At 71.4% G+C, this 57,671-nt stretch carries 48 protein-coding genes; 20 read left to right on the forward strand and 28 right to left on the reverse strand.

Annotation, left to right across the window (positions count from 1 at the left end; genetic code table 11):
- The 3 genes from H295_RS0118995 to pgm form a co-directional block, all read left to right on the forward strand.
- Positions 1-526: carbohydrate ABC transporter permease (locus H295_RS0118995; protein WP_020136922.1), on the forward strand; the 526-nt coding region annotated here is incomplete at its 5' end.
- 30 nt (positions 527-556) lie between these two features.
- Positions 557-2,566: a beta-galactosidase gene (locus tag H295_RS0119000; RefSeq protein WP_028809513.1), complete on the forward strand. Its 2,010-nt coding sequence runs from the start codon at positions 557-559 to the stop codon at positions 2,564-2,566.
- Between the two features lie 223 nt (positions 2,567-2,789).
- Positions 2,790-4,430: a phosphoglucomutase (alpha-D-glucose-1,6-bisphosphate-dependent) gene (gene pgm / locus H295_RS0119005; RefSeq protein WP_020136924.1), complete on the forward strand. Its 1,641-nt coding sequence runs from the start codon at positions 2,790-2,792 to the stop codon at positions 4,428-4,430.
- Positions 4,431-4,851: 421 nt separating this feature from the next.
- Here the strand turns inward: pgm and H295_RS0119010 are convergent, their stop codons facing one another.
- The 8 genes from H295_RS0119010 to H295_RS0119045 all read right to left on the reverse strand — a co-directional run bounded on the left by H295_RS0119010 (position 4,852) and on the right by H295_RS0119045 (position 13,094).
- On the reverse strand, positions 4,852-5,838 hold the full coding sequence (locus tag H295_RS0119010; RefSeq protein ID WP_043217641.1) for a TIGR01777 family oxidoreductase: 987 nt from the start codon (positions 5,836-5,838) through the stop codon (positions 4,852-4,854).
- Positions 5,839-5,904: 66 nt separating this feature from the next.
- The gene (locus tag H295_RS0119015) at positions 5,905-6,597 is read right to left on the reverse strand and encodes a GAF and ANTAR domain-containing protein (protein WP_043217662.1); all 693 of its coding nucleotides are present in this window, start codon (positions 6,595-6,597) and stop codon (positions 5,905-5,907) included.
- A 166-nt stretch (positions 6,598-6,763) separates the two neighbouring features.
- The gene (locus tag H295_RS0119020; RefSeq protein WP_020136927.1) at positions 6,764-7,942 is read right to left on the reverse strand and encodes an MFS transporter; all 1,179 of its coding nucleotides are present in this window, start codon (positions 7,940-7,942) and stop codon (positions 6,764-6,766) included.
- On the reverse strand, positions 7,939-8,505 hold the full coding sequence (locus tag H295_RS0119025) for a Chromate resistance protein ChrB (protein WP_020136928.1): 567 nt from the start codon (positions 8,503-8,505) through the stop codon (positions 7,939-7,941). Before H295_RS0119025 ends, H295_RS0119020 begins: the two co-directional genes overlap by 4 nt.
- 42 nt (positions 8,506-8,547) lie before the next feature.
- A complete protein-coding gene (locus tag H295_RS0119030; protein WP_020136929.1) occupies positions 8,548-9,906 on the reverse strand; it encodes a GH1 family beta-glucosidase in 1,359 nt (452 codons plus the stop codon).
- Positions 9,907-9,926: 20 nt separating this feature from the next.
- Positions 9,927-10,766, reverse strand: a complete 840-nt coding sequence (locus tag H295_RS0119035) for a carbohydrate ABC transporter permease (protein ID WP_020136930.1) — start codon at positions 10,764-10,766, stop codon at positions 9,927-9,929.
- 13 nt (positions 10,767-10,779) lie between these two features.
- Positions 10,780-11,772, reverse strand: a complete 993-nt coding sequence (locus H295_RS0119040) for a carbohydrate ABC transporter permease (RefSeq protein ID WP_028809514.1) — start codon at positions 11,770-11,772, stop codon at positions 10,780-10,782.
- A gap of 5 nt (positions 11,773-11,777) precedes the next feature.
- Complete coding sequence (locus H295_RS0119045) at positions 11,778-13,094, reverse strand: ABC transporter substrate-binding protein (protein WP_020136932.1); 1,317 nt, start codon at positions 13,092-13,094, stop codon at positions 11,778-11,780.
- 155 nt (positions 13,095-13,249) lie between these two features.
- On the opposite strand from H295_RS0119045, the gene H295_RS0119050 reads away from it, so the two are divergent.
- Positions 13,250-14,518, forward strand: a complete 1,269-nt coding sequence (locus H295_RS0119050; protein ID WP_020136933.1) for an ROK family protein — start codon at positions 13,250-13,252, stop codon at positions 14,516-14,518.
- 22 nt (positions 14,519-14,540) lie between these two features.
- On the opposite strand, the gene H295_RS0119055 is transcribed toward H295_RS0119050, so the two are convergent.
- Positions 14,541-14,909, reverse strand: a complete 369-nt coding sequence (locus tag H295_RS0119055) for a VOC family protein (RefSeq protein ID WP_020136934.1) — start codon at positions 14,907-14,909, stop codon at positions 14,541-14,543.
- Between the two features lie 62 nt (positions 14,910-14,971).
- Here H295_RS0119055 and H295_RS0119060 point away from each other — a divergent pair, with 62 nt between their 5' ends.
- Positions 14,972-15,442, forward strand: a complete 471-nt coding sequence (locus H295_RS0119060; RefSeq protein WP_020136935.1) for a MarR family winged helix-turn-helix transcriptional regulator — start codon at positions 14,972-14,974, stop codon at positions 15,440-15,442.
- A gap of 64 nt (positions 15,443-15,506) precedes the next feature.
- Here H295_RS0119060 and H295_RS0119065 read toward each other — a convergent pair whose 3' ends face one another.
- The 7 genes from H295_RS0119065 to H295_RS0119095 form a co-directional block, all read right to left on the reverse strand.
- The gene (locus H295_RS0119065) at positions 15,507-16,928 is read right to left on the reverse strand and encodes a family 43 glycosylhydrolase (RefSeq protein WP_020136936.1); all 1,422 of its coding nucleotides are present in this window, start codon (positions 16,926-16,928) and stop codon (positions 15,507-15,509) included.
- A gap of 47 nt (positions 16,929-16,975) precedes the next feature.
- Positions 16,976-19,573 (reverse strand): alpha-L-rhamnosidase, encoded by a 2,598-nt coding sequence (locus H295_RS0119070; RefSeq protein ID WP_020136937.1) that lies wholly within the window; start codon positions 19,571-19,573, stop codon positions 16,976-16,978.
- Positions 19,570-20,466, reverse strand: a complete 897-nt coding sequence (locus H295_RS0119075) for a carbohydrate ABC transporter permease (RefSeq protein ID WP_020136938.1) — start codon at positions 20,464-20,466, stop codon at positions 19,570-19,572. The genes H295_RS0119070 and H295_RS0119075 overlap by 4 nt, the downstream gene beginning before the upstream one ends.
- Before the next feature lie 6 nt (positions 20,467-20,472).
- Positions 20,473-21,357, reverse strand: coding sequence for a carbohydrate ABC transporter permease (locus tag H295_RS0119080; RefSeq protein ID WP_020136939.1), 885 nt, complete (start codon positions 21,355-21,357; stop codon positions 20,473-20,475).
- 47 nt (positions 21,358-21,404) lie between these two features.
- Positions 21,405-22,715 carry an ABC transporter substrate-binding protein gene (locus H295_RS0119085; RefSeq protein WP_020136940.1) on the reverse strand — a complete coding sequence of 437 codons (1,311 nt, stop codon included), beginning with the start codon at positions 22,713-22,715 and terminating at the stop codon, positions 21,405-21,407.
- A 407-nt stretch (positions 22,716-23,122) separates the two neighbouring features.
- Positions 23,123-24,121, reverse strand: a complete 999-nt coding sequence (locus tag H295_RS0119090; protein ID WP_020136941.1) for a LacI family DNA-binding transcriptional regulator — start codon at positions 24,119-24,121, stop codon at positions 23,123-23,125.
- Positions 24,122-24,558: 437 nt separating this feature from the next.
- Positions 24,559-25,347, reverse strand: a complete 789-nt coding sequence (locus tag H295_RS0119095; RefSeq protein WP_028809515.1) for a CPBP family intramembrane glutamic endopeptidase — start codon at positions 25,345-25,347, stop codon at positions 24,559-24,561.
- A gap of 246 nt (positions 25,348-25,593) precedes the next feature.
- Between H295_RS0119095 and H295_RS0119100 the strand changes: the two genes are divergently transcribed.
- On the forward strand, positions 25,594-26,805 hold the full coding sequence (locus H295_RS0119100; protein WP_020136943.1) for a metallophosphoesterase: 1,212 nt from the start codon (positions 25,594-25,596) through the stop codon (positions 26,803-26,805).
- A 95-nt stretch (positions 26,806-26,900) separates the two neighbouring features.
- Here the strand turns inward: H295_RS0119100 and dhaK are convergent, their stop codons facing one another.
- Positions 26,901-27,905, reverse strand: coding sequence for a dihydroxyacetone kinase subunit DhaK (gene dhaK / locus H295_RS0119105; protein WP_020136944.1), 1,005 nt, complete (start codon positions 27,903-27,905; stop codon positions 26,901-26,903).
- 319 nt (positions 27,906-28,224) lie between these two features.
- On the opposite strand from dhaK, the gene H295_RS0119110 reads away from it, so the two are divergent.
- The 4 genes from H295_RS0119110 (at position 28,225) to H295_RS0119125 (ending at position 33,088) form a co-directional block, all read left to right on the forward strand.
- Entirely contained in the window at positions 28,225-29,073 is an 849-nt protein-coding gene (locus tag H295_RS0119110) for an MIP/aquaporin family protein (RefSeq protein WP_028809516.1), read from the forward strand.
- A gap of 62 nt (positions 29,074-29,135) precedes the next feature.
- Positions 29,136-30,653: a glycerol kinase GlpK gene (gene glpK, locus H295_RS0119115; RefSeq protein WP_020136946.1), complete on the forward strand. Its 1,518-nt coding sequence runs from the start codon at positions 29,136-29,138 to the stop codon at positions 30,651-30,653.
- A 76-nt stretch (positions 30,654-30,729) separates the two neighbouring features.
- On the forward strand, positions 30,730-32,442 hold the full coding sequence (locus H295_RS0119120; RefSeq protein ID WP_028809517.1) for a glycerol-3-phosphate dehydrogenase/oxidase: 1,713 nt from the start codon (positions 30,730-30,732) through the stop codon (positions 32,440-32,442).
- Between the two features lie 145 nt (positions 32,443-32,587).
- A complete protein-coding gene (locus tag H295_RS0119125; protein WP_020136948.1) occupies positions 32,588-33,088 on the forward strand; it encodes an AMIN-like domain-containing (lipo)protein in 501 nt (166 codons plus the stop codon).
- Positions 33,089-33,210: 122 nt separating this feature from the next.
- Here the strand turns inward: H295_RS0119125 and H295_RS0119130 are convergent, their stop codons facing one another.
- Positions 33,211-34,122: a hypothetical protein gene (locus H295_RS0119130; RefSeq protein ID WP_158691053.1), complete on the reverse strand. Its 912-nt coding sequence runs from the start codon at positions 34,120-34,122 to the stop codon at positions 33,211-33,213.
- 5 nt (positions 34,123-34,127) lie between these two features.
- Positions 34,128-34,562 carry a hypothetical protein gene (locus tag H295_RS0119135; protein WP_020136950.1) on the reverse strand — a complete coding sequence of 145 codons (435 nt, stop codon included), beginning with the start codon at positions 34,560-34,562 and terminating at the stop codon, positions 34,128-34,130.
- Between the two features lie 320 nt (positions 34,563-34,882).
- Between H295_RS0119135 and H295_RS0119140 the strand changes: the two genes are divergently transcribed.
- Entirely contained in the window at positions 34,883-36,283 is a 1,401-nt protein-coding gene (locus H295_RS0119140; RefSeq protein WP_020136951.1) for an MFS transporter, read from the forward strand.
- A 53-nt stretch (positions 36,284-36,336) separates the two neighbouring features.
- Here H295_RS0119140 and H295_RS0119145 read toward each other — a convergent pair whose 3' ends face one another.
- The 4 genes from H295_RS0119145 to lnt form a co-directional block, all read right to left on the reverse strand.
- Positions 36,337-38,292: a helix-turn-helix domain-containing protein gene (locus H295_RS0119145; RefSeq protein ID WP_028809519.1), complete on the reverse strand. Its 1,956-nt coding sequence runs from the start codon at positions 38,290-38,292 to the stop codon at positions 36,337-36,339.
- A gap of 66 nt (positions 38,293-38,358) precedes the next feature.
- Entirely contained in the window at positions 38,359-39,165 is an 807-nt protein-coding gene (locus H295_RS0119150) for a 3-hydroxybutyrate dehydrogenase (protein ID WP_020136953.1), read from the reverse strand.
- A gap of 54 nt (positions 39,166-39,219) precedes the next feature.
- A complete protein-coding gene (locus tag H295_RS0119155; protein ID WP_020136954.1) occupies positions 39,220-39,699 on the reverse strand; it encodes an NUDIX hydrolase in 480 nt (159 codons plus the stop codon).
- 138 nt (positions 39,700-39,837) lie between these two features.
- Positions 39,838-41,451, reverse strand: coding sequence for an apolipoprotein N-acyltransferase (gene lnt, locus H295_RS0119160; RefSeq protein WP_020136955.1), 1,614 nt, complete (start codon positions 41,449-41,451; stop codon positions 39,838-39,840).
- A gap of 228 nt (positions 41,452-41,679) precedes the next feature.
- Here lnt and H295_RS0119165 point away from each other — a divergent pair, with 228 nt between their 5' ends.
- Positions 41,680-42,708: an O-antigen ligase family protein gene (locus H295_RS0119165; RefSeq protein WP_078616697.1), complete on the forward strand. Its 1,029-nt coding sequence runs from the start codon at positions 41,680-41,682 to the stop codon at positions 42,706-42,708.
- A gap of 15 nt (positions 42,709-42,723) precedes the next feature.
- Here the strand turns inward: H295_RS0119165 and H295_RS0119170 are convergent, their stop codons facing one another.
- Positions 42,724-43,272 (reverse strand): hypothetical protein, encoded by a 549-nt coding sequence (locus H295_RS0119170; protein ID WP_020136957.1) that lies wholly within the window; start codon positions 43,270-43,272, stop codon positions 42,724-42,726.
- An 89-nt stretch (positions 43,273-43,361) separates the two neighbouring features.
- Entirely contained in the window at positions 43,362-44,150 is a 789-nt protein-coding gene (locus tag H295_RS0119175) for a glutamate racemase (protein WP_020136958.1), read from the reverse strand.
- A gap of 39 nt (positions 44,151-44,189) precedes the next feature.
- Between H295_RS0119175 and H295_RS0119180 the strand changes: the two genes are divergently transcribed.
- A complete protein-coding gene (locus H295_RS0119180; RefSeq protein WP_020136959.1) occupies positions 44,190-45,386 on the forward strand; it encodes a glycosyltransferase in 1,197 nt (398 codons plus the stop codon).
- Positions 45,387-45,399: 13 nt separating this feature from the next.
- Here H295_RS0119180 and H295_RS0119185 read toward each other — a convergent pair whose 3' ends face one another.
- Positions 45,400-46,653, reverse strand: a complete 1,254-nt coding sequence (locus H295_RS0119185; RefSeq protein ID WP_020136960.1) for a TerD family protein — start codon at positions 46,651-46,653, stop codon at positions 45,400-45,402.
- Positions 46,654-46,947: 294 nt separating this feature from the next.
- Here H295_RS0119185 and H295_RS0119190 point away from each other — a divergent pair, with 294 nt between their 5' ends.
- The 4 genes from H295_RS0119190 to H295_RS0119205 all read left to right on the forward strand — a co-directional run bounded on the left by H295_RS0119190 (position 46,948) and on the right by H295_RS0119205 (position 51,668).
- Entirely contained in the window at positions 46,948-47,391 is a 444-nt protein-coding gene (locus H295_RS0119190; protein WP_020136961.1) for a DUF6643 family protein, read from the forward strand.
- A gap of 42 nt (positions 47,392-47,433) precedes the next feature.
- Positions 47,434-48,270 carry an MOSC domain-containing protein gene (locus tag H295_RS0119195; RefSeq protein WP_028809521.1) on the forward strand — a complete coding sequence of 279 codons (837 nt, stop codon included), beginning with the start codon at positions 47,434-47,436 and terminating at the stop codon, positions 48,268-48,270.
- A 245-nt stretch (positions 48,271-48,515) separates the two neighbouring features.
- Entirely contained in the window at positions 48,516-49,121 is a 606-nt protein-coding gene (locus H295_RS0119200; protein WP_028809522.1) for a hypothetical protein, read from the forward strand.
- A gap of 111 nt (positions 49,122-49,232) precedes the next feature.
- Positions 49,233-51,668 carry a right-handed parallel beta-helix repeat-containing protein gene (locus H295_RS0119205; protein WP_020136964.1) on the forward strand — a complete coding sequence of 812 codons (2,436 nt, stop codon included), beginning with the start codon at positions 49,233-49,235 and terminating at the stop codon, positions 51,666-51,668.
- Here the strand turns inward: H295_RS0119205 and H295_RS0119210 are convergent.
- Positions 51,638-53,911: a hypothetical protein gene (locus H295_RS0119210; RefSeq protein WP_234021650.1), complete on the reverse strand. Its 2,274-nt coding sequence runs from the start codon at positions 53,909-53,911 to the stop codon at positions 51,638-51,640. The genes H295_RS0119205 and H295_RS0119210 overlap by 31 nt on opposite strands.
- A gap of 402 nt (positions 53,912-54,313) precedes the next feature.
- Here H295_RS0119210 and H295_RS0119215 point away from each other — a divergent pair, with 402 nt between their 5' ends.
- Both H295_RS0119215 and H295_RS0119220 read left to right on the forward strand, forming a co-directional pair.
- Positions 54,314-55,153: a DeoR/GlpR family DNA-binding transcription regulator gene (locus tag H295_RS0119215; RefSeq protein ID WP_020136966.1), complete on the forward strand. Its 840-nt coding sequence runs from the start codon at positions 54,314-54,316 to the stop codon at positions 55,151-55,153.
- A 51-nt stretch (positions 55,154-55,204) separates the two neighbouring features.
- The gene (locus H295_RS0119220; protein WP_020136967.1) at positions 55,205-55,675 is read left to right on the forward strand and encodes an SRPBCC family protein; all 471 of its coding nucleotides are present in this window, start codon (positions 55,205-55,207) and stop codon (positions 55,673-55,675) included.
- 63 nt (positions 55,676-55,738) lie between these two features.
- Here the strand turns inward: H295_RS0119220 and H295_RS0119225 are convergent, their stop codons facing one another.
- Entirely contained in the window at positions 55,739-56,863 is a 1,125-nt protein-coding gene (locus H295_RS0119225) for a PLP-dependent cysteine synthase family protein (protein ID WP_020136968.1), read from the reverse strand.
- A gap of 346 nt (positions 56,864-57,209) precedes the next feature.
- Between H295_RS0119225 and H295_RS0119230 the strand changes: the two genes are divergently transcribed.
- Positions 57,210-57,533, forward strand: coding sequence for a hypothetical protein (locus tag H295_RS0119230; RefSeq protein WP_020136969.1), 324 nt, complete (start codon positions 57,210-57,212; stop codon positions 57,531-57,533).
- Positions 57,534-57,671: the final 138 nt, after the last annotated feature.

Raw genomic sequence — 57,671 nt, forward strand, 5'->3', positions numbered from 1 at the left:
CGCCGGCAACCTGCTGCCCCAACAGGTCATCATCACCCCTCTGTACCGCCTCTACCTCCTCATCGACCTGCCCGGCATCACCATGTCCGGCAAGCTCTACGACTCCGCCCTCGGCCTGGTCCTCATCCACATCGCCTTCCAGTCCGGCTTCTGCGCCTTCGTCCTGTCCAACTACATGCGCATGCTGCCCCACGAACTCACCGAAGCCGCCCTCGTCGACGGCGCCTCGGTCTGGCGGATGTACTGGCAGATCGTCCTGCCCCTGTGCAAACCCGCGATGGCCGCCCTGGGCACCCTGCTCTCCATCTGGATCTACAACGACTTCTTCTGGGCGATCGTGCTGATCTCCACCGGCGAGAACATGCCCATCACCTCCGCCCTGAACAACCTCTCCGGCCAGTACTTCACCGACCCCAACCTCGTCGCCGCCGGAGCCCTCCTCACCGCCATCCCCACCCTCATCGTCTACTTCGTCCTCCAACGCCAGTTCGTCAGCGGACTGACCCTCGGCGCCAACAAGGGCTGACCACCACCCCGTTCGAAAGCGACTCCTGCATTGACTACCGCACGCGGTCTTCGCCTTCCCGGTATCGCCTACGGCGGCGACTACAACCCCGAGCAGTGGCCCGAGGAGGTCTGGGCCGAAGACGTCCGTCTCATGCGTGAGGCGGGCGTGAACATGGTCAGCGTCAACATCTTCTCCTGGGCGCTGCTGGAGCCCCGGGAGGGTGAGTTCGACTTCTCGCGCCTGGACCGGATCCTCGCCCTGCTGCACGACCACGGCATCGCCGCGGACCTCGCGACCCCGACGGCCGCCCCGCCCGCCTGGTTCTTCCGCAGGCACCCCCAGGCCCTGCCCGTCGACCGGGACGGCCGGCAGCTGTCGTACGGCAGCCGTCAGACCTTCTGCCCCTCCAGCCCCGCCTACCGTGAGGCGGCTTTGCGGACCGCCCGCGCGCTCGGCGAGCGCTACGGCGACCACCCGGCCGTGGTCATGTGGCACATCCACAACGAGTACGGCTGCCACAACGCGGAGTGCTACTGCGACACCTCGGCCCAGGCCTTCCGCCGCTGGCTGCGGGAGCGCTACGGCGACCTGGACGCCCTCAACGACGCCTGGGGCACCACCTTCTGGAGCCAGTGGTACTACGACTGGGACGAGATCATCCCGCCCCGCACCACCGGAGCCGTCCCCAACCCCACCCACCGACTCGACTGGCGGCGCTTCTGCTCCGACGAACTGCTGTCGCTGTACACGGCGGAACGGGACCTGCTGCGCGAGCTGGCTCCGCAGATCCCCGCCACCACCAACTTCATGGTGAACTTCTCCTTCGAGGCGCTGGACTACTGGCGCTGGGCACCGGAGTTGGACATCGTCTCCAACGACCACTACCTGCGCTCGACCGACCCCGAGTCGGAGGTCGACATCGCGCTCAGCGGTGACCTGGTCCGCTCGCTGTCCGGCGGCCCGTGGCTGCTGATGGAGCACTCGACGGGCGCCGTGAACTGGCAGCCCGTCAACAGGGCCAAGACAGCAGGGGAGTTGCGCCGCAACGCACTCGCCCATGTCGCCCGGGGCGCCGACGGCATCGCCTACTTCCAGTGGCGGGCCGCCAAGGCGGGCGCCGAGCAGTGGCACTCGGCGATGCTGCCGCACGCCGGCACCGACAGCCAGATCTGGCGGGACGTGGTCCGACTCGGCTCTGATCTGGGCGCCTTGGCCGAGGTGCGGGGCAGCACGACGGAGGCCCGGGTCGCGGTGGTGTGGGACTGGAACGCGCACTGGGCCGTCGAGGCGGAGTCCCAGCCCAGCGGCGAACTGCGCTTCGTCGATCTGGTGCGGGACTGGTACCGGCCGCTGTGGCAGGCCGGTGTGGCCGTGGACTTCGTACGCCCCGACGCCGACCTGTCCGGGTACCGTCTCGTGCTCGCGCCGAGTCTCTACCTGGTCGACGACGCGGGCGCGGCCAACCTGACCGGCTTCGCCGAGCGCGGCGGCACCCTGGCCGTCGGTTTCCACAGCGGTGCCGTGGACGCCAACTGCCATGTGCGGCTGGGTGGTTATCCGGGCGCCTTCCGGGAGGCCCTCGGGGTGCGCACGGACGAGCTCTTCCCGCTGCTGCCCGGCGAGTCCCTCAGCCTCAGCGACGGCGGCACGGCGTCCCTGTGGTCGGAGCGGGTCGCGCTCGCCGGAGCGGAGACCGTCACGTCGTACACCTCGGGCCCCCTGGCCGGGGTCCCGGCGGTCACCCGGCACCCCTACGGCGAGGGCGTCGCCTGGTACCTGGCCACGCGGCCCGACCCCGCGACCTTCGCCGCCCTGCTCGCCCGCATCTGCGGGGAGGCCGGGGTGCAGCCGGTGCTGGCCGGTGTGCCGGCCGGTGTGGAGGCGGTCCGGCGCACCGGCGCCGACGCCGAGTACCTGTTCCTGATCGACCACGCCGGGAGCGGCGCCGAGATCCCGGCCGAGGGCGTCGAGCTGCTCACGGGCAAGGACGTCAGCGGTTGGGTCACCGTCCCGCCAGGGGGTGTGGCGGTCGTCCGCGAGCCGCGCAACCGGCCGTGAAGTGGTGCGTTCCGACCGGGCATGAGTGCGGATCTTCGGGGTAACAGGGTCATGCCTACCGGGGAGGGGCCGTCACACCTGGGGAGGTCGCGACGGCTCCTCTCTCCCCGGACCGGGTCCGTCGGTGCCTGATCGGCCCCTGAGGCCGGGGGCGCCCCGACGGGCCCGGCAGGGGAGAATGAGGGCCGTACCCAACGGTCGACCCTTGCGGAGGAGCGGGTAAATGCAGAACGCGCGAGCGGGACAGGTCGCCGGACCCGAGGACCTCATCGATGTGGCCCGTCTGGTCACGGCGTACTACGCACTGCACCCGGACCCGGCGGAGCCGGGGCAGCGGGTGGCGTTCGGCACCTCGGGGCACCGCGGTTCGTCCTTCGCGGTGGCGTTCAACGAGGACCACATCGCGGCCACCAGTCAGGCCATCTGCGAGTACCGGGCCGCCCAGGGCACCGATGGTCCACTCTTCCTCGGCGCCGACACGCACGCCCTGTCGGAGCCGGCGCGGATCACGGCGCTGGAGGTCTTCGCGGCCAACGACGTGACCGTGCTCATCGACGAGGCCGACGGCTACACGCCCACCCCGGCGGTGTCGCACGCCATCCTGACCCACAACCGCTCGCGCACCTCCGGGCTCGCGGACGGGGTGGTGGTCACGCCCTCGCACAACGCGCCCGCCGACGGCGGTTTCAAGTACAACCCGCCCAGCGGCGGTCCGGCCGGTTCGGAGGCGACCTCCTGGATCCAGGACCGCGCCAACGAGATCATCACCGGCGGTCTGAAGGACGTACGGCGTATCCCCTACAGCCGTGCCCTCGCCGCGCCCGGCACCGGCCGCTACGACTTCCTCGGCACCTATGTGGCCGATCTGCCGGCCGTGCTGGACCTGGAGGCGATCCGGTCCGCCGGGGTGCGCGTCGGCGCCGATCCGCTGGGCGGCGCTTCGGTGGCCTACTGGGGCCGGATCGCCGAACAGCACCGGCTCGACCTCACGGTGGTGAACCCGCTCACGGATCCCACCTGGCGGTTCATGACGCTGGACTGGGACGGCAAGATCCGCATGGACTGCTCGTCGCCGTACGCCATGGCCTCGCTGATCGAGCAGCGCGACCGCTTCGACATCGCCACCGGCAACGACGCGGACGCCGACCGGCACGGCATCGTGACACCGGACGCGGGTCTGATGAACCCCAACCACTATCTGGCCGTGGCCATCTCCTACCTGTTCTCGCACCGGGAGCAGTGGCCCGCGGGCGCCGGGATCGGCAAGACGCTGGTGTCGTCGAGCATGATCGACCGGGTCGCGGCGGACGTCGGCCGGCCGCTGGTCGAAGTCCCCGTCGGGTTCAAGTGGTTCGTGGACGGTCTGTCGGACGGCACCCTCGGCTTCGGCGGTGAGGAGTCGGCCGGTGCGTCCTTCCTGCGCCGGGACGGCTCGGTGTGGACCACCGACAAGGACGGCATCATCCTGGCGCTGCTCGCCTCCGAGATCACGGCGGTGACCGGGAAGACCCCCTCGCAGCACTACGCCGGGCTCACCGACCGCTTCGGCGCGCCCGCGTACGCGCGCGTGGACGCCCCGGCCTCCCGTGAGGAGAAGGCCCTGCTGGCCAAGCTGTCCCCGCGACAGGTCACCGCCGACACCCTCGCCGGGGAGCCGGTGACCACGGTCCTCACGGAGGCTCCGGGCAACGGCGCCGCCCTCGGCGGCATCAAGGTCGCCACCGCCAACGCCTGGTTCGCGGCCCGTCCCTCGGGCACGGAGGACGTCTACAAGATCTACGGCGAGTCCTTCCTCGGCCCGGACCATCTGCGCCAGGTGCAGGAGGAGGCCAGGTCGGTGGTACTGGGGGCGCTGGGGTCCTGAAACCGGCCCGTCGGGAGTCCTGGGGTCCCGGGGGTGCTGGGGGTGCTGGGGGGGCCACTCCGCCGGGTCGCCGGTGCCGAGGCAGGGAAAGCCGGCCCGGGCATGCCGGACGTCCCGGGACGCTGGAGGCCTGCCCCCAGGTCGCCGACGCCGAGCCGCCGAAAGCCGGGCCCGGCCCGCCGGGCATGCCGGGGCCCGAAAGGGCTGAGCCGGGCCGCCGGGCACCCGTTCGGTCCAGGTCGGCCCGGCCGACCGGCGGCTTCGGATCGGGGTCCGGTTCGGCGGCCGTCCCTGCCCCGGCCAAGGTCGCCGTGCCGTCGGCGGCCATCGGCCCGACAGTCGACTCCCGGTCGCCGTGCCGTTCAGCGGTCCCGGTCCGGGGGCCGATCGCGCCACGCGGCCGACCACTCGGGGCGGTCGGCTAAGCGGTGCGGCTGGTCGCGGTGCGGGGCCGGTTGCCAGTGGCGCGGGTCGGCCTGGATCGCCGTACGAGATCCTTCGCGGCCGTGTCCCACTCCGGGTGTTCGAAGGTGAAGCCCGCCGCCCGCAGTCGGCCCGGTGTCACCCGGCGGCTCTTGAGGAGCAGTTCGGTGTCCGAGCGCAGTGCGAACGCGCCCAGTTCGGCCATCCAGCGGGTCGCGGGCAGCCCTGCCGGGACGCCCCAGGCCGAGCGGAGCGCCCGCATGAAGTCGCGGTGCGGCAGCGGGCCGGGCGAGGCGAGGTTCACCGGTCCCGAGAGGTCCTCGCGGGCGATCAGGAAGTCCACCGCGCGGACGAAGTCCTCGGCGTGGATCCAGGAGACGTACTGCGCGCCGCCGGCCACCGGGCCGCCGAGTCCGAGCCGGACCAGTCGCGACAGGACGTCGAACACACCACCGCGGTCGGGGCTCATGACCATCGCCGCGCGCAGGGCGAGCTTGCGGGTCGCGGGTGTCGGCGCCTCGGTCTGCGCCCGCTCCCAGTTCTTCGCGATCTCCACGCTGTGGGCCCAGTAGTCCGGCACCCCGGACTCGGAGCCGCCGATCACGCCGGTGGTCTCGTCCTGGGCGGCGTCGAAGCGGTGGGCGTAGATCGTCGCCGTGCTCATCTGCAACCACACCCGCGGCGGCCGTGCGGCCGCGGCGACGGCCTCGCCGACCACACGTGCCGAGTCCACCCGGGAGTCCATCATGGCCCGCAGGTTCTCGGCGGTGTAGCGGCAGGACACGCTGCGCCCGGCCAGGTTGATCACGACATCGCTGCCGTCGATCGCCTCGGCCCAGCGGCCGAGGGTGACGCCGTCCCAGGCGAGGTGGTGCGGGCGGGTGGGTCGTCGGGTCAGCACCGTGACCTCGTGGCCGGCGGCCGTCAGGGCGCGGTCGAGGACCGTGCCCACCTGTCCGGTGCCGCCGGGCAGCACAAACTTCATGAGATCCCCCTCAGCGTGGCTCGCCACAGCCTAACCGCCGTTTTTGAACATGTTCAACAGGGGGGGTCAGGTCTGGTCCGGCCGGTCCTTCCGCACCCGCTGGGCCACGTCGCGCAGCTTGATGTTGTGGTGCTGGGAGATACGACGCAGCACGTTGAACGCGTCGTCCTCGCTCAGCCCATGCCGCTCCATCAGGATGCCCATGGCTTCGCCGATGGCGTGCCGGGACTTCATGGCGTCCTCGAGCTGGTCGATGGTGCGCGCATCGGCCACGGCCACGGCGGCGTGCGAGGCGAGCAGCCAGCCGGCGGTCTCGATGTCCTTGCCGAAGGCTCCGGGGCGGCGGGAGTAGAGGTTCAGCGCGCCGAAGTCCTCGTCGTGGGTGTAGAGCAGCACTCCGGTCATGCTGCCGATGCCCAGCTCCCGCGCGGCCACGGCGAACCGGGGCCAGCTCGGCTGGGGTTCACGCAGGTCCGCGATCCGGTACACCCGCTCACCGTCCGGGCGCTGCGCGAGATCGAAGCAGGGCCCCTCGGCCAGCTCACCCTGGAGCCGGTCGGACGCCTCGACGACGTCCCCGCAGGAGGACAGCGTGACCGCCCGGCCCTTGCGCAGTGCGAGGATCCCGGCCGCGTCGCAGCCGTCCACCAGTCTCACCGCCGAGGCCGCGATCTCGTCCAGTGTGCCCTGCACCGAGTCCTGCGCCAGCAGGTTCCGGGCGAGCTGGGCCATCGACTCGGCGAATTCCCGCCACTCCACCACGACCACCCGCTTCGATCATTCGTACGAACACCCTATCGCCGCCCCGCCGAGCCGTCCTCGCCGGAGCTGGTACCGCTGCGGGGCCCGGGGACCACTCCCCCGCGACCACCGCCGTCAGTGCCGTCAGATACCCGGAGCCGTGCGAATCAGGCCACGCCGGGGCTCACCGCTTCCCGGGGCGGTGCACGAGCAGGACAAGGGGCCCAACCGCGAGCAGCACGGCCAGGACCGCGTAGCCGTAGGTGAGGGTCGTGGCCGTTGCGACGGCGGCGACGAGCAACGGGCCGCCCGCGTCGCCGAGTTCGCGGCCGAGTTCGGCGGAACCCATGGTCTGGCCCAGCCGCTCCGGCGGGGTCGACGAGGCCAGCGTGGCGAAGCCGAGCGGGGTGATCAGTCCGGTTCCGGCGCCGATCAGGGCGGCCGCGCACAGGACGCCTGCCAGGCCCGGCAGCCTCGCGCAGGCCAGGCCGGCCGCGGTGACGAGGAGACCCGCGAGCAGGCCGGAGCGGGCCGTCAGGCGCCCCTCGTCGAGCGCGCGCCCGGCCCTGGGCTGGACGACGGCCGCGCAGGCGGCGAGCACGGACACGGCGGCACCGGTGGCGACCGTGCCGAGGCCCGCGGCCCGGCCCGAGACGGGCAGGAAGCCGACGCCGACGGACAGGGCGGCGGTCGCCCCGGCCAGGGCAGCGGTCGGGGCGAGGAAGACGGGGTCCGCGAGGCGCCGCGCCAGATCCAGCACGGTCTGCCGGGCCTTGGGCAGCGGGGGTACGACGGGTACCGCGACGGCGGCCCAGACGGCCACGGCCGCGCCCAGCACCGCCAGCACCGCGAACAGCAGCCGCAGTCCCCCGGCCCACACCAGGACCCCGCCGAGCAGCGGGCCGAGGGTGTAACCGACGGACTTGCAGAACCCGTAGCTGCCGAAGGCGCGGCCGTGCCCGGCGGTCGGGTTGAGGCGGGCCACCAGGGCGGAGGCGGACGGGGAGAAGGCCGAGGCCGCGGCACCCTGGCCGAGGCGGGCCGCCCAGAGCCGGCCCGGGCTGTCCGCGACGACGTACAGCGCGGAGGCGGCGGCGAAGGCGACGAGGCCGCCGAGCAGCACCGGGCGGGCGCCGATCCGGTCGGCGAGGGAGCCGAACAGCGGCTTCAGGACGACCTCGGCGCCGTCGTACAGGGCGAGGAGGCCGCCCAGCACGAGGAGCGAGGTGACGGCGTCGTCGGAGAAGCCGCCGAGGTTCGCGGCGATGCCGTGGGCGCCGAAGGCGGTGGTGAAGCCTGCCGCGTAGAGGGGCCACATCGCGCGGGCCGGGGCCGCCTGCCGGGGTGCCTCCGTGGAGTTCATCGCTGGTCGGACGGGGTCTCGTGGAGGGCCGCGAAGACCCGCTCCGCGTAGTCCTCGCAGGCGGCCGTGCACTGCCTGAGACGTTCGCCGGCCCGGGCCGCCTCCGGGGTACCGAAGACGTCCCGGGCGGTCAGGTCGCGGTGCCAGCGTCGCAGCCGTTCCAGCGACTGCTCCTCTTCCTCCAGTTCGGCGAGGGTGAACTTGGCGATGCGGATCTCCTTGGCCAGCTCCTCCTCGAACTTGCCGCAGTCCGCCAGGAACTCCGCCCAGTCGGCCGACCGGGCCGCGCCGAACAGCTCGCGGAGCCGGGCCGCGTCCTGTGGCCCGCGCCCCGACGCGGTGAGCGTCATCGCCTGTCCGCCGGCCTTCTCGGTCAGCGCGAGCGCCCGCTCGATGCCGTCGCCGAAGACCGGCACGTCCGGTACGGCCCAGATGCCCTGGCCGAGCGAGAGCGCACCGATCTTCCGCAGCTCGCGCCAGACCGCCACGCGGTGCCGGGAGGGCTCCGCGTCCAGCTTGATCACGAGCACGAGCCAGCGGCCCGCGCTGTCGACAGTCGTCACACGCGTGAATGTAGCAGCCGTTACATCGACGCTGGGGCGAGGTCAGGCGGCCCTGCGTCCGCTCTCCGCGTGCGCGCGGATGACGTCGGCGTACCGGTGACCGGTCCCCTTGATGGTGCGCTTCTGGGTCCGGTAGTCGACGTGGACGAGCCCGAACCGCTTGTCGTAGCCGTACGCCCACTCGAAGTTGTCCAGCAGGGACCAGGCGAAGTACCCGGCCAGCGGGGCTCCCTTGCGGGCGGCGGAGGCGCAGGCGGCGAGGTGGTCGATCAGGTACTCCTGGCGCTGCGGGTCGTCGACCGTGCCGTCGGGGCGTACGACGTCGGGGTAGGCGGAGCCGTTCTCGGTGACGTACAGCCTGCGGGCGCCGTACTCGTGCGTCAGGCGGAGCAGCAGGGTCTCGATGCCGCTCGCGTCGATCTCCCAGCCCATGCCGGTGCGCGGGACACCCGGGCGGGCGATCTCGCGGGCCCGGGGTGCCGGGCCGGTGGGGTCGTCGGCAACGGTAACCGGCATGTAGTAGTTCAGGCCCAGCCAGTCCAGGGGCTGGGCGATCGTCGCCGAGTCGCCCGGCTGCTCCGGGAGTTCGACGCCGTAGACCTCGCGCATGTCGTCGGGGAAGCCGCGGCCGTGGATCGGGTCGAGCCACCAGCGGTTGGTGTGGCCGTCCATGCGGCGGGCGGCCTCGACGTCCTCGGGCCGGTCGGTGGCGGGGTGGATCGTCGAGAGGTTGTTGACGATGCCGACCTGGGCGCCGGGGGCCGCCGCGCGGATCGCCCGGGTGGCCAGGCCGTGGCCGAGGAGCAGGTGGTAGGAGGCGCGGACCGCGGCGGTGAGGTCGGTCAGGCCGGGGGCCATCTTGCCCTCCAGGTGGCCGATCCACGCCGAGCACAGGGGCTCGTTGAGCGTGGTCCAGTGGTTCACCCGGTCGCCCAGTCGTGCGGCCACGACCGAGGCGTACGCGGCGAAGTGCTCGGCGGTGTCGCGGGAGGGCCAGCCGCCGCGGTCCTGGAGGACCTGGGGCAGGTCCCAGTGGTAGAGGGTGACGGACGGGGTGATGCCGGCGGCGAGGAGGCCGTCGATCAACTCGTCGTAGAAGTCGAGGCCCTTGGCGTTGACCGGGCCGTCGCCGCCGGGCACGACGCGCGGCCAGGCGACGGACAACCGGTAGGCGTTGGTGCCGAGTCGGCGCATGAGGTCGATGTCCTCGCGCCAGCGGTGGTAGTGGTCGCAGGCGACGTCGCCGGTGTCGCCGCCCGCGACCTTGCCCGGCGTGTGCGAGAAGGTGTCCCAGATCGAGGGTGAGCGGCCGTCCTCGGTGACGGCTCCCTCGATCTGGTAGGCGGCCGTGGCCGTGCCCCACAGGAAGTCGCGCGGGAGTGCGGCGAGGTCGATGGTCACGAAAGTCCTTTCGGGGTGGGTCACTTGACGGCGCCCGCCGTCAGCCCGGCGACGAGATAGCGCTGGAGCAGGAGGAACCCGGCGACCACGGGGACGCTGACGACCAGCGAGGCGGCCATGATCTGGTTCCAGTAGACGTTGTTGAGCGTGGAGTAGCCCTGGAGGCCGACGGCGAGGGTGCGGGTCGTGTCGTTGGTCATGACGGAGGCGAAGAGCACTTCTCCCCACGCGGTCATGAAGGCGTAGACGGCGACCGCGACGATCCCGGGGATCGCGGCGGGCACGACGACCCGGAAGAGCGCCCCGAGCGGCCCGCAGCCGTCGACCAGGGCCGCCTCGTCCAGGTCGCGCGGCACCGAGTCGAGGTATCCGATCAGCATCCAGATGGAGAACGGGAGCGAGAAGGTGAGGTACGTCAGGATCAGTCCGCCGCGCGAGCCGAACAGGGCGATCCCGGTGGCGTTGCCGATGTTGACGTAGATCAGGAACAGCGGCAGCAGGAAGAGGATGCCAGGGAACATCTGCGTGGACAGCACGGTGACCGTGAAGACGCGCTTGCCCCGGAAGTCGTAGCGGCTCACCGCGTAGGCGGCGAAGACCGCGATGACGACCGAGCAGACGGTCGCCGCGCCCGCCACGATCAGGGAGTTCACGAAGTAGCGGGCGAGCGGGATCGTCGACCAGATGTCGATGTACGGCCGGATGGTCAACTCGCTCGGCAGCCAGTGGAACTGCCCGGTGACGTCCGCGAGCGGCTTCAGCGAGCTGGAGACCATGACGTACACCGGCAGCAGCACGAAGCCGGTGAGCAGGGTGAGGAAGATCCGCCGGGACCACAGGAACGAACGCGGCGGCGCCATGGGCGAGTTGGGGCTAGACATCGGCCGGCTTCCTTCCCCGGGTGGTCAGCAGGAGGTACACGCCGGTCACCACGAGCAGGAACAGCAGCAGGAGGACCGACATGGCCGAGCCGGTGCCGAAGTTCCAGGTGACGAAGGAGGCTTGGTAGATGTGGACCGAGATGAGGTCCGCGGCCTCCGGGGCCGACCTGCCGAACAGGACGTACGGCGTGTTGAAGTCGTTGAAGGTCCACAGGAACAGCACCAGGAGCAGGACCTGGTTGACCGGGCGCAGGGACGGCAGGGTGATGCGGCGGATCTGCTGCCACAGGCCGGCCCCGTCCAGCGCCGCCGCCTCGTACAGCTCACCGGGGATGTTCTGGAGTCCGGCCATCACGATGAGGAAGGCGAACGGCCAGCCCTTCCACACCGACACCGTCAGCAGCGCCCAGAAGCTGTTGTCGCCGATGAGCCAGAACGACGGCTTGCCGGTGAGGTGCAGCTGGTCGTGCAGGACGTGGTTCACCAGGCCGTTGTCGTGCTGGAACATGAACACCCAGGTGATGACGGCCGCGTAGACCGGCAGCGCGTACGGCACCAGGAACAGGGCGCGCAGCAGGCCCCGGCCGCGGAAGGTGTCCTGCATGAAGACGGCCGCCGCCGTGCCGATCAGCCAGCACAGGCCGACCGACAGCAGCGTGAAGGCGACGGTGACGAGGAACGAGTGCAGCAGGGCCTCGCCGACGGGGGCGTCGAAGTCCACCGACACCTTGTAGTTGTCGAGCCCTGACCAGGGCGCGGCGCCCCAGTCGCGGATGTAGAACTGGGTGAGCTCCTTGAAGCTCATCACCGTGCCGATGACCATCGGCACCAGGTGGACCAGGAGTTCCAGGAGCAGGGCGGGCAGCAGGAGCAGGTAGGGCAGTCCGATGCGGCGGATCCTTCCGGGGCGGCGGCGGGGATGAGGATGCGCCGCCCCGGAAGGGGTCTTGCCCACGGACTGCTCCACGGGAGCGGTGGTGGTCATCGTGCTCACTTCGTCGGCATCTGCTGCTGGGCCTTCTCCAGCGCCGCCTTCACCGAGTCGGTGGTGACCGCGCGCCCGGCGGCCGCGTCGGCGAACAGGTCCTTGACGGCGGTTCCCACGGCGGTCTCGAACTGTGACTCGTCGGCGACCTGCGGCAGCGCGGCGGCGCTGGTGGCGAGGGTGTCCTTGAGGACCTTGTTGGCGCCCGAGCTGAAGGTGGCGTCCGACTGCACGGTCTTGACCGGCGGGATGGAGCTGTAGGCGGTGTTGAGGATCTTCTGCTCGGCGTCGCTGGTCATGAACTTCACGAACTTCTTGGCGCCGTCGATGTTGTCGGTGTTCTTGAAGACGGCCAGGTTGATGCCCATGACGGCCGAGTTGACCTGGGTGCCGGTGCCGGGCGTGCCGGACTGCACGGGCACCGGTGCGATGCCGTACTTGTCCGCGCTCATGCCCTGGGACTCGAGGTTGGCGGAGGCGGACTGCCACAGCAGCATGGCCTGGTTGCCCTTGGCGAAGTCGCTCACGGACTGGTTCTGGGCGTACTCGGCGTCGCCGGTCGGGATGACCTTGTCCTTGGCCATGAGGTCGACGTACTGCTTGACCGCGGCCACGACCTTGTCGTTGGTGAAGTCGGGCTTGCCGTCGGGGGTGAAGAACGCGCCGCCGTGCTGCTGGGCGAAGACGAAGACGTGGTGGATGTTCTCCGACAGGTTCGCGCCCTCGGCGCCGAGCGCGGACTTGCCCTTGGCCTGGATCTTCTTGCCGTCGGCGATCAGCTCGTCCCAGGTGGCCGGGGGCTTGCTGATGCCGGCGTCGGCGAAGAGCTGCTTGTTGTAGTAGAGGGCGTAGGCCATGGAGTAGAGCGGGACGGCGGCCGGGTCCTGGCCCTGGGCGCCGGTGGAGCCGAGCGCGGAGTCGACGAAACGGTCCTTGCCGCCGATCGCGGCGTAGTTCTTGGCGTTCCAGGGCAGCAGGGCGCCGGTGGCCTGGAGGGAGGCGCTCCAGGTGTTGCCGATGTTGAGGACGTCGGGGCCCTGCCCCGAGGTGGTCGCGGTGAGGATGCGGTTGAGCAGGTCGGACCAGGGGACGACCTCCACCTTGACCTTGATACCGGTCTGCTTCTGGAACCTGTCGAGTTCGGGCTGGAGGACCTTCTTGTCGACCTCGATGCTGGCGCCCTGGTTGGAGGCCCAGTAGGTGAGGGTCTTCGGCGAGTCGTTGGACCCGTCGCTCGTCGACGATCCGCCGCCGCAGGCGGTCACGAGCGTCAGCAGCGAGGCGGTGACGGCTCCGGCGGCCGCGACCCTGGTTCTGCGCATCTGGCGTCCCTTCCAGAGGAGACCCTTGGGTGCGTTCACTTCCCGAACGCCACCCAGGAGTTAATTTATGGCGTGATTTAAGACGCGAAGGAAACGCGCGTCAAGGGCTCGGGCCGGGGTATCTTGCAGGTCGGGGCCGATCCGGAAGGGTTCACATGGCGGTGCGGAACGGGCGGACGGTGCGCGACCTGCGACGGGGCAACCGCACCGCCGTACTACAACGGTTGTATTTCGACGGCCCCATGAGCCGCTTCGCGCTGGCCCCGGCCACCGGCCTCAGCGCCGGCTCCATCAGCAACGTGGTCGCGGACCTGATCGCGGACGACCTGGTCGAGGAGGCCGGCACCGTCGAGTCCGACGGCGGCCGCCCCCGCACCCTGCTGCGCGTCGCGCCCGGCGGCGGGCACATGATCGGCGTCGATGTCGGCGAGACCCGCGTGCGCGTGGAGCTCTTCGACCTCGCCCTGACCGAACTGGCCCGCACGGAAAGGCCCCTGGAGCATCACGGCTACGACGTCGAGGTCGTCGTCGGGCACATCCGTGACGGTGTCGCCGAGGTCCTAGCCGCGACCGGCATCACCCCGGAGCAGTTGCTGGGCGTCGGGATCGGGGTCCCCGGCATCGTGGCCCGCACTCCCGGGCAGGGCGCCGTGGTCCATGGTCAGACGATCGGCTGGGACGCCGTGCCGCTGGAAGCCCTGCTGCGTGCGAGCGGCGAACTCCCGGACTCCGTCACGTACTTCATCGACAACGGGGCCCGCACCCTCGGCCAGGCCGAGCTGTGGTTCGGAGCGGGCCGGGGCTGCCGCAACGCGGTCGTGGTCCTGTTCGGCTCGGGCGTCGGCGCCTGTCTCGTCACCGAGGACATGGAGTACGGCCGCCCGCTGGAGTGGGGGCACCTCACCGTCCAGGTCAGGGGCCGCCGCTGCCGCTGTGGGGCACGGGGCTGCCTGGAGGCGTACGCGGGCGCCGAGTCGATGCTGGAGCGATGGCGGGAGGAAGGGGGACGTCCACCGCGGGGCGTCGACGAGGAGAGCGCCCTGACGGCGATGCTGCGGGCCGCCTACCCGGACACGGACGGCGGGGACGAGGGGGGCCGAGAAGCCGACCCGGCGGCGCTCGCCGTACTGGAGGAGACCGCCGAGTACGTCGGCGCCGGACTGTCCGACCTGATCAACCTCTTCCAGCCCGAACGCATCCTCATCGGCGGCTGGGCGGGCCTCCAGGTCGGACCGCGCCTGCTGCCCGCCGTACGCCGGTATGCCGACGCGCACGCCCTGCGCCATCCCGCCGAGCGGGTCTCCATCGACCTGGGCGAACTCGGCCCGGACGCGGTGACGGTCGGCGCCGCGAGTCTGCCGCTGGCCGACTTCTTCGCCCGGGGCGGACAGCGCGCCGACCGCGGCGGGCCACGGGAGGGCTGAACTCCCGCGTGCGCCCGGTCCCTCAGGTGCGGTCGTGGAGCGTGATCTGGTAGCCGTCGGGGTCGGCGAAGGTGAAGGTGCGGCCGAAGGGGCCGTCGACCGGAGCGGAGACGATGGCGCGCCCGTCGGCGACGAGCGCGTCATGGATGCCCTGGACGTCGGTGGCGTGCAGCCAGAGGGCCACGCCGATGCCGGGCCCGCCGACGGAGTCGAGGTCGGTGCCCGGGACGAGGTCACGGAGAGCGAAGGCGATCGGCTTCGTGTCGAAGACGACGGCGTGCGGAGGCCCTGCCGGCGAGCGGACGAGGCCGAGGTACCGCTCGTAGAACGCCTGCGAGGCGTCGAGGTCGCGCACTTGCAGCGAGATGAAGTCGGGGCCGGTGGCGGGCATGGTGACACTCCTTCTTTCGTGTCAGTTTTCTGACACGCGGCAAGCTATGTCAGAATCCTGACATGAGTCAAGAAGGTGTCGGCGTCGACCTGGAGACGTCACTGGGCTATCTGCTCAAGGAAGCGTCGAGCGCCCTGCGCACGGCGATGGAGGAGGTGCTGCGGCCGCTCGGGATGAGCGTGACGCACTACTCCTGCCTCGAACTGCTGGCGCAGCGACCGGGCTTGTCGAACTCGGAGCTCGCGCGGGGCGCGTTCGTGACACGGCAGACGATGAACGTGCTGCTCCAGGCCCTGGAGCGGGACGGCTTCGTGACCAGGCCCGCCGAGGCTCCGGTGGGGAAGGTGCTGCCCACCCGGCTCACGCCGAGCGGCCGGCGAAGTCTCGAGAAGGCGAGCGCGGCCGTGCGCTCCGTCGAGGCGAGGATGCTGTCCGGGCTGACCGGAGCCGAGCAGGCGGCCGCGTTCGGGGCCCTGAAGAGCATGATCCATTCACTGCGCGGCGACGACGGGGGCACACGGGTCGTTCCCTGACGCACGCGAGCCCTGCTCTCCGTTCAGGGGAGAACAGGGCTCGCTGCCAAGGGGCCTTACGGCGTCAGACCACCATCCACTGCTGGTTGGCGCCCGCGGTGCAGCTCGCCTGGTCGAGGGCGGCTCCATTGGAGGTGGACGCCCCGGCGACTTCCAGGCACTTGCCGCTGTTGACGTTGGCGAAGGTGACGTAGCCGCCGATCACGGCCGTCCTCGTCCACAGCTGCTGGGGAGCGCCGGTACACGTCGACTGGACGGCCACCGCCCCGTCGGCCGTCGAACCGCCGGAGATCTGGAGGCACTTGCCGCTGTTGACGTTCACCAGCTCGTAGTTGGAGCCCACCGCGGTGGGCACCCACTGCTGGTTGGCACCGGAGTTGCAGTTGCCGGAGTTCACCGAGGCCCCGTCCGCCGTGCTCAGGTACCACACGTCCGCGCACTTGCCGCTGTTGCGGTTGAGCAGGTGGTTGTTCGCGGTGCCGAGCGGAGCGGCGAGGACCGGCCAGCCGCCCGCGAAGGTCACCTGGCGGATGTCCAGGGTCTCCTGACCGGAGTTGTCACCGTCGTAGTAGTGGTAGGCGAGGAACTTGGACGTGCCGTCGTCGTAGGCGTCGGCACCGCCCGCGGCCACCCTGGGATAGGCGCCGGTGAGGACGGTGGTGCCGCCGCCCGAGGCCATGTCCGTGCCGTTCTGGTCGAGATAGGGGCCGGTGATGCTGGTGGAGCGGCCGACCACCGTGTAGTAGGTGCTGTTGACGCCGCTGCAGCACAGGCCCTTGGAGCCGAAGAGGTAGTAGTAGCCGCCGTTGAGGATGATCGTCGGGTTCTCGATGCCGACGGCGATGTGCCAGAGGTTGTTGTCGGTGGTGGAAAGCTTGCCGGTGGTCTGGTCCAGAACGTGCATGTAGGTGCCACTGCCGGTCCAGGAGCCCCAGGAGATGTAGAGCCGGCCGTCGGGGCCCCAGTCGACGTTGGGGTCGATCGGGTAGTTGACGTCCGTGACCATGCCCTGGTCGGTCCACGGGCCCTCGATGTTCGTGGCCGTGGCGACGCCCATCACCGCGTAGTTGGAGCCCCAGAGCGAACCGGCGTAGTACAGGTGGTAGCTGCCGTTGAAGTACTTGATGTCCGGGGCCCAGATGTTGGGCGGGGTCGAGCCCAGCTTGGCGGTGATCCAGGACGGGGTGGACGACCACACGTTGCCGACCTTGGTCCAGCCGGAGGCCGCGGTGCCGCCGCAGGTCTTGCGGATCGTGATGGACCCGCTGGGGTTGAGCGGGTCGTTCTCGAACCCGGTGGAGAAGCCGTAGTAGCAGCTGCCGACCTTGATGACGCTCGGGTCGTGCATCCGCAGGTCACCGCTGAGCGCCTGGGCCGGACCGGCGGTCACCAGGCCGAGGACGGCCATCAGGGCGACCATGAGCGCGGCGAGGACGGAACGCCCCGCGCGGGTGCGCCTCTCGCCGGATGTCGGGGGTCTGTGCATGCGAAACTCCTTTGTGCCGCTGCGTGGTTGGCCGGGGGGTGGGTGTGTCAGCCGGCGTCGCAACCGTGGTTCGCCCGCCGGACGGTGGTGGTGCCGGTCGGCAGGACGGTCACGCCTCCGTCGGGCCAGTCGACGCGTGCCGTGGTGCCGGTCGGCACGGTCGCCCGCACGGTGAGTCCGCTCTCGTCGAGGTCCCAGCGGATCTCGACGCGCCCGTACGGCGACTCGTGGGCGGCGTGCGCCCAGGTGATGCCGCCGCCCGGCCGGGGCCGGAAGACGATGCCGCGGTAGCCGGGTTCGCTCGCGCCCAGTCCGGCGACCGTGCCGTGCAGCCACTCGGCCACGGCGCCGAGGGCGTAGTGGTTGAACGAGGTCATCTCGCCCGGGTTGACGCTGCCGTCGGGCAGCATGCTGTCCCAGCGTTCCCAGACGGTGGTGGCGTCGTGCTTGAGCGCGTAGAGCCAGGACGGGCACTCCTGCTGGAGGAGCAGGGCGTACGCGGCGTCGTCGTGGCGGGTGGCGCTCAGCGCGGGCGCCACCAGCGGGGTGCCGATGAAGCCGGTCTGGATGGTGTGGCCGCCCTCGGCGACCAGCTCGGCCAGCCGGCGTCCGGCGGCGGCCCTGGCCTCCGTGTCCGGGAGGAGGTCGAACTGGAGGGCGACGGCGTAGGCGGTCTGGGTGTCGCTGGTCATCCGGCCGCCGGGCAGCACGTACGCGTCGACGAACGCCCGCCGGACCCGGTCCGCGAGGTCCCCGTAGCGGTCCCCTTCGTCGGGGCGGCCGAGGACACCGGCGGTCCACGCCACATGACGCGCGGACCACGCGTAGTACGCCGTGGCGATGAGGTGACGGTCGGTGCGGCCGGCACCGGGGTCGTCCGGGGGTGCGAACGGGTCGAGCCAGTCGCCGAGTTGGTAGCCCCGGTTCCACAGCCCCGACGGGTCGGCGAGCCGGGTGACGAGGTCGACCCAGCGCCGCGCGCTGTCGTACTGGGCGGCGAGCAGTCCGGTGTCACCGGACGCCCGGTACAGGTCCCAGGGGGTCAGCGCCACGACGTCGCCCCAGCCGGCGCCCGGTCTGGCGGGGGTCCACTGCTCGCCGCCGGGGATCTCGGGGACGTACCACGGGACGGTCCCGTCGTCGTGCTGTTCCACGGCGACGTCCCGCAGCCAGGAACCGAGCATGCCGTGGCAGTCGTACAGGAAGGCGGCGGTGGGCGCGAAGATCTGGATGTCGCCGGTCCAGCCGAGCCGCTCGTCACGCTGGGGGCAGTCGGTGGGGAGGTCGACGAAGTTGCCGCGCAGGCTCCACACCACGTTCTGGTGCAGGCGGTTGACCTGGTCGTTGGAGCAGGCGAACCAGCCGGTGCGCGCCATGTCGGTGTGGTGGACGCGGGCGACGATGTCGCGCCCGGGGAAGCCGCCGCCGCGCCAGCCGGTGATCTCGGCGTACCGGAATCCGTGGAGGGTGAAGCGGGGCTCCCAGGTCTCGGGGCCGCCGCCGCGCAGGGTGTAGCGGTCCGTGGACGTGGCGCCGCGCAGGGGGCGGACGCACAGTTCGCCGTCCTGGAGCACTTCGGCGTGGCGGATGACGACCGTGTGCCCGGCCGGCCCGGAGACCGTGATGCGGACCCGGCCGACGAGGTTCTGTCCGAAGTCCACCAGCAGCCGGTCGTCGTCCAGGGCGGTCACCAGCACCGGGCGGATCTCCTCGGTGCAGCGCACGGGTGGGCCGGTGGGCGCGACCAGGGTCGCCGGGTCCCGGGAGACCACGTCCACCGGCGACCAGTCGCCGTCGTCGAACCCGGGGCTCGACCAGCCGGGCAGCTCCTGCCGGGCGTCGTAGGTCTCGCCGTCGAGCAGCCCCGCCGACAGGATCGGGCCCTGGCAGGCCCGCCAGGAGGGGTCGGTGCCGACGACGGTGACGCTTCCGTCGCGGTGGACGATCTCCAGCTGGGCGAGGAGGGCGACCCGGTCGCCGTAGAGGTCGGCGTGGCCGCCGCCGAAGCCGAGGCGGCCCCGGTACCAGCCGTCGGACAGCCAGGCGCCGATGGCGTTGGCACCTGCGCGCAGATGCTCGGTGACGTCGTGGGTCTGGTAGCGCAGTCGGTGGTGGTAGCTGGTCCACCCGGGTGCGAGGGCGTGGTCGCCCACCCGTCGGCCGTTGATCTCGATCTCGTAGAGGCCGTGCGCGGTGACGTACAGCCGGGCGCGCTCGATGTCCGCGGCCGCGGTGAACTCCTTGCGCAGCAGGGGCGGACGCCGGTCGCTGTCGCTCCCCCGCGGTGAGACCGCCCGGGCCGTCCAGTCGCCGGGTGCCAGCAGTCCCGTCTCGATGTGCAGGAGCGAGCTCCAGTCGCCGGCCACCTGGTCGGCGCCCCGGACCCGCACCCGGACCGCACAGGCCTCCCGGGAGCTCAGGGGCGGCAGCGGCCACGGGACCAGCACCGAGTCGGAAGAGGTCACCCAGTCCGTGCGGTACGTCCCGTCGGCGCGCGTCGCCTCGATCTGGTAGGCGTGCTGGGTCCACCCGGTCGGCGCGGTGGTCTTCCAGGAGAGCCGCGGCGAGGACTCGCCGATGCCGAACGGCTCCCGGTGGTGCTCCGCGGTCGGCGCGGCCGTCGCGGGTATGGGCTCGGGGGTCATCCCTTCACCGCCCCGGCCGTCAGGCCCTTGATGATGCGCTGGTTGATGAGCAGGTAGAGGACCAGGGCGCCGACGACGTTGATGCTGATCGCCGCGAACAGCGGGCCGAAGGACGTCTCCCCGTACTGGCCGGTGAAGTTGAGCAGGCCCACCTGGACGGTGCGCAGGTCGTCGTTGGTGGTGAAGGTGAGGGACACCAGAAGGTCGTTCCAGATGAAGAAGAACTGCACGAGCGCGACCGTGAAGACGGCGTTGCGCACGACGGGGAACCCGATCCGCCAGAAGGCCGTGAGCATGCCGGCGCCGTCGAGGGTGGCGGCCTCGAACATCTCGCGCGGGACCGCCCGGAAGTAGGTGGCCATCATGAAGACGGTGAGCGGGAGGCCGACCGCGGTGTAGGTGATGATCAGCGGCCACAGGGTGCCGGACAGGCCGCTCTGGAAGTACACCCGGAACAACGGGAGCAGGATCATCTGGCTCGGCACCATGATGCCCACCAGGAAGACGAGGAGCACCTGGTGGCGGCCGCGCCAGATCATGACCTCCAGGGCGAATCCGGCGGCGGTGCCGAGCAGGATGATCAGCGCGAGCGAGGGCACGGTGGCCAGAAGGCTGTTGCGGAGGTACAGGGCGACATGGCCGGTCGTCCACGCATCGGCGTAGTTCTGGAAGTCCCACTTCCCGGGCAGCGACCAGGCGGGGTCGTTGACGAACTCCGCCTGGGTCTTGAACGAGCTGAGCAGCAGCCACAGCAGGGGCGTCACCTCGACGAGCACCAGCAGGGCGACGAGGAGGTTGCGGGTCAGGCGCCGGGCGTACCCGCGCTTGCGGACAGCGGCCGGCCGTGGGACGGGCAGGAGTTCCCGCGGCGGGGCCGTGAGGGTGTCGGTCATGGGGGTTCAGCCCTTGGTCAGGTCGCGGCGCGAGAAGCGGAAGACGACGAGGGTGACGCCGAGGCAGACGACGGTCAGCAGCGAGGCGATGGTGCTGCCGTAGCCGTAGTCGCCGTAGGAGAAGGCGGTGCGGAACATGTAGAGGGTCAGGGGGGTCGTCCCGCTGCCCGGACCGCCGTTGGTCAGGGCGAGGACCGAGTCGAAGACCTTGAGGGTGCCGTTGATGCTGAACACCACCGAGGACAGCAGCACGGGCGCGGACAGCGGCAGGACGATGTGCCGGATCAGCCGCCAGCCGGTGGCACCGTCCAGCCGCGCCGACTCCAGCGTCTCCTCGGGGATGTCGAGGAGCCCGGCGAAGATGAGGACGCCGTAGAAGCCCATGGAGCGCCATACGTCCATGACGACGAGGACGACGAAGGAGCCGCCGGCGCTCGCGAACCAGTCGCCGTGGTGCACCCCCAGTCCTTCGAGGGCGATGTTGGCCAGGCCGTTCTGCGGGGCGACGGCGAAGAGCTTCTGGAACATCAGGGCCACGGCGACGGTCGGCAGGATCACCGGGAAGAACACCAGGGTGCGCACAACCGCGGAGGACCTGCGCAGCACGAACACGTAGAGAAGCGCGAGCAGGTACCCGCAGAGGACCTGCCCGGCGCTGACGGCGAGCGCGTACTTGAAGGTGAACCACAGTGCCGAGTGGGCCTGCGGGTCATGCCACAGCTTCTCGAAGTTGCCGACCCCGCCGAAGGTGAAGCCCTCGATGACGTTGCCCCTGAAGAAGGTGTACCCGAGGGACCAGCCCATCGGTACCAGCATCACCAGGGTGTAGACCAGCAGCGCCGGGCCGAGCAGGACGGCGATGGCGCGGCGGTCTCCCAGAACTGAACGCATGACGGCTCTCTCACGAAGGGTTCGGTGCGGACGGCGGTGCGGCGGGGTCAGCCGTTGTCGAGGTCGGTCTGGACCTTCTGCATGAAGTTCTTGGCCGAGAGGGAGCCGGTGACGAGCGGCGCGGCGTTGGTCTGGCTGGTCTCCGTCGCCTTCGTGTTGAACAGGGCCTCGAACCACAGGGTGCTGGTCGTGGTCTTGGAGATGGTGTCCTGCACGGTCTGCGTGAGCGGCGGGAGCGTGCCGGTGTCGCCGTTGGGCTTGAAGCCGGAGACGGTGCCCTGGTCCTTCAGGGAGGCGGCGCCGTAGTTCTTGGTGATGCAGGTGAGCCAGTCGCCCACCTTGGCGTCGTAGGACTTCGCGGAGACGGCGACGGGGAGGCCGACGTTGGCCGGGATCTGGTCCGCGCTGCCCTTGCCGCCCGCGACGGCCGGGAACGGCATGAAGCCGACGTTGTCCGCGCCGATCTTGTTCTTGGTCTTGTCGTTGAAGTCGCCGAGCGCCCAGCTGCCCATGTAGAACATGGCGGCCTTGCCGGTGAGGAACTGCTGGGTGGCGGTGTCGTAGTCGATCGAGCCGACGCCCTTGCCGAAGTAGCCGGCCTTGCCGAGGTCGGCGACGGCCTGCGCGGCCTTCACATAGGCGGGGTCGGTCAGCTTGGCCTTGCCGTCGGCGACCGACTGGAGGGCGTCCGGGCCGAGTTCGCGGTAGAGATAGCCGCTGATGAGCCGGGTGAGGGGCCAGCCGTCCTTGCCGTCGGCGGCGAAGGGGGTGACGCCGGCGCCCTTGAACTTCGCGGCGGCCGCGACCAGTTGGTCGTACGTGGTCGGGGTCGCCACGTGCTGGTCCGCGAAGAGCTTCTTGTTGTACCAGATGCCCTCGATGTTGAACTGGTAGGGCATGACGTTGAACTTGCCGTACAGGTTCTCGACGGTCTTGATCGCGGCGGGCTGAAGGTCGTCCCAGACGCCGAGGTCCTTGAGCGTCTTCTCCAGGTCGAGGACCTGGCCCGCCTTGTCCAGCGTCTTGGTGAGCTGGGGCGTGCCGCCCGCCGCGAACTGCACCGGCAGCGCGTTCTGTCCGGCGAGGAGCTGCACCTTCTGGTCGACGTTGCCTATCGGGAGCGTCTGGATCTTCAGCGGCAGGGCCTTGTTCTGCGCCGCGCAGGCGCCCTTGCCCAGGGTGGTGAGCTCCTGCTGGACGATGTGGTTGTCGTCGTTGATGGTGAGGCTGAACTCCTTGGCGGCGCTGCCCGCGCCGCTTCCGCCACCGCAGGCGCTCAGCAGCAGGGCCGAGGTGGCCGCCGTGGCGACGAGGGCGATACGGCGGGACCTGAGGGCGGTTCTGAGGGTGTTGTGCACGGGTGCTCCTCGGCACACAGAGCGTTGAAACGCTTCAATTGGGAGATGCCGGGAACCTATGACCCGCTTCGGCGTGTGTCAAGGATTTGTCGGGGACGTTTCTGAACCGCGCCCCCCGGGAGGTGGGTGCCGTCGACGGTGGGGGCCATGGTCGACGGGGGCGCGGAAAGTACTGGCCAGGCGGTTGAGGGGGCTACGGAACCCGGTGCGGCTCGGCAGCTCCCGGACCGCCGGTTCCGGGTGCCGGCCCGCACGACCAGCTAGCGTCCCCATGGGCACGGCGACCCCGACGACCCTCAGTTCGGCGCGCTGGACCGCACGATGAGCTCGGGCACCCGGATCTGCGCAGCGACCCCAGCTATTGTCAGTTCGGCGCGCTGGAACGCACGATCAGCTCCGAGCTGTTGTCAGTTCGGTGCGCTGGACCGCACGATCAGTTCCGGCTCCAACACCACCGTGGCGTGCCGGTGCTGCTTGCCCGAGGCCACCTCGTCCATCAGCAGCCGGATCGCCTCCTGCCCCATCATCCGGCCCGGCATGTCCACCGCGGTCAGCGGCACCGCCGCGGCACCCGCCGCACGGTTGTTCTCGCAGCCGACGACCGCCACCTGGTCGGGCACCCGGATCCCCGCCAAGGTGTGCAGCTGATGGATGATGGCGTTGGCCAGCTCGTCCGTGACGACGACCAGGCCATCGGGCAGTTCCTCGGGCGCCCGGCGGGCGAGTTCGGCCCCCACCACATGCCCGTGGGACGTGGTCAGACCGACGCTGTCGATCTCCTCCAGGGTGACGCCGGGCCCCGCCTCCTCGACTGCCGCGCGCACTCCCCTGCGCCGGTCGCGCACCGGCTGGTAGTCGTCGTGCGCAACCACGTACGCCAGCCGGGTGCGCCCGGTGTCGATGAGATGGCGGGCCGCCAGATATCCCACGTGCTCGTTGTTGACCAGCACCGAACAGCAAGTGCCGGGCCGCGGCGCGTAGTTGAGCAGCACTACCTGGCGGCCGTGCGAGCGGATGCGCGCGATGCCGGCCGTGGAGTCCTCCATCGGCGCCAGCAGCACGCCGGTCACCCGGGACTCGTCGAAGAGGTCGAGATAGTCGTCCTGGAGGCGCATGTCGCACGCGGTGTTGGCCAGCAGGAGGTTCTGGCCGACCGCCCGGGCGGCGTCCTGAGCGCCATGCGCCATGTCGATGAACAGGGAGTTCTCGATGTCGGCGAGGACCATGCCGATGCTCTTGGTCGAGCCGGACACCAGCGACCGGGCGGCGTCGTTGCGCACGAAGCCCAGTCGCCCGATGGCCTCGCGGACGCGTTCCGCCGTCGCGGGGCTCACCTTCGCCGGGTGGTTCAGCACGTTGGAGACCGTGCCGACCGAGACGCCGGCGGCGTCGGCGACGTCCTGCATGCTCGGACTGGCATGCCCCTGAACTGCTCGCGGGCGGGCGGTTGCCACAGCGCTCCTCGACCTCCGGTCTCGTTCCAACCCGGGACCGCACGGCACCCACAGTGACCAGGCTGTCGCCGACAAGGCGCAGAATACATGACGCGTGTTGAAACGCTCCAAGACCGGCGTTCCGGCGGTGCCTGCGCCGGGGCGGAGATCGAGCAATATCAGCTGGTCACCCGGGAGCCGAGAGCTGGGTGGTGCCCGCCCGTGCCCGCCCGTGCACGGACGCCTGCGGGATCGGCACGCGCCGGAGCGACTCGACCGGGAACCCGCCCGCGGTCGGTTGAACTGGTCGATCGGCATCGCTGGTCTTGACGGCCCGGCCGGAGCGTGCGAATCTCCCACTCCTGATAGATTGAAACGCATCAACCAGAGACCAGGTGCTCCGGCGCCGGTCAGTCCATTGCCCCGGCTGCCTCGGGGCGCGGGTCGTCGCCCCCGGCGGCGTTCCGCGGCGGAAGCCGGTCCCGGGCGGCGTAACGGCGCAGCAGCAACCAGCCGTACCCGGCCTGAAAGACGTACACGCTCACCTGCCACCAGTCCGGGGCCACGCCCGGGGAGCGGATCTGGAAGAAGTCGTCGAGCGCGTGGACGACCACCATCGGCCAGACGGACCCGATCGCGAAACGCAGTCCCGCGCAGGTGAAGCCGAACAGCGCGGCGGACAGCATCTGCCACAGGGTGTCGTCCGACGCGGCGCCGAAGAAGAGGTGGTTCTGGACGTGCCCGAGGCCGAAGAGGACAGCGACACCGGTGGCCGCACGCAGTGGGCCGAGCGGGGTGAGGGTCTGCTGGACGAGACCACGGCTGTAGACCTCCTCGTTGAGACCGACCCACAGCAGCGACACCAGGGAGCTGACGACGACTGTCGTACGGCCGTCGAGCCCGGCGAGCGCGTACGAACCGGCGATCAGCAGCATCGGCAGCGCCAGCCACCAGCGCCGCCGGCGGCCGAACGTGGTGGTGCCGGACACCCGCAGCCATCCCCACCGCCACAGCACGCACCAGACGCCGGCGAGGCAGATCGCGTTGATCACGGTGGCGCCCAGGCCGGGGAACCATGCCGGAGCCAGTGGAGGCAGGAGCACCTTGGCGAAGAGCAGGAGCACCACATGCCAGGCGAGCGTCAACTCCACGGCGCCGCAGACCGGATGACGCGTTACGTGTCCATTCCAGCGCTCCATCACGGGGGCGAGGGTATCCGCGGCTGCCCGTGCGGCACCCCGTGTTGTCGGGAACGCCAGAGGGACTGTCGGCGTTGCCCCAAAAGGGGGCGCTGCCGGCGTCGCCCGGAAGGGCCGCAGCCCGGGTCGCCCCGAAGGGCTGCTGCCTGCTTTGCCCAAAGGGGCCGCCGGCACGAGCGTCGCGCGGCCGCCCCCAGGCGACCGGCTACAGTGCGCGGGACGGCAGCCCGGTCAGGGAGGAGCAGCGTGACCGACACCAAGAACGCCCGGCCCGCGGAGGGTGAGGCGCAAGCGCCCCGGCAGAGCCGACTGCTCCGCCTGATGCGCTACCTCCCCCTGATCGCCCCCGTCCTGCTGTGGGCCGTGCCCTGCTGGGTGCTCCTGTACACCGGCCAGCACTGGCCGTTGCCCGTCACCCTGGCCGGCACCGCCCTGTTCGTCCTCGGGCTCGCCGCCATGCCGCTCGCGATGATGCGCGGCCACGGCCGGCGCCAGCAGGACCGGGCGGCGATCATCGGTGACACCCTGCTGGGCAGCAGTTGGGTGCTGTTCACCTGGTCCGTCCTGCTCGGCATCCTGGTGCGGCTCGCCCTGACCGTGGCCGGCGTCGGCGAGAGCGAGGACCGGGCCCGGATCGTCACGTGGGCCGTCCTCGCCGTGTCCGCCGCGCTGCTCGCCTGGGGGTACGCCGAGGCCCGCCGTGTGCCCCGGGTGCGCCGGCTCGACGTACCACTCCCGCGACTGGGGTCCGGGCTGGACGGTCTGCGTGTCGTGCTCATCACCGACACCCACTACGGCCCCCTCGACCGTGCCCGCTGGTCGGCCCGGGTGTGCGAGACGGTGAACACCCTGGAGGCCGACCTGGTCTGCCACACCGGGGACATCGCGGACGGCACGGCCGAACGCCGCCGCGCCCAGGCCACCCCGCTCGCGACCGTACGAGCCACCGAGGCACGGGTCTACGTCACCGGCAACCACGAGTACTACAGCGAGGCCCAGGGGTGGGTCGACCTGATGGACGAGCTGGGCTGGGAGCCGTTGCGCAACCGCCATCTGCTGCTCGAACGCGGCGGCGACACCCTCGTGGTCGCGGGCGTGGACGACGTCACCGCCGAGTCCTCCGGCCTGGCGGGTCACCGCGCCCACCTCGCCGGAGCCCTGGACGGCGCCGACCCCGAGCTGCCCGTGCTGCTCCTGGCCCACCAGCCCAAGTTCGTCGACCGGGCGGCGGCCGCCGGAATCGACCTCCAGCTCTCCGGCCACACCCACGGTGGGCAGATCTGGCCCTTCCACCACCTGGTCCGCCTCGACCAGCCGGCCCTCGCCGGGCTCACCCGGCACGGTGTCCGCACCCTGCTCTACACCAGCCGCGGCACCGGCTTCTGGGGCCCGCCGTTCCGGGTCTTCGCGCCGAGCGAGATCACCCTGCTGGTACTCCGCGCACCGCAACAGCCTTGACGTGCGCATTCCTTCGGTGTGCGGACATCACACACCGAAGGAAGCGGCGCACACGGCCTCCGCAGCAGCGGGGGCACTTCCCCTCCACCACCAGCTCAGCGGCCCCAGCGCAGCGCGGCCGTCTGCACGGGGGCGTCCCACAGCCGCAGCATCTCCTCGTCGGCCCGGCAGAGGGTCACCGAGCAGCCGGCCATGTCCAGCGACGTGACGTAGTTGCCCACGAGCGCCCGCGCCACCGGCACGCTCCGGGCCTCCAGCAGCCGGGCCACCTCGGCGTGGAAGCCGTACAGCTCCAGCAGGGGCGTCGCTCCCATCCCGTTGACCAGGGCCAGTACCGGCCCGTCGGCCGGAGGCATCTCCCCCAGCTCCTCGAGTACGGCGCCCACCGCGACCTCCGCGATCTCCCGGGACGGCATCATCGCGTGCCGCTCCCGGCCCGGCTCGCCGTGGATCCCGACCCCGAGCTCCATCTCCCCGTCCGGCAGGTCGAAGGTCGGGCCTCCTGAGGCGGGAGTGCTGCAAGCGCTGAGCGCCACGCCGAAGCTGCGCGAGAGCTCGTTGACGCGCCGGGCGATCTCGGCCACCCGCTCCAGAGGTGCGCCCTCCTCGGCGGCCGCCCCGGCGATCTTCTCCACGAACAGGGTTGCCCCGGTGCCCCGCCGCCCGGCCGTGTACGTGCTGTCGGTGACGGCGACGTCATCGTTGACCAGGACACTCTCGACCCGGACGCCGTCCTCCTCGGCGAGCTCGGCGGCCATCTGGAAGTTCAGCACGTCCCCGGTGTAGTTCTTGACGACGAACAGCACGCCCTGCCCGGCCTCGACGGCGGTTGCCGCGCGCAGCATCTGTTCCGGGACGGGCGAGGTGAACACCTCCCCCGGACACGCGGCCGACAGCATCCCGTACCCGACGAACCCGGCGTGCAGCGGCTCGTGCCCGGAACCGCCGCCGGACACCAGCCCGACCCGGCCGCTCTCCCGCGCGTCCCGGCGAACGACCACCCGCCGCTCCACGTCCACGTCCAGGTCCGGGTGGGCGGCGGCCAACCCGGACAGGGCATCGGCGACCACGGTCTCCGGACTGTTGATCAGCATCTTCATGGCACCTCCCGGGTGGAACCGGCGGCCGAGCCTCTGCCCCTGTCCTCACGGAGTTCAGGGTCCCCACAGAGTTCAGGGTCCTCACGGCGCTCAGGCATCGCCGGACAGGCGGACGCGTTTGCGATCGCACGCCCCAGGACCAGTGTGCCGCCACCCCGTGGACAACCGCGATGCGTGCGCGCTGACGTGCGCAGGCCGGGGCGGGCTGCGGCATGCTCTGCCGCCCCGCACGCGCATATCCGCAGCCGGTCATACAATGATTTTTGGAGGCTCGGGGCAGTCGACAGCCGACCTTCGGGCCGGCGGGAAGCGGGCACCCATGGCTGAGCGACTCAAGAGATCAGGACTGGTCGGCGAGCTTTCAGCGGAATTCGCCGGCACGATGATCCTCATCCTCTTCGGTTGTGGCGTGGTGGCTCAGGTGGTCGCCGGCGGGGCCCTCACGAATCCCGCGGGCGGCCTCGGAAACCACGACAGCATCGCCTGGGCCTGGGGCCTCGGCGTCACCCTCGGTGTGTACGTCGCGGCGAGGCTGAGCGGTGCGCACCTCAATCCCGCGGTAACCCTCGCGCTGGCGACGTTCAAGGGGTTCCCGTGGAGCAAAGTGGCTCCCTACGCGCTGGCCCAGACAGCCGGCGCCTTCGTGGCAGCCCTGCTCGTCCGGTGGAACTACACCGAGGCGCTGGCGAAAGCGGACCCCACCCACACCATCAAGACGCAGGGCGTGTTCTCCACCCTGCCCGCCAACGGCAACCCGAACCTGCCGGTCCACGAATGGGGCGCCTTCCGCGACCAGATCATCGGCACCGCAATCCTGCTGCTGCTGATCCTGGCGGTCACGGACCTGCTCAACACGCCCCCCGGCGCCAACCTGGCGCCGTTCATCGTCGGTCTGATCGTCGTTGCCATCGGTATGGCCTGGGGCACCAACGCGGGGTACGCGATCAACCCGGCACGCGACTTCGGTCCCCGGCTGGCCAGCTTCCTCACCGGGTACGGCGGAGCGTGGCGAGATCAGTACGGGAACTTCTACTTCTGGGTGCCGATCATCGGTCCGCTGATCGGAGGTCTGCTGGGAGCGGGCCTCTACAAGGTCTTCATCGGCCGGTTCCTGCCGACCGCTGAGCCCGAACCCCCCGGACGGATCCCGGCCCCGGACGAGAACTGACCGGCTCCCGGGGTTGCCGGGATCCGGCTGCCCCGGGAGAGCCCAAGGAGAGGCGGCATCCCATGGCGGACTTCGTCGGCGCGGTGGACCAAGGGACCACCAGCACCCGTTTCATGATCTTCGACCATGCCGGCAACGAGGTGGCGCGGCACCAGCTCGAACACTCACAGATCCTCCCGCGCTCGGGGTGGGTCGAACACGACCCAGTGGAGATCTGGGAACGCACCAACTCCGTGATCCAGAACGCGCTCCGGCACGGAAACCTCGCTCCGGAGGACCTGGCGGCCATCGGTATCACCAACCAACGGGAGACGACCGTCGTCTGGGACCCGCGCAACGGCCGCCCCTACTACAACGCCATCGTCTGGCAGGACACCCGTACCGACTCCATCGCGGCAGCGCTGGACCGCTCGGGCCAGGGCGACGTGATCCGCCGCAAGGCGGGACTGCCGCCGGCCACGTACTTCTCCGGCGGCAAGATCCAGTGGATCCTGGAGAACGTCGACGGGGTGCGCGAGGCGGCCGAGCAGGGCCATGCCCTCTTCGGCAACACCGACGCATGGGTGCTGTGGAATCTCACCGGCGGCCCCGACGGCGGCGTCCACGCCACCGACGTGACCAATGCCAGCCGCACCATGCTGATGGACCTGGAGACCCTCGACTGGGACGACGAACTGCTGGGCTTCTTCGGCGTTCCCCGGGCGATGCTGCCGACCATCAATCCGTCCTCCCACCGGGAGGCGTTCGGACAGACCCGTACGTCCCGCCCGCTGCGGGCGGCCATCCCGATCACCGGCGTGCTCGGCGACCAGCAGGCGGCCACCGTCGGGCAGGTCTGCTACGCGCCCGGCGAAGCCAAGAACACCTACGGCACCGGCAACTTCCTGGTGCTCAACACCGGCACGGAACTGGTGCGGTCCCAGCACGGCCTGCTGACCACCGTGGCGTACCAGTTCGGGGACAGCCCGGCGATCTACGCCCTCGAAGGCTCCATCGCCGTCACCGGCTCCGCGATTCAATGGCTCCGGGACCAGTTGAAGATCATCAGCGATGCCGCCGAGAGCGAACGTCTGGCGCTCACCGTCGACGACAACGGCGGGATCTACTTCGTCCCCGCCTTCTCCGGCCTGTTCGCCCCGTACTGGCGTTCCGACGCCCGCGGCGCGATCGTCGGCCTCGCCCGGTACAACGACAACGGCCACCTGGCACGGGCCGCCCTGGAAGCCATCTGCTACCAGAGCCGCGACGTGGTGGAAGCCATGGAGCAGGACTCCGGCGTCCACCTCGACGTGCTCAAGGTCGACGGCGGCGTGACGGCCAACGACCTGTGCATGCAGATCCAGGCCGACGTCCTCGGCGTTCCGGTCAGCCGCCCGGTCGTGGCCGAGACCACGGCGCTCGGCGCCGCCTACGCCGCCGGTCTGGCCACCGGTTTCTGGCAGGACACGGACGAACTGCGCACCCACTGGCAGGAGTCCAAGCGCTGGGAGCCCCAGTGGTCCGAGGAACAGCGCGCGGAGGGATACGCGGGCTGGAAGAAGGCGGTGGAGCGCACGCTCGACTGGGCCAAGGTCGAATAGGTTCCGGCCGGGAACTCCCCGAGAGGGCCGCCCGGGCCGCGTGCGCCACCCGCACCCGCTGCACGAGGAGAAGAGCATGGCGAACCCGGTGGCCCTCTCGCCCGGCGCACGCGCGGAGGCTCTCGTCCGGCTGGGAGAGAACGAGCTCGACGTCCTCGTCGTCGGGGGCGGCGTGGTCGGCGCCGGCGCCGCCCTGGACGCGGCCACCCGTGGCCTGCGAGTCGGCCTCGTCGAAGCCCGGGACTGGGCCTCGGGCACGTCCAGCCGCTCCAGCAAGCTCATCCACGGCGGCCTGCGCTACCTGGAGATGCTGGACTTCCGGCTCGTCGCCGAGGCCCTGAAGGAACGCGGACTCCTGCTTCGGGTCCTGGCTCCTCATCTGGTGCGTCCGGTGCCGTTCCTCTACCCGCTGCGACACCGGATCCGGGAGCGCCCCTACGTCGGCGCCGGCGTGCTGCTCTACGACACCATGGCCATGGCCTCCGGTACCTCCAGAGGTCTGCCCCACCACCGCCATCTGCTCAAGCGCCGAGCCCTGCACGAGGCACCCGCGCTGCGCTCCGACGCCCTGGTCGGCGCGATCCAGTACTGGGACGCCCAGGTCGACGACGCCCGGCACACCCTGTTCCTCGTCCGCACGGCCGCCGCCTACGGAGCGCTGGCCGCCAACCGCACCCGGGTCAGCCGCTTCCTGCGGCAGGGCGAGCGGGTGGTGGGTGCCGTGGTCACGGACCTGGAGACGGGCGACGACACAGAGGTGCGGGCCAAGCAGGTCATCAACGCGACCGGCGTATGGACCGACGACACCCAGTCCCTCGCCGGTACTCGGGGCCAGTTCCACGTCCGCGCCTCCAAGGGCGTACACCTGCTGGTCCCCCGCGACCGGATCAACTCCCGCACCGGGCTCATCCTCCGCACCGAGAAGAGCGTGCTGTTCGTCATCCCCTGGGGACGGCACTGGATCATCGGGACCACCGACACCGACTGGACACTCGACAAGGCCCATCCCGCCCTCAGCTCCAAGGACGTCACCTACCTGCTGGACCACGTCAACAGCGTCCTGACCACGCCTCTGGTTCCGGAGGACGTCGAGGGTGTCTACGCCGGTCTGCGTCCCCTCCTGTCCGGCGAGGCCGCGGAAACCAGCAAACTGTCCCGTGAGCACCTGGTCGCACACCCGGTGCCCGGTCTCGTCGTGGTGGCCGGCGGCAAGTACACGACCTATCGGGTGATGGCCAAGGACGCGGTCGACGAGGCGGCCCGCGGCCTGGACGAGAAAGTGCCCGACTGCGTCACGCACCGCGTTCCGCTGCTCGGCGCCGACGGCTATCCGGCCCTCTGGAACTCCCGCCACATCCTCGCCGAGCGCTCCGGGCTGCATGTCGCCCGCATCGAGCACCTGTTGAACCGCTACGGCTCCCTGGTGCACGAGCTGCTCGCCCTGGTCGCCGCCGACTCCTCGCTGGGCGAGCCGCTGCCGAGCTCCGACGACTACCTGCGGGTCGAGGCGGTGTACGCGGTGACCCATGAGGGGGCCCGCCACCTGGAGGACGTGCTCGCCCGGCGTACCCGGATCTCGATCGAGTCCTGGGACCGAGGGGTGGACGCGGCGCAGACCGTCGCGGAACTGATGGCACCTCAGCTGGGCTGGGACCAGGCGCACCGGGACCGTGAGGTCAACCACTACCTGAAGCGAGTGGCCGCCGAACGCGAGGCCCAGCAGCAGCCGGACGACCAGACCGCCGACGCGGTACGGCTCGGCGCCCCCGACATCATCCCGGTGCACTGAGTCCGCACGCACCGAGTCCGTTCCGGCCACCAACTCTTCCGGGCCACAGACGCGCACACTCGTTCGCCGAAGCGTGCAACCGTATGACCCTCACATATGTCTCGTACAGTAACCATCAGTCCCCGACGTCTCATAGGGGGGCATCATGCATACCCGCCATCGCCTCACGGCCACCACCGCGAGCGCACTCCTGCTGGCCGGCGCCGCGGCGTCGACCCCTGCCGCCGCCACGTCCTCGGCACCGGCCACGAGTCTCGTGGTCAACGCCAGGATCGGCGGTCACTGCTCCTTCGACAGGGTCGTCGTCGACGTGAAGGGCAAACTGCCGCCGGCCACCGTCACGCGTGTCAAGGAGCTCCGCTACGACAGCTCGGGGAAGAAGGTCCCGCTGGCCGGGAAGTACTTCCTGGAGATCAAGCTCTCCCCCGCCGCAGCGCACGACGACGCGGGCAGGAACGTCTACAAGGGCCCGCGCCTGATCAAGCTGAATCTGCCGAAGCTCAAGGGCTTCGCCCTGACCGGCGACTTCGAGGGAGTCGTCACCTTCGGGGCCGCGTTCAACAGCAAGCCCTCCTACACGACGAAGCAACTGCACCGCCCCGAGCGCTTCGTCCTCGACATCGCCCACCACAACACCTGCCGTTGACAGCACTGAGGTGCACGGACGGATCCGGGGTCGACAACGAGACCGCCGGGACCGGTGCGGTCCGGCCCGGCGGTCGCTCCTCCGTGGCGAACGGTGCGCTACGGCCGGCCCCGCGAAGGCCCCTAGCCCTCCGCCACGATCCTGCGTGCCGCCTCTGTCTTCTTCCGGTGGGCCGTGAGGAGCTTGTTGAGGGTCTCGGAGTTCTTGTCGATTTCCGCTTTCTGCAGGGCGGATTCGGCCGTGAACCAGATGTCGAGCAGGTCGGTCTTCTCCTTGCAGCGCACATCCGCGCGCGCGGTCTCTTTCTCCTTCGCGGAGATGTCCTCGCGCTGGAATTCCCTGTTGTTGGCCGGTTCGAGCGGAGACGCGTATCGGAATCCTGAACTCCGCATACAGGCGGACCAGTTCCGGAATACCTCCTTCACTTTCGGTTCGGTCAGCGAATCCTTATAGCTCTGCGTGGAGATGCCGCGGGCGATGTCCGCCGCTTCCGGGGCGTCGTACTTCTTGGCGAGTTGCGCCACCGACTGTCCGAAGCAGCCGTTCGTCGGCACTTCTCTTCCTTTGTAGACGACCTTCTCCGCGGCGCCCGGTTCTGCGCCCCGGTTTCCGTAGAACACCCGCAGGGCGTCCTCGGGAAGGTCCGGGCCCGCGGGCAGGGGGCCGATGTCGGGGTGGTATCCGAGGCGAGCGGCCTCGCTCGCGCTGGACAGCCCGTAGCGGCGGTCGGCGGACGTGGAGGTCTCGGCCTCCCGCTTCGCGGGCTCGTACGTGATCCCGTAGGTGCGCAGACAGCGCTTGGTCAGGATCTGCTGCGCGGACTCGATGACGGCGGACTCGCCAGCGGTGTAGCTGTAGCGGGCGACGGGCAGCCGATCGCCGTATGTGACCTGCGACTTCGCCGCCGAACCCTTGGATGTGACGGGCGTCTCGGAGGGCCCGGCCGGGGCGCCGCCCGCGCCCGGACCGCTCTCTGAGGAGCAGCCGAGCAGGGCGGCGGCCAGGGCCAGGCACATGGGTGCCAGGCGTCGCACGCGGGTCAGAACTTGTAGCAGGTGTTGTCGGCGCGGCCGTACCCGAAGGAGGCGTTGTTGTTGTACGTGTTCTTCAGCTGGTACGCCGTCCCGAACTCGGGCAGAGAGTCACAGGCGCCCTGGAGGTTGCTGTTGAAGTAGATCACCAGGTTGTACGGGGCCATGTTGACCGCGGAGGCGGCGTTGTTCTTGACGGCCTGGCCCTTTCCGGCGCCGTCACCGAGGAACGTGTAGCCGTTCAGGCTGTAATGGTCGAAGCCGCGGAACACGGTGCGGGAACCGGCAAAGCCGGTGTTGTAGTGGAACCGCATGCAGTAGGTCTGGGAATCAGGACAGGTGAGTCCCGCGTCGGCATTCGACTGCGGGGCCACTCCGAGCACCAGACCCGCGGTGGCGGTAGCGGTCACACCGAGGGACGCGAACGTCCGGCTCAAACGCATGGCATATCTCCCGTGTTGGTCATACACGATTGGAGCGGCGCCATATTTCTCGCCGCGTGAGCCGGATGATCGTAACAACCCCTGATTCGTTGGGGAATTGGGAATTGCTGCTGTGGCACATGCTGACCGAGGGACATCAGAGACTATGTCCGACATCACCCCTGCACGCAGAGCCGTCATGGGCACTTCGACCGGCATGGTGACCCCGCGGATAGCCAAAGCCCGAACTATGTTGCCCCGCCACATGTGCCCTTGACTTGCGCATTCCTACGGTGTCCGGACACCTACCCGTCCCCACCGCACACGAGGAAGTGGCGCACATGGCCTCCGCAGCATCCGCTCCCCCGACGCCGAACAACCTGAAGCGCATCGTCGCCGCCAGCCTCATCGGCACCACCATCGAGTGGTACGACTTCTTCCTCTACGGCTCCGCGGCCGCCCTCGTCTTCAACAAGCTCTTCTTCCCGGACTCCGATCCGCTCGTCGGCACGCTGCTCTCCTTCCTGACGTACGCCGTCGGATTCGCCGCCCGCCCGCTCGGCGCGCTGGTGTTCGGGCACTACGGCGACCGGCTGGGCCGCAAGAAGCTGCTGGTGCTGAGCCTGCTCCTGATGGGTGGAGCGACCTTCGCGATCGGCCTGCTGCCCACACACGCGACCGTCGGCACCGCCGCCCCCGTACTGCTGACCGTGCTCCGCCTGGTCCAGGGCTTCGCGCTGGGCGGCGAGTGGGGCGGCGCCGTACTCCTGGTGTCCGAGCACGGCGACGCGCGCCGGCGTGGCTTCTGGGCCTCCTGGCCACAGACCGGGGCACCGGCCGGGCAACTCCTCGCTACGGGTGTGCTGTCGCTGCTGACCGCCGTCCTGCCGGACGCCGCGTTCGGCAGCTGGGGCTGGCGTATCCCCTTCCTGCTCTCCGGAGTCCTGGTGGTCGTCGGGCTGTGGATCCGGCTCTCCGTCGACGAATCGCCCGTGTTCAAGGAGGCGTTGGCGCAGGCGGAGGCCCGCAAGGCGGCGCGGGACGGTGCGGCCGAGAAGCTGCCGATCGTCTCCGTGCTGCGGCACCACTGGCGCGATGTGCTGGTCGCGATGGGCGCGCGCATGGCGGAGAACATCAGCTACTACGTCATCACCGCGTTCATCCTCGTCTACGCCACCACCTCGGCCGGTGTCTCGAAGCAGACCGCCCTGAACTCGGTGCTCATCGCCTCCGCCGTGCACTTCGCGGTGATCCCCGCCTGGGGAGCCCTGTCCGACCGTGTCGGCCGACGCCCGGTGTACCTGCTCGGCGCGGTCGGCGTGGGCGCGTGGATGTTCCCCTTCTTCTCGCTCGTCGACACCGGCGGCTTCGGCAACCTGGTCCTCGCGGTGACCGTCGGGCTCGTCCTGCACGGAGCCATGTACGCACCCCAGGCCGCCTTCTTCTCCGAGATGTTCGCGACCCGCATGCGGTACTCCGGCGCCTCCATCGGCGCGCAGTTCGCCTCCGTAGCGGCCGGCGCCCCCGCCCCGCTCATCGCCACCGCTCTCCTCGCCGACTACGGCACCTCCACCCCGATCGCCCTCTACGTCATCGCCGCGGCCGTCCTGACCGTCGTGGCCGTCGGCGTCGCCCAGGAGACCCGCCACCGGGACCTGGCCGACGTCGAACCGGCCACCGTCCCGGCCGCCGAGACCGGGCCCGCGGCCCACTCCCCCGCCGCAGACGCCAGGACCGTCTGAGCCCTCCCGCTGTCCCGAACCGGACCGGCCCCCGTACGCCACGCGCGCGGGGGTCAGTTCCGTACGGACGCCGACAAGCGGTGCAGGCGCAGGGCGAGTTGGATCTCCAGAGCGCGGGCGGGGCTCTGCCAGTCCTCACCGAGCAGCCGGCCCACGCGCTCCAGACGCTGGGCGACGGTGTTCACGTGGACGTGCAGGTCGTCCTTCGTGCGGGCCGGGCTCATCCCGCTGGCGAAGTAGGCGTCCATGGTGCGCAGGAGGTCGGTGCCCCGTCGCTCGTCGTACGCGACGACCCGGCCGATGGTCCGCTCGACGAAGCCCGCGATGTCCCGGTCGCCGGCCAGGAGCAGCCCGAGGAAGCCGAAGTCCTCGGCCGCCGCCCCGTCCCCCGAGCGGCCGAGGAGCCGCAGGGCGTCGAGGCAGCGGCGGCCCTCCTCGTAGGCGGCGGCCACGGCGTCCGGGTGGACGGCGAGGTCGCGCACCGGCGCGGAGGCGCCCACGGTGACCGCCTCGTGGACGGCGGTGCCGAGGTGCCCGGCGGTGCGGCGGGCCAGTTCGGTGGCGGTGTCCTTGTCGGTCAGGGGCAGCAGCAGGACGGTCCCGCCGTCGCGGGCGGCAGCCAGGCCGTGCCGGGTCGCGGCGAGGTGGGAGGCCGCGGACCACAGGCGCCTGCGGGCGGCCGCCTCCTGGTCGGCGTCGGCCGCGGGAGCGTCGAGCCGCGCCGCCAGCACGACATGGGTGGCGTCGAGGTCGGCCCCCAGACGCGCGGCCCGTTCCCGCAGCAGCCGCGGATCGCGGTCCCGGGCGTCGAGCAGGTCGTCCAGCAGCTCGCCGCGCACCCGCTGTTCGGCCTCCGCGGCGGACCGTCTGGCGAGCAGCAGCAAGGAGGTGACCATCGCGGCGCGCTCCAGGGTGCGCTGGTCCACCGGATCGAGCCCGGGGTGGCCGCGCAGCACGAGCGCGCCGAGGAGTTCGCCGCCGGCGGCGACAGCGGCGATCCAGTCGTCCCGGTGCCGTACGGCATGGCCTTCGGCCCGGGAGGTCTCCAGTGGCTCGGCGGGTGCGAGCTCGGTGAACTCCACCGTGCCGTCGAGGATCTCGGAGACGGCCGCCGCCACGTCGTGCACCCCGCCGCCGCGCAGGACCAGTTCGGCGAGCCGGTCGTGGACGTCGGAGGCGCGCTCGATGACCCCGCTGCGGTCGCGGATGATCTCGTTGGCCCGCTCCAGCTCGGTGAGGGCCGAGCGGGTCTCGGTGAGGAGGTTCGCGGTGTCGATGGCGGCCGCGGCGAGGGCGGCGAAGGAGCCGAGCAGGGCGATCTGCTCCCGCTCGAAGACCCGGGCCCTGCGGTCCGCCGCGAACAGCACCCCGATGACGCGGTGCCCCAGGGTCAGCGGCACCCCGAGGATCGCGACCAGGCCCTCGTCCCGTACGCCCGAGTCGATGGCCAGGGTGTGCCGGAAGCGCTCGTCCTTGAAGTAGTCGTCGGTGACGTAGGGGCGGGCCGTCTGGGCGACGAGTCCGCCGAGGCCCTCGCCCATCCCGAGCCGCAGCTGCTGGAAGCGGGCGGCGACCGAGCCCTCGGTGACCCTCATGTAGGTGTCGCCGCGCGCCGGGTCGTGCAGGCTCAGGTACGCCACGTCCGTGCCGAGCAGGGACCGCGCGCGTTGCACGATGGCCCGCAGCACCGCGTCCAGGTCCCGGAGCCCTGCCAGGTCGTGGGCGGTCTCGAACAGGGCGGACAGTTCGGCCTCGCGCCGGCGCCTGCCCTCCAGTTCGGAGCGCACGCACAGGGCGACCGTCCTGGCCGCCTCGAGCGCGGCGATCCACTCGGCGGGCCTGCCCTCGGCGCGGGCGATCAGCACCGGCTGCTCGTAGGCGTCGGCGGACGCGCCTCTGGCCAACAGGGCGAGGAAGGGTGCCTCGGCACTGGCGGCGTACTGCTCGGCGGAGTGCGTGTGAGCGCCGGGCTGCGGGTGCCCGCCGAGCCGGGTGTGATCGCTGGACATGCCCACAGGATTGCTCATCGCACGCTCACCCCGTCAGGCCTGTGGAAAACTCCGGTCCGGTGCCGGTCAGTGCGCGGTCCAGCCGCCGTCCAGGACGAGCGAGGTGCCGGTGACGAAGGACGCGTGCGGGCCGCACAGGTACGCCACGGCCTCGGCGACCTCCTCGGGTTCGATGAGCCGCTTGAGCGCGCTGTCCTGGAGCAGCACCTCGGACACCACGCGCTCCTCGGGGATGCCGTGCGCCCGGGCCTGGTCGGCGATCTGTCGTTCGACCAGTGGGGTGCGCACATAGGCGGGGTTCACACAGTTCGAGGTCACCCCGTGGGGGGCACCTTCGAGGGCGGCGGTCTTGGAGAGACCCTCCAGGCCGTGTTTGGCGGCCACGTAGGCGGCTTTGTAGGCCGAGGCACGCAGACCGTGCACCGAGGACACGTTGACGATCCGCCCCCAGCCCTGCCCGTACATGTGCGGCAGCGCGCCGCGGATCAGGCGGAACGGCGCCTCCAGCATCACGGTGAGGACCGTGTGGAACACCTCGGGCGGGAAATCCTCGAGGGGACGGACCAGTTGGATGCCGGCGTTGTTGACCAGGACGTCGGTGCCCGCGGCCGCGTGCTCGGCGGCGTCCAGGTCGGTGAGGTCGAGGACATGCGGCTCGACCGTCCCGCCCAGTCCCACGGCCTGCTCGGCGAGCGCCTCCAGACCGGCGGCGTCGCGGTCGACCGCTCTCACCTTGGCCCCGGCGGCCGCGAGCCGCAGCGCGCAGGCGCGGCCGATGCCGCCGGCGGCGCCGGTGACGAGGGCGGTGCGGCCGCCGAGATCGAGCGCGGCGGCGTGGGGGGCGGGTACCGGGAGGGCACTGCTGGCGGTCATGGTCCGACCCTAGGCAGGATCCCCTCGCCACCACATGTGGTCACACCCCACAATTCACTCGGAACTCGTGGTTTCGAACCATGTGGGGGCGTCCATCGACGCCTGCTTGATCCGCTGCATCCCGAACGCGTTGAGGTCGGGCAGGGCGTCCAGCGGGAACCATCCCACCTCGAGCGACTCGTCGTCGTTGACCCGCGCCTCACCGCCGACGGCGCGACAGCGGAACGAGATGTCCATGTACTGGCAGATGTCACCGTTGACGTACGTCACGGGATTGAGGGCCTGGACCAGGACGACCCGTTCGACGACACAGAGGACGCCCGTCTCCTCCTCGACCTCCCGCACGGCACAGTCCGCGGGCTGCTCCCCCGGCTCCGGGATACCGCCGAGCATCGACCACTTGCCGGTGTCCGAGCGGCGGTTGAGCAGCACTCTGCCCTCGTCGTCGAAGACGATGGCGCTCACGCCGGGGAGCCAGAGCAGGTCGTGACCGATGGACTTCCGGAGGGTGCGGATGAAATCTGGGGTAGCCATGGGCCGACCCTAACCGCCGCCGGTGACAGGTCGGTGATCTCCCGGACGGGGACCGGCGGGCGCCCGGTCACCCGCCGCGCCCACCACACCTACCGCACCTACCGCACCCGCGGACAGCGCCTGCCGCGGTCGTACGCCCTACACGTCCCCGGTGCGACGACCCCGCAGCCCCGCGCTGACCGCCCAGCCGAGTCCGCCGGCGGCGACCAGGACCAGGAGCATCTCGGGCAGGGTGCCCATCAGGGTGGCCGGGGTCTCCGACGACCTCAGCGGCACCTTCTGCACCAGCGAGGCGGGGACGAACATGCCCGTCCTCTGGGTGATCCTTCCGTCCGGCATGATGATCGCGCTGACGCCGCTGGTCACCGGCACCGTGACGGTCCTGCTGTGCTCCACCGCGCGGACCCGGGACATCGCGAGCTGCTGGTAGGTCATCTCGCTGCGGTCGAAGGTCGCGTTGTTGCTGGGCACGGAGATCAGCTGGGCGCCGTCGGTGACCTCGGAGCGCACGGCCCAGTCGAAGGCGGCCTCGTAGCAGGTGACCAGGCCGACCTTGGCGTTGGCCATCTGGAACACGCCCGGCTTGGTGCCGCGGCTGAAGTCCTGGCGGACCATGGAGGTCCAGTTCTTGTTGATCGCCCCGACGAGCGAGCGCAGCGGGAGGTACTCGCCGAACGGCTGGATCTGCCGCTTGTCGTAGGTGTCGGTGGGGCCCTTGACCGGGTCCCAGAGGATCTGCTCGTTGTAGAGCTTGCCGCCCCGCTCGACGACTCCGCCGACAGAGATCGGCGCGTCGATGGCCTGGGCGGCCTTCTCGATGGTCGCCGCCGCGTCCGCGTCGGTGTAGGGGTCGACGTCGGAGGAGTTCTCCGGCCAGAGCACGATGTCCGGCTTCGCGACCTTGCCGGCCTTCACCTCGGCGGCCAGCCGTTCCGTCTCGCGCGCGTGGTAGTCGAGCACGGCCCTGCGCTGGGCGTTGAACTCGAGGCCCGCGCGCGGCACGTTGCCCTGGATGGCCGCGACGGTCACGGTGCCGTCCTCGGCCTTGTCGCTCACCAGGCCCCGCGCGGCGAGTGCCCCGGCCACCGGTACGACCACGCTCAGCAGGGCCACGGCGGCAGCCGGACGCCGTAGGGCCCCGGTCCCCCGCCGCTCCACGACCAGCCGGACGACGTCGTACAGGCCGAAGCCGCACAGCACGACGGCGAAGCCCAGCACGGGTGTGCCGCCCACCGCGGCGAGCGGCAGGAAAACGCCGTCGGCCTGTCCGAACGCGATCTTGCCCCAGGGAAAGCCGTGGAACGGCACACGCGCGCGTGCCGCCTCGCCGGCGATCCACACGGCGGCCGCCCACACCGGGGCGCCGGGCAGTTTGGAGACCGCGGCCACGCCGACACCGACCAGCGCGACGAAGATCGCCTCGATCGCGACCAGCGCCAGCCAGGGGCCCGGGCCGACCTCGACGCCGGTCCACACCAGCAGTGGCAGCAGGAAGCCCAGTCCGAAGAGGTAACCGAGACCGAAGGCCGCCTTCCAGCCACGGCCGCGCAGCACCCAGCCGAAGACGGCGAAGGCGGGCAGGGCCAGCCACCACAGGGTGCGGGGCGGGAAACTGACGTAGAGCAGCACTCCGGAGAGCGCCGCGGCGGCGGCCGGGAGGAGACGGCGGAGCCGGGCGGCCCAGCGGGAGGCGGGCGCGGACGGCGGTTCCAGCTGGTCCGACTCGTCCACGGAGGTTGCGGTGACGGTCACTCCGGGAGTGTACGGCGGTCGACCTTGGCATCGACAGCGCGGTCCGCCTGGTGATCGCGGCGGCGCCGGACCGCTCGAACCGTGCCGCTGCCGGGCAACCCGGCGCAACTCGTCCACAAATCGACCATCAGCCGTTACGGTGTGCCTCAGTCCTCGTCGCGCGGTGTCCGGGCGGCGGGCCACAGGTCGGGGGACCGGGGTTCGGGGGGCGGGGTGGGTTCCACAGGGATGACGTCTGTGGCCGGTGCTGCGGAGGACGGCGACAGACGCAACGCTTCCGACGGGGTGGGCGTGCTGGTCCTCGGGGCTTGTGCCGCCTGGTCGCTGATCACCGCGGCCGTGCACGACGGCCGTCCGGAGGGTGTACTGCTCGCGCTGCTGGCCGTGTCCGCGGGCTATGCCGCGGGCCGGATCTCGGGGGCGCTGCTGCCGGTCGCCGCCCCCTGTGCCGCCGCGGCGACCGCGTTCGGCCTCGCGGTGGGGCTCCCCCATCTCGCACCGGGCCCCGAGATCGTCGCGCCGCTCGGTCACGCGGGCGCCACGGCCGCCCTGCTGACCCTGGCCGCCGGCGCGGCGTGCTGTGCCGCCTGGACCACCGGATCGCCCGGCCTGAGGCTCCTTCTGCGGCTGCTGGCCGTCGGCATCGCGGTGACCTCGGCGGTTCTGGGTTCGGTGGCCGGGCTGGTGACCTGTCTGGCCGTGGTGTTGTGCTCGCTCGCGGCGAGCAGGATGGACCACCGGGGTCCTGGCCTCGTCGGTCTCGTCCTGGCCGCGGTCTCGGTGACCGGACTGACCTGGGCGGTCGCCGGGAGCGCGGTGCCGGACGGGCTCACCGAGTCGCTGCGCGGGCAGCTCACCCCGCAACGGATCGACCTGTGGCACGACGCCCTGCGCATGGCCCGGGAGAACACGGCCCTCGGTGTGGGACCCGGGCGCTTCGGGGAGCTGAGCGGCACGGCGGCCCACTCGCTGCTGCCCGACGGGAAACCGCATTCGGCGCCGCTCCAGATGGCCGCCGAGCAGGGCGTGGTCGGGGTGGTGCTGCTGGCGGCGGCCTTCTGCTGGCTGCTGTACGCGCTGTGGCGCTCGCGGCGCTCGACCCCGATCGTCCTGACGGCGGGCGCGGCCCTGACGGCGCTGGCGGGGATCGCCGCGGTCGGCAACGCGCTCAGTTTCACCATGGTGTCGGTGGGTGCGGGCCTCCTGGCGGGCCTGGCGACGGCCCACCCGCTGGCCGAGGAGCCGACTGCGCGATGACGGAGGGGTCCGCCCTCAGCGTCGCGGGGCCGCGCTCCCGGGCCGCAGCCGGTCCCGGATGATGCGCACGGCGGCCTCGGCGTCGTCCACGGTGACGGTGAACGTGTGGCCGTCCCACAGCTGGAGCACCACGCCCTCGCCACGCCGTACGACGACCGCGGTGCCCTTGTCGGGCCGCCAGCGGTAGCCCCAGCCGCCCCACTGGCGCGGGGTGACGTGCGGGACGAACTCGGCGCCGGTGACATGCGCCAGCGGGATCCGGCGGCGCGGCACGCCGATGTGGCCGCAGCGCACCTCCAGCGAGTCCGTGTCGACCCTGAGGGCGACATGGACGAAGGCGAGCGTCAGGAAGAGGACGAGGAGCCCGGCCGCGATGCAGCCGACCACGGACATGACCAGAGGGGCGACACCGGAGGTCCACGCCGAGTCGACGGCGAGCTCGACGCCGAGCGCCACGATCGCCGCGCCGCCGAGCGCGAGCAGCCACTGGATCCGGTTGGACGCGCGACCGGTCCAGACGTCGGCGTGGTGCGAGGTCTGCTCGCCGTGGGGGTGGTCCCTCATGCCTACGAGATTACTCAGGTTTCGCCCCGCGGGTAGTTCGTCGCGGAGAGTGACCACTCCGACTGTGGCTTTCCGGCCGTTCGGTGCGCTCAGCGGGCGGGCGTGGCCGTACGCAGCAGCCGGCCTTCCTCGTAGGCCAGGGCGGGCGCGGGCAGCACGGTGCCCTCCCGGCCGCTCAGCAGCACGGTGAGGGTGCCGGTGGGCGCCGCCTCGGGCGCCGGCTGCTCGCCGAGCCGGCGCAGCGCCTGGGCGGCGACCGCCCCGGCGGAGCCGTGCAGGACGAGCGGCGGGCGGCCGGGACGCTGTACGGCGGCCCGGATGCGCTCGGCGACGAGTTCGTAGTGGGTGCAGCCCAGGACGACGGTCGTCACGTCCTCGGGGGTGAGGGCGGCGGCCGCGGCGACGGCGGCGTCGATCGCCGCCTCGTCGGCGTGTTCCACCGCCTCGGCGAGGCCGTGGCAGGGCACCTCGGTGGCGGGCACGCCGTCGGCGAAGTCAGCGATCAGGCCGCGCTGGTAGGGGCTGCCGGTGGTGGCGGGCGTCGCCCAGATGGCGAAGGGGCCGCCGCCGGCCGCGGCGGGCTTGATCGCCGGGACGGTGCCGATGACCGGCAGATCCGGTTCGAGGCGGGCGCGCAGGGCGGTCAGGGCGTGCACGGTGGCGGTGTTGCAGCCGATGATCAGGGCGTCGGGACCGTGTGCGGCGGCCGCTTCGGCGAGGCCCAGCGCGCGCCCGACGATGTCCTCGGGGGTCCGCGGTCCCCAGGGCATGCCGTCGGGGTCGAGGGAGAGCACGAGATCGGCGTTGGGGCGCAGTCGCCGTACCGCGGCGGTGGCCGCGAGCAGACCGATTCCGGAGTCCAAGAGCGCGATCTTCACCCGGCCACGATAGACGATGAGCCCTTGGCGGCCTCTGCCGTGGGGCAGACTGCGCGCGTGAGCGCCATCGTGTGGACCGCCGCCCTATCCCTCGCCGCATGGCTGTGGCTGCTGCTCTTCCAGGGCTGCTTCTGGCGCACGGACGTACGGCTGCCGCCGGAGCGGGACCCGGCGCACTGGCCGTCGGTGGGCGTGGTGGTCCCGGCCCGCGACGAGGCGGAGGTGCTGCCCGCGAGCCTTCCGTCCCTCCTCGCGCAGGACTATCCGGGGCACGTGGACGTCTTCCTGGTCGACGACGGCAGCTCGGACGGCACCGGGGACCTGGCCCGGGAACTGGCGCGCCGCGCGGGCGGGCTGCCGCTGACCGTGTCGTCTCCTGGTGAGCCGCCCGCCGGGTGGACCGGCAAGCTGTGGGCCGTTCGCCATGGCATCGCCTTGGCACGCGCGCGTGGCCCCGAGTACCTGCTGCTGACGGACGCCGACATCGCGCACGAGCCGGACAGCCTGCGCCGGCTGGTCGCCGCCGCGCACGCCGGGGGCTTCGACGTGGTCTCGCAGATGGCCAGACTGCGGGTGGAGAGTCTGTGGGAGCGGCTGGTGGTGCCGGCGTTCGTCTACTTCTTCGCGCAGCTGTATCCGTTCCGGCGGATCGGCAGGAGGGGCGCGCGGACGGCGGCCGCGGCGGGCGGCTGTGTCCTGCTGCGTGCCGAGACCGCCGAGCGGGCGCGGATCCCGGACGCCATCCGGCACGCCGTCATCGACGACGTGGCTCTCGCGAGGGCGGTCAAGGGCGGCGGCGGACACATCTGGCTGGGTCTGGCCGAGCGGGTGGACAGCGTGCGCCCCTACCCCCGTCTGCACGACCTGTGGCGGATGGTGTCGCGCAGCGCCTACGCCCAGCTCCGCCACCACCCCCTGGTCCTGCTGGGCACGGTCCTCGGACTGGCGTTGGTCTACCTGGTCCCGCCGCTCGCCGTCGTCGTCGGTCTCGCGACCGGCGGCGCCGCGACCGTGCTGCTCGGCGGACTCGCCTGGCTGGTCATGACCGGGACGTACGTCCCGATGCTCCGCTACTACCGGCAGCCGCTCTGGCTCGCGCCCCTCCTGCCGTTCACGGCGTTTCTCTACCTCCTCATGACGGTCGACTCGGCGGTGCAGCACTACCGGGGGCGCGGCGCGGCCTGGAAGGGCCGTACCTACGCCCGCCCGGACGCCGTGGTCGGTGAGGAGAGGTAAGGGGGTCAGGGCCTCATTTGCGGCCCGGTGTCCAGTTCATGCCCCAGCCGTAGGCCTGGTCCACGGTGCGCTGCGGGCTCACTCCCCGGTCCGGCACCAGGTAGCGGGCCTCGCGCTGGACGACGAGGTCCTGACCGGTGTTGGTGATCAGGGCCAGCGCGCAGACCGTCGAGGGCACCGTGCACTCGTCGAGGGAGAAGTCGATCGGGGCGCCGTGCTGCGGCTGGAGCGTCACGGTGGCGTGCAGGTCGGCGAAGGAGCGCGCGCCCTCGTAGATGGTGACGAACACGAGAATGCGCCGGAAGTCCTTCTGGTGGTCGAGATTCACGGTGAGGTTCTCGCCACTCGCCGTCGCCCCGGTGCGGTCGTCTCCGTCGAGATGGATGTACGGCGGCTGGTGCAGGGCTCCATAGGCGTTGCCCAGCGCCTGTACGACTCCTTTGCGGCCGTCGGCGAGTTCGTACAGGGCGCACAGGTCCAGGTCGAGGTCGGCGTGCATGGCCACCGCGCGGCCGCGCTTGCTGCCCCAGCCGGAGAACTGTTTGTGCACCTGCCAGTTGAGGTTCACCCGCATCGCGCCCGAGGTGCCGCCCTGTTTGGTGAGGGAGACCGAGGGGGCCGCCTTGGTGAGCGTGACCTTGGAGAGGCGGACCGGCGGTGCGGCGGGCGGGGGCGGCGGGGTGGCCGGTGCGGGTGGGCTCGTCGGGGCCGCGGTGTGGCGGCGCTCGTCCACGGGCGCGGTGCGCTGGGGCTCGTCCACGGTGATCCCGAAGTCCGTTGCGAGTCCTTCCAGTCCGCTGTCGTAGCCCTGACCCACGGCTCGGAACTTCCAGGCTCCCTGCCGACGGTAGAACTCCCCCAGCACGAAAGCGGTTTCGACGGTGGCGTCCGCACTGTCGAACCGTGCGGCGACGGTGCCCTGCACGGCGTCGCGGACCTCGATGTACAGCTCCGGGACCCGTGCGAAGGTCCCGCCGTCCGCGGAGGCGGCGAGCACCACGGTCTCGACCGAGGGCTCCACGCGCGCGAGGTCGACGAGCAGGGTGTCCGTGACCCGGCCGCCGTCGGTCCGCTTGCCCTCGTGACGGACCGCGCCCGAAGCGTGCTCGGGCTGGTTGTAGAAGACGAAGTCGGCGTCGGAACGGACCTTTCCGCCGACCAGGAGCAGGGCCGAGGCATCCGCGTCGGGGACCCCCGGTCCGGAACGCCAGCCCAATTCGACGCGCAGTGCCGTCGTGGGCACCGGAACGTTCGAGCCTTTCGACATTGACATGTTCGCCCCCTCAGGTGTCGGCAGGCCAGGACGCCCCGGCGGCCGCCGGTGTTCTACCCGCCCAACCTATTCCGCCATGACAGCGAGCGCCTGTCCCGCGCACAGCAAGATCGCCGGTCAACCATCGGTAACCCCCTCGGAACTCGGCCTTTACACGACCTCGACCCGGATTGGCGTCCTATTTTGCCGAGTTCGCTCGCATTGGGGATCCAGGGTCACTGCCGACACGGAAAACAACCCTCTTATCGGTCTCCCCAACCAGCACATCGTGGGCTTAACTTATGTGCCATGACCTCCCCCCGCTCCACTTATGGCGGCGGCTACTACTCCGCCTCCTTCCCGGACACTCCGATCTACGACTCGCTCGTGGCCGAGCGGGGCACCCCGCAGATCGCCCCGATCCGGGTCCCTGCCGCGTACGACGTCCCGGTCAGCCACCTGCCGGCGCTGCCGTCCGCCCTGCCCGCCCTGCCCGCGGGCCCCTCCCAGTCCGCCTACGGCTATCCGCAGGCGCAGCAGCCCTCGCCGCTCCAGCAGGCGCCCGCCGCGTACATCCCGCAGCAGGCCGCCGCGCCGCGCGGTTATCCGGGGCCGCAGCAGCAGCCCCGCCCGGCCGCGCCCGGCATGGGCATGAGCACGGGCTACGAGGCGATGCGCCCCGCGGCCCCGCGCCCCGCCCAGGCGGCTCCCTACCAGGATCCGTACAACAACCAGCAGTACCGCGGGTACTGATCCCCCTCCCGGGCTGACGCTGCCACCTGGCACGATGGCTCCATGGGGAATGCTGAGCTGCTGTCGATCCACGTCCATCCGGTCAAGGCGTTCCGGGGTCCTGCGCCCCTAGAGGCCGAGGTGGAGCCCTGGGGGCTGGCCGGAGACCGGCGGTGGGCGTTGGTCGACGACGGGGGAAGGGTCGTCACACAGCGACAGCAGCCACGCCTCGCACTGGCCGCCGCCGAGCTGCTGCCCGGCGGCGGCATCGTGCTGTCGGCGCCCGGCAGCGAGCCGTTGACCGTGTCCGTGCCCGATCCGTGCACGACCATCACGCTGGACCTCCTCGGAGAGAAGGTCGAGGGAGTGCCCGCCGACGCGGCCGCGCACACCTGGTGCAGCGAGTACCTGGGCGTCCCGGCGCGCCTCGTGCACCTGGACGACCCGGCCACCCGCCGCGCCGTCGACCCCGAGTACGCACTGCCGGGTGAGACGGTTTCGTTCGCCGACGGGTATCCGCTGCTGCTCACCTCCACGGCCTCCCTCGACGCCCTCAACTCCCTGATCGCCGAGGGCCGGCACGCCGCCGAGGGTCCGCTGCCCATGAACCGGTTCCGGCCGAACGTCGTCGTGGGCGGCACCGACGCCTGGGCCGAGGACGACTGGTCGAGGATCGCGATCGGCGACGTCGCCTTCCGGGTGGCCAAGATGTGCGGCCGGTGCGTGGTGACCACGACCGACCAGTCCAGCGCGGTGCGCGGCAAGGAGCCTCTGCACACGCTCGGCCGCCACCGGCGCTTCGGCAGCAAGCTGGTCTTCGGCCAGAACCTCGTGCCCGAGTCCCGCGGCACGATCCGGGTCGGCGACCCCGTCAGGATCCTCGACCGTAAGTCCGGGTGACCTGCCGGGGCGGTCGCAGCGGTCGCCCCGGCCACGGCGATGGGGGGCGGTCGCGGACAAGGTTGCGTCAAAGATCCACCTGGGTGCGATCGCCGGGAACCCGGCTCGGGGGCCCGCGCGTTGGAGCTTTCATGAGGAGTTCATGAAAGGACCCGGCCGCAGGTGATTTGGCTCTCTCTTCGGCCGGTGCCACGCGTGAACCCCTCTGCCGGGGGTTATCACGGAGCGGGAAGGGGGTGCGGACGGTGCGAGCGATCGGCGGACTCTGGCGGTGGCGGCACAACCCGCTGCGCCGCAGGACCGACCTGGCCGAGGCCTGGCTGTGTCTCGTGGCCCTGCTGCTGATCCTGGTCGTCGCCCCGGTGGCCGGCGCGTTCGTCGGCGGGGTGGCTCAGGGTGCGCTCCAGCGGGCGGTGCGGGAGCAGAGTGAGTCCCGGCAGCTGGTGACGGCGACGGTGATCCGCAAGCTGGACCGCTCCCCGCTCGACGCCGACCCGGAGACGGCCTCGGGGCGCGATCTGAGAAGCCAGGTGCTGGCCGACTGGACCGCGCCGGACGGCACGACCCACCAGGGCTCCGTCCTGGCCGCCCTCCAGACCCCGCACCGCGGCGACCACTTCGACATCTGGACGGATCAAGACGGGCAGATAGCGGCCCGCCCGCTGGACGCTGCGACCGCCACCACCCATGCCGTGCTCGCCGGCATCGGCGCGGCCCTTCTGGTGGCGGGGCTGATCGAGGGCGGGCGGCGGCTGGCCGTGTGGCGCATGGTCCGTCGCCGGTACGCCGACTGGGACCGGGCCTGGGACAGCGCGGGCCCGGACTGGGGCCGGACCGGCACCGGCAGTTGACGGCCTTACGGCTCTGGTCAACCCACCACCCGCGCGCACGCTACGGTGGACCGGCCGAACCTCTTCGGCAGCACAAACCCGCGTACTACGAGGTGGGGGCACAGCAACGCCATGGCACAGGGCACGGTCCAGGTGACGCACACCGGTACATCGCGGTGGCGGCGCCGCACGGGTGAGTACGCGTCGCTCGCCGCCGCCCTGGAGGCCGCGGCCGAGGGCGACGTCCTCACCGTCGCACCCGGCACCTACCGGGAGAACCTCGTGCTCCAGCGGGCGGTGACCCTGCGCGGCCCGGAGGGCTTGCCGGGGTCCGTGCGCATCGCGCCCGTGGACGGCGTGCCGTTGACCGTGTGTGCCTCGGCGGTGGTCCAGGACCTGCACGTGGAGGGCCAGGACGCGGCCGCACCGGCGGTGCTCGTCGAGGAGGGCACCCCGGAGCTCTCCGACATCAGGGTCGTCACCCGCTCCGCGGCCGGCATAGAGGTGCGCGGCGGGGCCCGGCCGACCGTGCGGCGCTGCACCGTCGACAACCCGGCGGGCATCGGCATCGCCGTGCTCGAGGGCGCGGGCGGGGTCTTCGAGGAGTGCGAGATCGTGGCGGCCGGCCAGTCCGGTGTCTCGGTGCGCGGCGGCGCCCACCCCCGTCTGGAGCGCTGCCGGGTGCACCACACCTCGGGCGCCGGCCTGGCGGCCACCGGTGAGAACTCCGCGCTGGAGGCCGTGGGTTGTGAGGTCTACGAGGTCCGCGGCAGCGGGGTCCAGATCACCGGTCGGGCCACCGCCCACCTCACCGACTGCGATGTGCACCGCACGACCGCCGACGGGGTCACCCTCGACACCGACGCGGTGCTGACCCTGGCCGACTGCCGTATCCACGACATCCCGGAGAACGCGGTCGACCTGCGCTCCCGCTCGGTCCTGACCCTGACCCGCACCACGGTCCGCCAGTTCGGGCGCAACGGCCTGTCGGTGTGGGACCCGGGCACCCGCGTGGACGCCAACCAGTGCGAGATCTTCGACAGCACCGGCGACTACCCGGCCGTCTGGGTCAGCGACGGCGCCACCGCGGTCCTGGACTCCTGCCGGGTGCACGACGTGCCGGACGCGCTGTTCGTCCTGGACCGCGGCTCGCGCGCGGACGTCGTCGACAGCGACATCTCCCAGGTCCGCAACACGGCCGTGTCCGTGAGCGACGGCGCCACCGCCCAGCTCGACGACTGCCGGATCCGGGACGCGGCCACCGGCGCCTGGTTCCGTGACCACGGCAGCGGCGGCACCCTCAACAACTGCACCGTGGACGGCACCCAGACCGGCGTGATCGTCACCAAGGGCGCCGACCCGACGATCGAGCGCTGTACGGTCGACTCCCCCGCGGAGGCCGGCTTCTACGTGTCGGCGGGCGGTCGCGGCAGCTTCCTCAACTGCCGGGTGACCGGCAGCGGCGGCTACGGCTTCCACGTGATAGACGGCAGCCGCTCGACCCTGCGCAAGTGCCGTACGGAGCGATGCGCGCGCGGGGGCTACGAGTTCGCCGACGCCCCCGACGCGGCGGCCGGTTCGGGGCCCGTCGTCGAGGACTGCACCAGCGACGAGAGCGGCGGCCTCACCGCGCCCACGGCACGGGAGACCGCCGTACTGACCGAGTCCCGCTCCCCCGGGCTGCTCGGCGCGGTTCCCGAGCAGCGGATCACCGAGCAGGAGCCGTTGGTCACTCCCGCGGAACCGGAGAAGCCCGCGCGCACTTCCAAGGCCGTCCTCGGTGAACTCGACGCGCTGGTGGGCCTGGACAGTGTCAAGCGTGAGGTGCGGGCGCTCACCGACATGATCGAGGTGGGCCGGCGCCGGCAGCAGGCGGGCCTCAAGGCGGCCTCCGTCAAGCGCCACCTGGTCTTCACCGGCTCTCCCGGCACCGGCAAGACGACGGTCGCCCGGCTCTACGGCGAGATCCTCGCGTCCCTCGGGGTCCTGGAGAAGGGCCATCTGGTCGAGGTGTCCCGTGTCGACCTGGTGGGCGAGCACATCGGCTCCACGGCGATCCGCACCCAGGAGGCCTTCGACCGGGCCCGCGGCGGAGTCCTGTTCATCGACGAGGCGTACGCGCTGTCGCCGGAGGACTCGGGCCGGGACTTCGGCAAGGAGGCCATCGACACGCTGGTGAAGCTGATGGAGGACCACCGCGACGCGGTCGTGGTGATCGTCGCTGGCTACACCGCCGAGATGGAGCGGTTCCTGTCGGTCAACCCGGGTGTGGCGTCCCGGTTCTCACGGACCATCACCTTCAGCGACTACGACCCGGACGAACTGCTCAGCATCGTGGAGCAGCAGGCCGAGGAGCACGAGTACCGGCTGGCGCCGGGCGCCCCCGAGGCCCTGCTGAAGTACTTCACGGTCATGCCCAAGGGGCCCGCGTTCGGCAACGGCCGTACCGCGCGGCAGACGTTCGAGGCGATGGTCGAGCGGCACGCGAGCCGGGTCGCGCAGGTGGCCGACCCGACCACGGACGATCTGACGCTGCTCTACGCCGAGGATCTGCCCGACTCGTCCTGAGCCCTCGGGCTCGGCTCGTCCTGAGCCAGCGCGCCCGGCTCGTCCTGAAGCCGCGGGCCCGGCAGGTCCGGCTGGAGCCGGCTCAGCAGTTTCGCCCGTTCCTCGGCGAACGCGGGGTCGGCCTGGTAGTCGGAGTGGCCGAGGATGGGCGCGGGCAGCGGGTGCAGATCGGTGCGGCCGTAGACCAGGGGGTCCTTGAGGGGTTCGCGGTCCACCTCGGGGCCGCAGTCGCCGGGCAGCCGGACCGGGCCGCCGATGGGGTCGGTGAGCCGGTGGAGGTTGCGCCAGCAGTCCACGTCGTGGTGCAGGGCGGTGAGGGCGGCCGGGCCGAAGTGGGCCGGGAACCAGCGGCCGTAGAGGCGCTCGAGCGGGGAGCCGTAGGTCAGCAGGGCGACCCGCGCCCGGACCGACGGCTCCAGCTGCCAGGCCGCGGCGGCCGCGAGGACGCTGCCCTGGGAATGTCCCGAGATGACCAGTCGGCCGCGGGTGGTCCGGGTCCAGGTCGCGATGCGCCAGGTCAGGTCGGGCACCGCACGCTCGGCGTAGCAGGGCGGGGCGAAGGGGTGGGCGGCACGCGGCCAGAAGGTGCCGACGTCCCAGAGGATGCCGATGGTGCGGCGGGCGGAGGGGTCCTTGTAGGCGCGTCGGCCCCAGGTGACGAACAGCAGGAAGCCGAGGCCGATCAGCCAGGATCCGAGTGCCTGCGCGGTCTCGGCGGCGCTCTCGACGATGGCGTACGCCCCCTCGGCGGCCTTGGCCGGGGTTCTGCGGGTGGTCAGGGCGCCCACGAGCGCTCCGGCGCCGAGGAGCAGGGTGCTCGCGGCCGTCACACCGAGCAGGCGCGGCCCGCGGTCCGTCAGGGCCGCCATCGCGCGGGTCCTGGCGATGCGGCGGGTGCGGGCCGCGTCCTTCGGCTCGTCCGGGTACTCGCTCTCCACGGTGGCCAGTCGGTCCCGGCTCGAGCGCCAGGTCCGCCGGGCCAGCCAGGCCAGGTGTCCGAGGAGCACGAGCAGGACCAGCGGGATCACGGACGCCTGCCAGGTCAGCAGGACCGGTGGGCCGGGGATGGTGGCGCCGGTGCCGTCCAGCCAGTCCGCGACGCGCTGCGAGACGCCTCCGGACATGACGCCGCCCAGGGCGCAGGCCAGCATCGCGACGGCGGGTCCGGCCAGGCCCCGCATCGCGGCGCGCGGGTCGGGGTGCGTGCGGTACAGCAGATGGGCGACGACGGCCAGGGCGATGACGAGGAGACCCTGGACGAAGGTGATGCCGCCGAAGGTGGCGTCCCCGGCCAGCCGCCCCTGGGACCGCCATCCCGGCCGCTCCCAGCCGGCGTACACCGCGGCGAGGCCGAGCAGGACGAGGGCGGTGAGGGGCAGGCGTCGTACCAGCTGTTCGTCGAGCTGCCGGTCGAGGTGCCTCTCGCTGCGACCGCGGCGGCACACCACCCACACGACCGCCGCGCCGCCGGCGACGAGGCTCAGCTGAAGGAGCCGGCCGAGGGTGTCCAGCGGTGCGGGGCCGCCCGGCGCGCGGTCGAAGCGGGCGGCCGTCGAGCTGACCGCGGCGGCGATCGTCAGGAGTCCGGCCGCGGTGTGCGCGGCACGCAGGCGGGCGACCAGGCGGCGGCCGTACCAGAAGCCGGGCCGGCCGAGCGCGGTGCGGCCGTCGTCCTCCTCGCCCTCGCCCTCGTGGGACAGGGGTTGCTGGGACTCGTAGGCGCTCCAGGTGCGGTGGGACAGGTACCAGAGGAGGCCGGTGAGGGTGGCCGGGACGAGGGCGGCGAGGGCGAGGCGGCGGCCTGGCCGGCTCCACCAGCCGTCGTCGGACACCTCGGGAGACAGGAAACCGAGCCAGGAGTGGGACTCGGCGCAGGCCCGGGTGCCCGCGCACTGCCAGGCGGCGAGGTCGAGGGCGACCTCGCAGGCGGCGGCGACCAGCAGCACGGTCAGGGTCAGGCCGGCGAGTCGCACCAGCAGGCCGTAGAACCGCACGGTCCTTCTGCGGTGCCGCGCGGTGGGGCGCATCCAGTGGGCGAGGTTGACGACCATGAACGGCAGCAACAGCAGCCACAGGGCGCGGGTGCCGTTGCCGGAGGTGAGGTTGCACCAGACGTACGCCTCGGGGACCGGGCCGGTGCGGCCGGATCCCGGTCTGCTCTCGGCGTCGACGTCGTCGGCGCGCCGGAACACGGCCGCGACGTCGTCCCCGGTGATCCGCACCGTGCGCGGGTCGTCGAGCATCTTGTCCGGCGTGGTACCGCCCACCCCGTGGACCAGGAGCTCCAGAGCGGTGCCGGAGTCCTCGGGCCGGACGGCCGAGCCGTCGGTGCCCTTGATCGGGACACGTTCCACTGTTCGCACTTCCCCCGTGACGCGCCGTCGGCATCTGTCCGTGCGGGCACAAGGATCGCCGCCGGGCGCGTTTCGCACACCCCTCGTCACGGAATCTCCCCGATCGGGGTGACAGCGCGGCCCTGCGTGTACATCCGGTGACCTGCGCGCGAGGGGGCGGTCGGTGGCGCTGTCGCCGGGGGGCCGTGCGAGTATGGGACGTCCGCGCACCGGGGGACGGGCAGAATGTCCTTGTCGGAGTGGGTGCGCAGGGCGTGTCGGACGGCCTCAGGCGAAAGGACCGGAGCGTACGTGAGTGAGAATCAGAACCTCCTCGCGGAGCAGCGGCGCTCCCTGATCCTGGACGAGGTCCGGCGCCGCGGCGGGGTACGCGTCAACGAGCTGACGCGGAAGCTCGGCGTGTCGGACATGACGGTGCGGCGCGATCTCGACGCTCTGGCCCGCCAGGGTGTGCTGGAGAAGGTGCACGGCGGCGCGGTTCCGGTGGTCGAGGCGAGCACGCACGAGCCGGGGTTCGAGGCGAAGTCGGGTCTGGAGCTGACCGCGAAGGAGGACATCGCGCGGTCCGCGGCGGAGCTGGTCGCGCCGGGTACGGCCATCGCGCTGTCGGGCGGTACGACGACGTACGCGCTGGCCCACCATCTGCTCGACGTGCCGGATCTGACCGTCGTCACCAACTCGGTGCGGGTGGCCGACGTGTTCCACGCGGCGCAGCGGACCACGGGTCCCCGGCAGGGTGCGGCGACCGTGGTGCTGACCGGTGGCGTGCGCACGCCGTCGGACTCGCTGGTGGGGCCGGTGGCCGACCAGGCGATCGGGGCGCTCCACTTCGACGTGCTCTTCCTCGGGGTGCACGGCATATCGGTCGAGGCCGGTCTGTCGACGCCGAACCTCGCGGAGGCCGAGACCAACCGCCGGCTGGTGCAGTCGGCGCGGCGGGTCGTGGTCGTGGCCGACCACACCAAGTGGGGCACCGTGGGCCTGAGTTCGTTCGCCTCGCTGGAGCAGGTCGACACGCTGGTGACGGACGCGGGGCTGCCGCGTGCGGCGCGTGCGGAGATCTCCGAGCATCTGCGTCGGCTGGTGGTGGCCGGGGATTCCGGTGAGTCCGTTGCGGCTGAAGACAGTTGACTGAGCGTCAGCTAGGGTGACTCCTCCTGATCGCCACGGGAGGGTGCGTCCATGGCTCACCAACTGCGCGAGGTGGGGCTCGACTTCATCGAGACCGCGCCGGTACGCATGGTGTTCGTGCAGGAGATGTCGGCGCCGCCCGAGGCGGTCTACCGGGCCCTGGCCGACGACGTCCCCGGGTGGGAGGAGTGGTTCGCCGCGGTGACCCTCGCCCGCTCCACGGGGGACGGCTCGACCCGTGAGATCCACCTCAAGGGCGGCGGACGCTTCCAGGAGACGGTCATCGCGGCGAAGGGTCCCGAGGTGTACGCCTACCGAGTCGACGTCGCCAACGCGCCGGGCGCCCGTGCCATCGCCGAGGAATGGCGTCTGACCCCGTCGGGGGCGGGCACCCAGGTGCGCTGGACGTTCGCCGCCGACGGCACGAGGGCGTTCCGGGTGGTCGCCAAGCTCGGGCGCGCCGGACTCGGGCGGGCCTTCCGGGACGCGGTCAGGACGCTGGACCGGCGGCTCGCGCGCTAGCGGGGCGGCTGCGCACTAGCGGGGCGATCGGCGCTCGCGCACTGGTGGCACTGCCGGGGTGGTTCAGTCGGGCCAGACGCCCGTCTTCAGCAGGGTGGTGATCGCCGTGCTGTACGGCTCGATGTCCAGGCCCTGTTCGGTCAGCCAGGTGTCCGAGTAGTACTTGTCGAGATAGCGGTCGCCGGGGTCGCAGAGCAGGGTCACGACACTTCCCCGCCGCCCCTCGGCCACCATCTCGGCGATGATCTTCAGGGCGCTCCACAGCCCGGTACCGGTCGAGCCGCCCGCCTTGCGCCCGATGACCTGTTCCAGAGCCCGTACGGCGGCGACGCCGGCCGCGTCGGGGACCTTCATCATGCGGTCGATCGCGCCGGGCACGAAGCTCGGCTCCATGCGGGGCCGGCCGATGCCCTCGATCCGCGAACCGCAGTCGCAGGTGACGTCCGGATCGCCGGTGGTCCAGCCCTCGAAGAAGCAGGAGTTCTCCGGATCGGCCACACAGATGCGGGTGTCGTGCTGCATGTAGTGGACGTACCGGGCCAGGGTCGCCGAGGTGCCGCCGGTGCCGGCCGTGGCGACGATCCAGGCCGGCTCCGGAAAACGCTCCAACTCCAGTTGGCGGAAGATGGATTCGGCGATGTTGTTGTTGCCGCGCCAGTCCGTGGCCCGTTCCGCGTAGGTGAACTGGTCCATGTAGTGGCCGCCCGTCTCCACCGCGAGGCGGGCGGACTCCTCGTACATCGTGCGCGAGTCGTCCACGAAGTGGCACCGCCCGCCGTGGAACTCGATGAGGCGGATCTTCTCGGCGCTCGTCGTGCGGGGCATGACCGCGATGAAGGGCACGCCGATCAGCTTCGCGAAGTACGCCTCGGAGACGGCCGTCGAACCGCTGGACGCCTCGATCACCGGGCGGCCGGGCCGGATCCAGCCATTGCAGAGGCCGTAGAGGAAGAGCGAGCGGGCGAGGCGGTGTTTCAGGCTGCCCGTCGGGTGCGTCGACTCGTCCTTGAGGTACAGGTCGATACCCCAACTGTCGGGCAGCGGGAAGCGCAGCAGGTGGGTGTCGGCCGAGCGGTTGGCGTCGGCCTGGACCTTGCGGACGGCTTCTTTCAGCCAGCCGCGGTAGGCGGGGTCACTGCGGTCGACATCGAGTGTGTCGCCGGTCCGGGTCTGCTGAGGGGTGCTCACGACAGGGCTCCTTACGCTGCGCGCCGACGGCGGATCGCGCGGCCGACTCTTCGATCATAGACACCTTCCTCACGCTTCTCACCTGCATAAACGCACCTTTGAGAGCCCCAAAGGCACCCCTGGGGTCGTCACCCGTGCGACCCCGGGGGCGCATTCGGGGAGTGCTCCCTGCGCGCCCGTCCCGGGCCTCACGCGCACTGGTGCTCGGCGTCCATGGCGGGCAGACTGCACCGCGCGGGACGAGGTCCCGAACGGGGGCGCACACTGGATCACGACAGGAGCCGGCTCTCGGTCCACGCGGGAGCACGGGCCGGCACACCGAAGCGCGCAAGAGGGGCGGGACGGCATGGCGGAGCCGGAGTTCACGGCTACGGGCGTCCGGATCGGCAAGAGGTTGCGCTCACTCACCCGGGCCGGTCAGGTCCGGATCAGCGACGGCCGACTGGAGCTGCTCACCAGTTACGGCAGCGAGATCGACAGCGCGCCGGTACAGGCGGTGCGGGCCTCGAAGCCGTGGTTCGCGCCCGACGACCGGGCCCTCGCGGACCTCAACGGGAACCGGTACCTGCTCACTCTGGGCGAGCACGATCCGCCTCCGGGTGAGCCGGGGCCGCCCGCGGCCCGCCGTTTCATCGAGGCCGTGCGCAGGGCGGCCGGGCGCCGCGGCTGAGCCGTCGCACGGTGCGGGAGGGCACGGTCGGCCGCGAGTTGCGGTACCGCGCCTCCTGCGTCACGCTGATCTCACATCACTCTCGGTTTACCGGCGATTACGCTGCGAACCAGCCCGCCGGGCACGACGGCAGGCGGC

The sequence above is a fragment of the Streptomyces sp. 351MFTsu5.1 genome (assembly GCF_000383655.1).
Lineage (GTDB): Bacteria > Actinomycetota > Actinomycetes > Streptomycetales > Streptomycetaceae > Streptomyces > Streptomyces griseorubiginosus.

Excerpts from the sequence above, each read along its gene's own strand:
- pgm (WP_020136924.1), top strand. The coding sequence starts at position 2,790 with ATGCAGAACGCGCGAGCGGGACAGGTCGCCGGACCCGAGGACCTCATC.
- H295_RS0119010 (WP_043217641.1), bottom strand. The coding sequence starts at position 5,838 with ATGAAGTTTGTGCTGCCCGGCGGCACCGGACAGGTGGGCACGGTCCTC.
- H295_RS0119020 (WP_020136927.1), bottom strand. The coding sequence starts at position 7,942 with ATGAACTCCACGGAGGCACCCCGGCAGGCGGCCCCGGCCCGCGCGATG.
- H295_RS0119035 (WP_020136930.1), bottom strand. The coding sequence starts at position 10,766 with ATGGCGCCGCCGCGTTCGTTCCTGTGGTCCCGGCGGATCTTCCTCACC.
- H295_RS0119040 (WP_028809514.1), bottom strand. The coding sequence starts at position 11,772 with ATGACCACCACCGCTCCCGTGGAGCAGTCCGTGGGCAAGACCCCTTCC.
- H295_RS0119045 (WP_020136932.1), bottom strand. The coding sequence starts at position 13,094 with ATGCGCAGAACCAGGGTCGCGGCCGCCGGAGCCGTCACCGCCTCGCTG.
- H295_RS0119050 (WP_020136933.1), top strand. The coding sequence starts at position 13,250 with ATGGCGGTGCGGAACGGGCGGACGGTGCGCGACCTGCGACGGGGCAAC.
- H295_RS0119055 (WP_020136934.1), bottom strand. The coding sequence starts at position 14,909 with ATGCCCGCCACCGGCCCCGACTTCATCTCGCTGCAAGTGCGCGACCTC.
- H295_RS0119060 (WP_020136935.1), top strand. The coding sequence starts at position 14,972 with ATGAGTCAAGAAGGTGTCGGCGTCGACCTGGAGACGTCACTGGGCTAT.
- H295_RS0119065 (WP_020136936.1), bottom strand. The coding sequence starts at position 16,928 with ATGCACAGACCCCCGACATCCGGCGAGAGGCGCACCCGCGCGGGGCGT.
- H295_RS0119070 (WP_020136937.1), bottom strand. The coding sequence starts at position 19,573 with ATGACCCCCGAGCCCATACCCGCGACGGCCGCGCCGACCGCGGAGCAC.
- H295_RS0119075 (WP_020136938.1), bottom strand. The coding sequence starts at position 20,466 with ATGACCGACACCCTCACGGCCCCGCCGCGGGAACTCCTGCCCGTCCCA.
- H295_RS0119080 (WP_020136939.1), bottom strand. The coding sequence starts at position 21,357 with ATGCGTTCAGTTCTGGGAGACCGCCGCGCCATCGCCGTCCTGCTCGGC.
- H295_RS0119090 (WP_020136941.1), bottom strand. The coding sequence starts at position 24,121 with ATGCAGGACGTCGCCGACGCCGCCGGCGTCTCGGTCGGCACGGTCTCC.
- H295_RS0119095 (WP_028809515.1), bottom strand. The coding sequence starts at position 25,347 with ATGGAGCGCTGGAATGGACACGTAACGCGTCATCCGGTCTGCGGCGCC.
- dhaK (WP_020136944.1), bottom strand. The coding sequence starts at position 27,905 with ATGAAGATGCTGATCAACAGTCCGGAGACCGTGGTCGCCGATGCCCTG.
- H295_RS0119110 (WP_028809516.1), top strand. The coding sequence starts at position 28,225 with ATGGCTGAGCGACTCAAGAGATCAGGACTGGTCGGCGAGCTTTCAGCG.
- glpK (WP_020136946.1), top strand. The coding sequence starts at position 29,136 with ATGGCGGACTTCGTCGGCGCGGTGGACCAAGGGACCACCAGCACCCGT.
- H295_RS0119120 (WP_028809517.1), top strand. The coding sequence starts at position 30,730 with ATGGCGAACCCGGTGGCCCTCTCGCCCGGCGCACGCGCGGAGGCTCTC.
- H295_RS0119125 (WP_020136948.1), top strand. The coding sequence starts at position 32,588 with ATGCATACCCGCCATCGCCTCACGGCCACCACCGCGAGCGCACTCCTG.
- H295_RS0119135 (WP_020136950.1), bottom strand. The coding sequence starts at position 34,562 with ATGCGTTTGAGCCGGACGTTCGCGTCCCTCGGTGTGACCGCTACCGCC.
- H295_RS0119140 (WP_020136951.1), top strand. The coding sequence starts at position 34,883 with ATGGCCTCCGCAGCATCCGCTCCCCCGACGCCGAACAACCTGAAGCGC.
- H295_RS0119145 (WP_028809519.1), bottom strand. The coding sequence starts at position 38,292 with ATGTCCAGCGATCACACCCGGCTCGGCGGGCACCCGCAGCCCGGCGCT.
- H295_RS0119150 (WP_020136953.1), bottom strand. The coding sequence starts at position 39,165 with ATGACCGCCAGCAGTGCCCTCCCGGTACCCGCCCCCCACGCCGCCGCG.
- H295_RS0119155 (WP_020136954.1), bottom strand. The coding sequence starts at position 39,699 with ATGGCTACCCCAGATTTCATCCGCACCCTCCGGAAGTCCATCGGTCAC.
- H295_RS0119165 (WP_078616697.1), top strand. The coding sequence starts at position 41,680 with ATGACGTCTGTGGCCGGTGCTGCGGAGGACGGCGACAGACGCAACGCT.
- H295_RS0119170 (WP_020136957.1), bottom strand. The coding sequence starts at position 43,272 with ATGAGGGACCACCCCCACGGCGAGCAGACCTCGCACCACGCCGACGTC.
- H295_RS0119185 (WP_020136960.1), bottom strand. The coding sequence starts at position 46,653 with ATGTCGAAAGGCTCGAACGTTCCGGTGCCCACGACGGCACTGCGCGTC.
- H295_RS0119190 (WP_020136961.1), top strand. The coding sequence starts at position 46,948 with ATGACCTCCCCCCGCTCCACTTATGGCGGCGGCTACTACTCCGCCTCC.
- H295_RS0119195 (WP_028809521.1), top strand. The coding sequence starts at position 47,434 with ATGGGGAATGCTGAGCTGCTGTCGATCCACGTCCATCCGGTCAAGGCG.
- H295_RS0119205 (WP_020136964.1), top strand. The coding sequence starts at position 49,233 with ATGGCACAGGGCACGGTCCAGGTGACGCACACCGGTACATCGCGGTGG.
- H295_RS0119210 (WP_234021650.1), bottom strand. The coding sequence starts at position 53,911 with ATGCTCGACGACCCGCGCACGGTGCGGATCACCGGGGACGACGTCGCG.
- H295_RS0119220 (WP_020136967.1), top strand. The coding sequence starts at position 55,205 with ATGGCTCACCAACTGCGCGAGGTGGGGCTCGACTTCATCGAGACCGCG.
- H295_RS0119230 (WP_020136969.1), top strand. The coding sequence starts at position 57,210 with ATGGCGGAGCCGGAGTTCACGGCTACGGGCGTCCGGATCGGCAAGAGG.